Annotated in this window: 56 protein-coding genes (1 of these 56 only partly in view); 33 read left to right on the top strand and 23 right to left on the bottom strand. The window is 63.7% G+C overall.

The window, feature by feature from the left end:
- From JOF57_RS30790 to JOF57_RS30700, 19 genes are all read right to left on the bottom strand, one after another.
- Positions 1-292: EsaB/YukD family protein (locus JOF57_RS30790; RefSeq protein WP_209923941.1), on the bottom strand; the 292-nt coding region annotated here is incomplete at its 3' end.
- Positions 289-1,287: a MinD/ParA family ATP-binding protein gene (locus tag JOF57_RS30785; protein ID WP_209923940.1), complete on the bottom strand. Its 999-nt coding sequence runs from the start codon at positions 1,285-1,287 to the stop codon at positions 289-291. The genes JOF57_RS30785 and JOF57_RS30790, both read right to left, overlap by 4 nt.
- A gap of 572 nt (positions 1,288-1,859) precedes the next feature.
- Complete coding sequence (locus JOF57_RS30780) at positions 1,860-2,846, bottom strand: ESX secretion-associated protein EspG (RefSeq protein ID WP_234939134.1); 987 nt, start codon at positions 2,844-2,846, stop codon at positions 1,860-1,862.
- Complete coding sequence (locus JOF57_RS30775; protein WP_209923938.1) at positions 2,846-3,142, bottom strand: hypothetical protein; 297 nt, start codon at positions 3,140-3,142, stop codon at positions 2,846-2,848. Before JOF57_RS30775 ends, JOF57_RS30780 begins: the two co-directional genes overlap by 1 nt.
- A gap of 42 nt (positions 3,143-3,184) precedes the next feature.
- A complete protein-coding gene (locus tag JOF57_RS30770) occupies positions 3,185-3,481 on the bottom strand; it encodes a hypothetical protein (protein WP_209923937.1) in 297 nt (98 codons plus the stop codon).
- Positions 3,482-3,598: 117 nt separating this feature from the next.
- Positions 3,599-5,029, bottom strand: a complete 1,431-nt coding sequence (locus tag JOF57_RS30765) for a PPE family protein (RefSeq protein ID WP_209923936.1) — start codon at positions 5,027-5,029, stop codon at positions 3,599-3,601.
- A gap of 41 nt (positions 5,030-5,070) precedes the next feature.
- Positions 5,071-5,376: a PE domain-containing protein gene (locus JOF57_RS30760; RefSeq protein WP_209923935.1), complete on the bottom strand. Its 306-nt coding sequence runs from the start codon at positions 5,374-5,376 to the stop codon at positions 5,071-5,073.
- A 108-nt stretch (positions 5,377-5,484) separates the two neighbouring features.
- Entirely contained in the window at positions 5,485-6,240 is a 756-nt protein-coding gene (locus tag JOF57_RS30755; protein WP_209923934.1) for a helix-turn-helix domain-containing protein, read from the bottom strand.
- Positions 6,234-10,151 (bottom strand): FtsK/SpoIIIE domain-containing protein, encoded by a 3,918-nt coding sequence (locus JOF57_RS30750; RefSeq protein WP_209923933.1) that lies wholly within the window; start codon positions 10,149-10,151, stop codon positions 6,234-6,236. The genes JOF57_RS30755 and JOF57_RS30750 overlap by 7 nt, the downstream gene beginning before the upstream one ends.
- Positions 10,151-10,543 (bottom strand): hypothetical protein, encoded by a 393-nt coding sequence (locus tag JOF57_RS30745; RefSeq protein ID WP_209923932.1) that lies wholly within the window; start codon positions 10,541-10,543, stop codon positions 10,151-10,153. Before JOF57_RS30745 ends, JOF57_RS30750 begins: the two co-directional genes overlap by 1 nt.
- Positions 10,544-10,657: 114 nt before the next feature.
- Positions 10,658-12,166: a type VII secretion protein EccB gene (gene eccB / locus JOF57_RS30740; protein ID WP_307870148.1), complete on the bottom strand. Its 1,509-nt coding sequence runs from the start codon at positions 12,164-12,166 to the stop codon at positions 10,658-10,660.
- Between the two features lie 126 nt (positions 12,167-12,292).
- The gene (locus JOF57_RS30735; RefSeq protein WP_209923931.1) at positions 12,293-13,231 is read right to left on the bottom strand and encodes an EspK C-terminal domain-containing protein; all 939 of its coding nucleotides are present in this window, start codon (positions 13,229-13,231) and stop codon (positions 12,293-12,295) included.
- Positions 13,232-14,707: 1,476 nt separating this feature from the next.
- Positions 14,708-15,211, bottom strand: coding sequence for an Rv2240c family protein (locus JOF57_RS30730; RefSeq protein WP_209923930.1), 504 nt, complete (start codon positions 15,209-15,211; stop codon positions 14,708-14,710).
- A gap of 128 nt (positions 15,212-15,339) precedes the next feature.
- The gene (locus tag JOF57_RS30725; protein ID WP_209923929.1) at positions 15,340-15,666 is read right to left on the bottom strand and encodes a hypothetical protein; all 327 of its coding nucleotides are present in this window, start codon (positions 15,664-15,666) and stop codon (positions 15,340-15,342) included.
- 259 nt (positions 15,667-15,925) lie between these two features.
- Positions 15,926-16,273, bottom strand: a complete 348-nt coding sequence (locus JOF57_RS30720) for a YbaB/EbfC family nucleoid-associated protein (RefSeq protein WP_209923928.1) — start codon at positions 16,271-16,273, stop codon at positions 15,926-15,928.
- Entirely contained in the window at positions 16,273-18,030 is a 1,758-nt protein-coding gene (locus JOF57_RS30715) for a hypothetical protein (protein ID WP_209923927.1), read from the bottom strand. Before JOF57_RS30715 ends, JOF57_RS30720 begins: the two co-directional genes overlap by 1 nt.
- A gap of 24 nt (positions 18,031-18,054) precedes the next feature.
- Complete coding sequence (locus JOF57_RS30710; RefSeq protein WP_064914653.1) at positions 18,055-18,321, bottom strand: hypothetical protein; 267 nt, start codon at positions 18,319-18,321, stop codon at positions 18,055-18,057.
- Between the two features lie 10 nt (positions 18,322-18,331).
- On the bottom strand, positions 18,332-18,643 hold the full coding sequence (locus JOF57_RS30705) for a type VII secretion target (protein ID WP_064914652.1): 312 nt from the start codon (positions 18,641-18,643) through the stop codon (positions 18,332-18,334).
- Between the two features lie 132 nt (positions 18,644-18,775).
- The gene (locus JOF57_RS30700) at positions 18,776-20,410 is read right to left on the bottom strand and encodes a DUF4226 domain-containing protein (protein WP_209923925.1); all 1,635 of its coding nucleotides are present in this window, start codon (positions 20,408-20,410) and stop codon (positions 18,776-18,778) included.
- Positions 20,411-21,181: 771 nt separating this feature from the next.
- Between JOF57_RS30700 and JOF57_RS30695 the strand changes: the two genes are divergently transcribed.
- The 5 genes from JOF57_RS30695 to JOF57_RS31305 all read left to right on the top strand — a co-directional run bounded on the left by JOF57_RS30695 (position 21,182) and on the right by JOF57_RS31305 (position 28,287).
- Positions 21,182-23,071: a hypothetical protein gene (locus tag JOF57_RS30695; protein ID WP_234939132.1), complete on the top strand. Its 1,890-nt coding sequence runs from the start codon at positions 21,182-21,184 to the stop codon at positions 23,069-23,071.
- Between the two features lie 456 nt (positions 23,072-23,527).
- Positions 23,528-23,851, top strand: a complete 324-nt coding sequence (locus tag JOF57_RS30690) for an ArsR family transcriptional regulator (RefSeq protein WP_407666664.1) — start codon at positions 23,528-23,530, stop codon at positions 23,849-23,851.
- Between the two features lie 1,592 nt (positions 23,852-25,443).
- The gene (locus tag JOF57_RS30685; protein WP_064914647.1) at positions 25,444-26,424 is read left to right on the top strand and encodes a ParA family protein; all 981 of its coding nucleotides are present in this window, start codon (positions 25,444-25,446) and stop codon (positions 26,422-26,424) included.
- Entirely contained in the window at positions 26,421-27,059 is a 639-nt protein-coding gene (locus JOF57_RS30680) for a hypothetical protein (protein WP_209923922.1), read from the top strand. Before JOF57_RS30685 ends, JOF57_RS30680 begins: the two co-directional genes overlap by 4 nt.
- Before the next feature lie 148 nt (positions 27,060-27,207).
- Positions 27,208-28,287: a lysozyme family protein gene (locus JOF57_RS31305; RefSeq protein WP_209923920.1), complete on the top strand. Its 1,080-nt coding sequence runs from the start codon at positions 27,208-27,210 to the stop codon at positions 28,285-28,287.
- Positions 28,288-28,350: 63 nt separating this feature from the next.
- Here the strand turns inward: JOF57_RS31305 and JOF57_RS30670 are convergent, their stop codons facing one another.
- Positions 28,351-28,773, bottom strand: coding sequence for a hypothetical protein (locus JOF57_RS30670; RefSeq protein WP_209923918.1), 423 nt, complete (start codon positions 28,771-28,773; stop codon positions 28,351-28,353).
- A gap of 288 nt (positions 28,774-29,061) precedes the next feature.
- On the opposite strand from JOF57_RS30670, the gene JOF57_RS31300 reads away from it, so the two are divergent.
- Positions 29,062-30,129, top strand: a complete 1,068-nt coding sequence (locus tag JOF57_RS31300; protein WP_209923916.1) for a C40 family peptidase — start codon at positions 29,062-29,064, stop codon at positions 30,127-30,129.
- A gap of 12 nt (positions 30,130-30,141) precedes the next feature.
- Here the strand turns inward: JOF57_RS31300 and JOF57_RS30660 are convergent, their stop codons facing one another.
- Positions 30,142-30,717 (bottom strand): helix-turn-helix transcriptional regulator, encoded by a 576-nt coding sequence (locus JOF57_RS30660; RefSeq protein ID WP_407666663.1) that lies wholly within the window; start codon positions 30,715-30,717, stop codon positions 30,142-30,144.
- Between the two features lie 432 nt (positions 30,718-31,149).
- On the opposite strand from JOF57_RS30660, the gene JOF57_RS30655 reads away from it, so the two are divergent.
- The 23 genes from JOF57_RS30655 to JOF57_RS30545 all read left to right on the top strand — a co-directional run bounded on the left by JOF57_RS30655 (position 31,150) and on the right by JOF57_RS30545 (position 49,165).
- Entirely contained in the window at positions 31,150-31,593 is a 444-nt protein-coding gene (locus JOF57_RS30655) for a WhiB family transcriptional regulator (RefSeq protein ID WP_209923913.1), read from the top strand.
- Between the two features lie 347 nt (positions 31,594-31,940).
- On the top strand, positions 31,941-32,195 hold the full coding sequence (locus JOF57_RS30650; protein WP_209923912.1) for a hypothetical protein: 255 nt from the start codon (positions 31,941-31,943) through the stop codon (positions 32,193-32,195).
- 28 nt (positions 32,196-32,223) lie between these two features.
- On the top strand, positions 32,224-32,589 hold the full coding sequence (locus JOF57_RS30645; protein ID WP_209923910.1) for a hypothetical protein: 366 nt from the start codon (positions 32,224-32,226) through the stop codon (positions 32,587-32,589).
- 1 nt (position 32,590) lies between these two features.
- The gene (locus JOF57_RS30640; RefSeq protein ID WP_209923909.1) at positions 32,591-33,085 is read left to right on the top strand and encodes a hypothetical protein; all 495 of its coding nucleotides are present in this window, start codon (positions 32,591-32,593) and stop codon (positions 33,083-33,085) included.
- The gene (locus JOF57_RS30635) at positions 33,082-34,005 is read left to right on the top strand and encodes an alpha/beta fold hydrolase (protein WP_209923908.1); all 924 of its coding nucleotides are present in this window, start codon (positions 33,082-33,084) and stop codon (positions 34,003-34,005) included. The genes JOF57_RS30640 and JOF57_RS30635 overlap by 4 nt, the downstream gene beginning before the upstream one ends.
- A gap of 168 nt (positions 34,006-34,173) precedes the next feature.
- Positions 34,174-35,277 (top strand): DNA-methyltransferase, encoded by a 1,104-nt coding sequence (locus JOF57_RS30630; protein WP_209923947.1) that lies wholly within the window; start codon positions 34,174-34,176, stop codon positions 35,275-35,277.
- Positions 35,278-35,354: 77 nt separating this feature from the next.
- Complete coding sequence (locus tag JOF57_RS30625; protein ID WP_209923907.1) at positions 35,355-35,867, top strand: hypothetical protein; 513 nt, start codon at positions 35,355-35,357, stop codon at positions 35,865-35,867.
- Between the two features lie 62 nt (positions 35,868-35,929).
- Positions 35,930-36,406 carry a hypothetical protein gene (locus tag JOF57_RS30620; RefSeq protein WP_209923906.1) on the top strand — a complete coding sequence of 159 codons (477 nt, stop codon included), beginning with the start codon at positions 35,930-35,932 and terminating at the stop codon, positions 36,404-36,406.
- A gap of 55 nt (positions 36,407-36,461) precedes the next feature.
- Positions 36,462-36,641, top strand: a complete 180-nt coding sequence (locus JOF57_RS30615; protein ID WP_209923950.1) for a hypothetical protein — start codon at positions 36,462-36,464, stop codon at positions 36,639-36,641.
- A gap of 110 nt (positions 36,642-36,751) precedes the next feature.
- A complete protein-coding gene (locus JOF57_RS30610; RefSeq protein WP_234939129.1) occupies positions 36,752-37,036 on the top strand; it encodes a hypothetical protein in 285 nt (94 codons plus the stop codon).
- Between the two features lie 29 nt (positions 37,037-37,065).
- Positions 37,066-37,311, top strand: a complete 246-nt coding sequence (locus JOF57_RS30605; protein ID WP_209923905.1) for a hypothetical protein — start codon at positions 37,066-37,068, stop codon at positions 37,309-37,311.
- Positions 37,308-37,682 (top strand): hypothetical protein, encoded by a 375-nt coding sequence (locus JOF57_RS30600; protein WP_209923903.1) that lies wholly within the window; start codon positions 37,308-37,310, stop codon positions 37,680-37,682. Before JOF57_RS30605 ends, JOF57_RS30600 begins: the two co-directional genes overlap by 4 nt.
- Entirely contained in the window at positions 37,675-38,421 is a 747-nt protein-coding gene (locus JOF57_RS30595; protein ID WP_209923902.1) for a DNA methyltransferase, read from the top strand. Before JOF57_RS30600 ends, JOF57_RS30595 begins: the two co-directional genes overlap by 8 nt.
- Before the next feature lie 3 nt (positions 38,422-38,424).
- Positions 38,425-38,778, top strand: coding sequence for a hypothetical protein (locus tag JOF57_RS30590; RefSeq protein WP_209923900.1), 354 nt, complete (start codon positions 38,425-38,427; stop codon positions 38,776-38,778).
- Positions 38,779-38,823: 45 nt separating this feature from the next.
- Positions 38,824-40,017 carry a DUF1173 family protein gene (locus JOF57_RS30585; RefSeq protein WP_209923899.1) on the top strand — a complete coding sequence of 398 codons (1,194 nt, stop codon included), beginning with the start codon at positions 38,824-38,826 and terminating at the stop codon, positions 40,015-40,017.
- A 38-nt stretch (positions 40,018-40,055) separates the two neighbouring features.
- Positions 40,056-40,394, top strand: coding sequence for a hypothetical protein (locus JOF57_RS30580; RefSeq protein ID WP_209923898.1), 339 nt, complete (start codon positions 40,056-40,058; stop codon positions 40,392-40,394).
- 57 nt (positions 40,395-40,451) lie between these two features.
- Positions 40,452-40,811, top strand: coding sequence for a hypothetical protein (locus JOF57_RS30575; RefSeq protein WP_209923897.1), 360 nt, complete (start codon positions 40,452-40,454; stop codon positions 40,809-40,811).
- 57 nt (positions 40,812-40,868) lie between these two features.
- Positions 40,869-41,327 (top strand): hypothetical protein, encoded by a 459-nt coding sequence (locus JOF57_RS30570; RefSeq protein ID WP_209923896.1) that lies wholly within the window; start codon positions 40,869-40,871, stop codon positions 41,325-41,327.
- A 197-nt stretch (positions 41,328-41,524) separates the two neighbouring features.
- Positions 41,525-42,127, top strand: a complete 603-nt coding sequence (locus JOF57_RS30565) for a hypothetical protein (protein WP_209923946.1) — start codon at positions 41,525-41,527, stop codon at positions 42,125-42,127.
- A gap of 386 nt (positions 42,128-42,513) precedes the next feature.
- Positions 42,514-47,634 carry a helicase-like domain-containing protein gene (locus JOF57_RS30560; protein WP_307870147.1) on the top strand — a complete coding sequence of 1,707 codons (5,121 nt, stop codon included), beginning with the start codon at positions 42,514-42,516 and terminating at the stop codon, positions 47,632-47,634.
- Positions 47,635-47,702: 68 nt separating this feature from the next.
- Positions 47,703-47,969: a hypothetical protein gene (locus tag JOF57_RS30555; protein WP_209923895.1), complete on the top strand. Its 267-nt coding sequence runs from the start codon at positions 47,703-47,705 to the stop codon at positions 47,967-47,969.
- Between the two features lie 41 nt (positions 47,970-48,010).
- Entirely contained in the window at positions 48,011-48,490 is a 480-nt protein-coding gene (locus JOF57_RS30550) for a hypothetical protein (protein ID WP_209923894.1), read from the top strand.
- Between the two features lie 78 nt (positions 48,491-48,568).
- On the top strand, positions 48,569-49,165 hold the full coding sequence (locus JOF57_RS30545; protein WP_209923893.1) for a hypothetical protein: 597 nt from the start codon (positions 48,569-48,571) through the stop codon (positions 49,163-49,165).
- Here the strand turns inward: JOF57_RS30545 and JOF57_RS30540 are convergent.
- A complete protein-coding gene (locus JOF57_RS30540) occupies positions 49,144-49,671 on the bottom strand; it encodes a DUF4226 domain-containing protein (RefSeq protein WP_209923892.1) in 528 nt (175 codons plus the stop codon). The genes JOF57_RS30545 and JOF57_RS30540 overlap by 22 nt on opposite strands.
- A gap of 1,195 nt (positions 49,672-50,866) precedes the next feature.
- On the opposite strand from JOF57_RS30540, the gene JOF57_RS30535 reads away from it, so the two are divergent.
- From JOF57_RS30535 to JOF57_RS30520, 4 genes are all read left to right on the top strand, one after another.
- Entirely contained in the window at positions 50,867-52,084 is a 1,218-nt protein-coding gene (locus JOF57_RS30535; protein WP_209923891.1) for an XRE family transcriptional regulator, read from the top strand.
- The gene (locus tag JOF57_RS30530; protein WP_209923889.1) at positions 52,077-52,445 is read left to right on the top strand and encodes a hypothetical protein; all 369 of its coding nucleotides are present in this window, start codon (positions 52,077-52,079) and stop codon (positions 52,443-52,445) included. Before JOF57_RS30535 ends, JOF57_RS30530 begins: the two co-directional genes overlap by 8 nt.
- 222 nt (positions 52,446-52,667) lie before the next feature.
- On the top strand, positions 52,668-53,219 hold the full coding sequence (locus tag JOF57_RS30525) for a hypothetical protein (RefSeq protein ID WP_209923888.1): 552 nt from the start codon (positions 52,668-52,670) through the stop codon (positions 53,217-53,219).
- Positions 53,220-53,407: 188 nt separating this feature from the next.
- Positions 53,408-53,803: a hypothetical protein gene (locus JOF57_RS30520; protein ID WP_209923887.1), complete on the top strand. Its 396-nt coding sequence runs from the start codon at positions 53,408-53,410 to the stop codon at positions 53,801-53,803.
- A 588-nt stretch (positions 53,804-54,391) separates the two neighbouring features.
- Here the strand turns inward: JOF57_RS30520 and JOF57_RS30515 are convergent.
- Positions 54,392-54,908: the 3' portion of a hypothetical protein gene (locus tag JOF57_RS30515; protein WP_209923886.1), read on the bottom strand. Its footprint extends 20 nt past the window's final position; only the last 517 of its 537 coding nucleotides appear in the window; its start codon lies off the right edge, out of view — the gene reads right to left on this strand; it ends in the stop codon at positions 54,392-54,394.

Below are 54,908 nucleotides of genomic sequence, written 5' to 3'. Positions count from 1 at the left end.
CCCCGTCCAGTACGCCGGCTTCGTCGAGGGTGTGCTCCGGGTTGAGGGGCTGGGTGTCGGCCCGGCACAATCTATACGTCGGGCCGAGCTTTAAGGTCGGTTGGCGGCGGCGGCGCAGCTTCTTGTTGATCGAGTCGATCAGGTCTTCGACAATGACGACCAATGCGACTTTGGCGGGGAGCACAAAGTCCATTTCGGTGTCGTCTCCCACGAAGATCACCACGCGTGTCAACGGGGCAGGATCGGCGATCGCGGCCGCACCGTCAGTGCTTGCAGCTTGTGGCGTGGTCACTGGGCGGCTCCCGTCGCGGTGTAGCCTCCGGCCAGGCAAGCGGCCACTTCCAAGATTTGCCGTGCGGTGGCAGGGGCCAGCTCGTTGATGTCGACGATGGCCGAGGTCGCCAGGTGTGGATCATGAGGCATGATGAAGATCCGTTCCCGGGGTACCCATCGGCTGTACCGCTCGGCTACCGCGTCGACGAACTCTCGGATCTGCTTGCGGTGCTTATTGTTTACTGGCAGGCGGTCATGATTGATGATCAGCACCATCCGACTCATCAACGAGCGGTAGTCGGGATGGTTGTACAGCCAATCGATCTCCTTGCCGGCGCCTTCGACGCTTTCTGGGATCGCTGATGTCACCATCACCACAGCGTTGGCGTGCGCTAGGGCGGTGGCGGCGATCGGGTCTTCAATGTTGACGCCGCAGTCGGTCAGCAACACGTTGTAATGCTCCTCGAGGCATCCACGTGCCTGCAGATACAACTCCGGACCCACGGCACCGGCGCTGCCGGTGGCGCCTCGGTGCGTCGGGGAGGCCAACACATCCAACCCTGCGGTGTTGTGCCCAACGCGTGCACGCATGTCCGAATACCGCTTGATGTTCTGTGCGGCGACGATTTCGTGGTAGGACGAGGCTGCCGACCGATCAATGCGTCCAGCAAGGTTTGCGCCGTGGCTGGGGTCAGCGTCGATGGCGATAGTGTGTTCGTGCTCGCGCAGCAGTGCGATCAGCGAGCCCAGCATGATCGTCATCGACGTCTTGCCGACACCGCCCTTACCGCCGAGCACCGCCACCGAGAACGTGCCCGCCATGGGTGCGGCGACCTGGGCTCGCATGGCCCGTACCCGCTGTTCATCCGGGGACTCTCCGGTGTTGACCGTGCCGAATGTCAGTCGGTAGAGCCATTTGCGCCAGCCCTGATTCGACGGGATCTTCTTGGTCTCGACGAAGTCGGTTGCGCGGACCTGTTCGCCGAGCAGCTCCCCGTTGCCAGCGGCCGACACAAACCCTGACCCACTGTCTGCCCATCCGAAGGAATTGGGTTGCGGTGCAGACGATTCCGATGCTGGTTGGTGCACTGCGCCGCGGCCTGCTTGCCAACCGTGCGTCGGATCGACGGATTCGCGACCTTGATACTGCGGGGCGGCGGCGCTCTGTGGGGCGTATGTGGTTCGTGCGGCGCGGATATGATCTGGAGTGATTTGCTGAGTGAGGTCGTCGTAGTGGGCCGGCGGCGCGGGATGCTGCGGTGGAGTGCCGGTCGGCGGGCGACTGTGGGTGGGAGCGCTGCCTGTGGCGTCGGCGCCGGGTCGGTGCGCACCCGGTGTGGGGCCGCGCTGCGGCGTTCCCGGTTGTGGTGCACCGTTATTCGTCCGGTCCGCGGTGTTGTCGGACGAAGACGCTCCCATCCGGTTCAGGAAGTCTTGCTCGCTCATGATTTTCCCCTCAGCTCCCCCGGTCAGCAGCATGTTTGTTGCCGCAAGGCTGGTGTTGTTCTCAACAAAAGCGAGCGTAACCCTGTTCAGTTTTTCGCGTCTACGTCGCTCGGCAAGATCGTCTGTAATTATTTTACGGACTACCGTGTGTAGTCAGGCCAACCCTGTCCACTGGGCAACGATTCCATGACTCCGTCGAAGGCGGTACGGATCCTGCGCTCATTGCCGGGCATCATCAATGTCCACAGATCCGCGCCCGAGCCGGTCTCGCTGCGCACCACGCGGCCATAAATGGTGTCCGCGATGGTCATCGTCAGCTCTGCCCAATCGCCGCGTCCGGGCCGCATTTGCATCGCGGTGACCGTGGACCGCACCGCTGAGCGGTCAGCGAAGGCCTCAACAATGCGTGCCTGCTCGACGGTCAGACCGTGATTGACCAGCAGCGCCACAATGTTGGTCTCTGGGTCGTGCTGCCACTGGCCCACAACGTCATTGAGAACCGAGGACTGGATGCTCATCCCCTCAAACACGGCGGGTTCTGCGCTGCCAAGCAGCTCGGCTACCGTCGTGGCGATCGGCTGGTCACCGACCAAGGACACCACGATCTCATCGAGCTCGTCGTGTTCCTGACCATCAGAACTGGTCGCACCTGGCTGCCACATTCTGGCAGCTGCCACCCAGATCCCGTCGCGCCGGCACAATGTGGCCACTCGCTTGGCCGGCTGATCGGCGCGCCAGCGTTGCAGTTCCTCATAGGCGGCGATCGCTGCCGTTGAATTCTGCCGGATCGTTGCTTCATCGTGTGAAGGCCTGAAAACCGGTGCAGGACCCAGCAACCGGGCACTCATCACGGACGGCACATCGACCTCAACATCGACCCTGATGTCGGGGCGGGCCAATGTGACCATCCACTGCTCGACATCGCAATCCAGGCCGGCCTCAGTCCAGATCCCCGCCTGTTGCAAGACCTCCATACCGGGATGGGTGGCACTGAGGCTGGCTCGGTCGGGGCCGTCAGAGGGCGGTACCCGCAGCGTCGCGGGCAACCGTGTAATACCAGCAAGCGCGGCTATCAGCCCCAATCCGGTGGATGTGACCGATAGCCGCGCTCCCGACGCGACAGCCATTACAGGTTGCGGAACCCGGCCGCCGCCGCCATGTCCGTGTGCTCGGCGTTCTGGCTCGCGCCCTGGATCGCCTGCCCATGGCGGCCGATCGTGGCGAACACCTGCTGGAAAGCCAGCGCGATCTGCTGATGCGCTTCCTGCGCAGCGTTCGAGCCGTGCTCCTTCCAGATTTCGGCCACCGAGTTGATGGCGTGGATCGACTCCTGCTTGAGCTCCTCCAGACGGTTCATGATGTTCGTCTGGGTGGTCGCGTGCTCAATCATCCGTACGTGATCGTAAGACTGCTGTCCGCTCATAGTGTCCTCCTTGAAGATTCGAAAAACGGGTCGATGTAGGAACTAGGCGCCCACGTGGCCGAGCTTGACCGCGTTGTCCTGGTTCATGGCGGCGTACTGGTGTGCCGAGGACTTCATGTGGTCGATGACGCCCTGGAAACGCTCCGAGACCTGTCGGCCGGTGTTGAGGACGTCCTCGGCGGTCAGCGTCGACTGTGTGGCGGCCAGACCCGTGAACGCACCCGAGGTCAGATCCTGGTTGGTGGTCATGTACTGATTGAGCATTCCCATGATCTCGTTGCGAATGTTGTCGAGATGGCCCGCCGAAGTCAGCATCGCATCGGTATCAGTCTGAAACATCGTGTGTATTTCCCCTCATGCTCGATAATGCGGTGACGTGATGTTGGTGCTGCGATAAGTCACACTTGCACTGAAATGAAAAACTTTCTAACGCCCGCAGCTAAATAATTCGCGGATTCATACCTCCCGCCCCCCGACGTAGACGACGCCACCGTCATCGGTGTAAACCGGCACACCCTCGCCCGCGCCGTCATCGGTCACGACCTGTTGATCGGCCTCACTGATCTCACCGTGGCCGCGTTGTCCGTTCGATCGGCCCGGCGGAACCCCCATCATCCCGGGTGCCATCGGCGCGCCGCCGGCTGTGCCCGTCACGCCGCCCCGAGGCCCTGCCATCGATGTCGCGGCCGAATCGGGCGAGCCGGGCGCATTCCACCACTTCTGCGGAACTCCCACAGGTCCCGCCATGGCGCTGGAGCCTCCCACCCCAATACCTGCGGGTTTGCTCAGCGATGCAGCGACCGGGGCTCCGCCGCCGGCGTAGCCTCCGTTGGCCAGACCCAGGCCCGACCACCCACCAGCACTGCTGAGCCCGCTAGCTCCCAATCCCGGTGCCCCGCCGCCGAAACCGCCGCCGCCCAGTCCTGACATCATCGGCGACACCAGCCCACTGGCCTGCCCAAACATTGACGACGGCAGCTGCCCGGCCTGGCCGAGCATTTGCGGAGCACCCGCCAACGCCTGCGGGGCCTGCATCATCGGCCCCATCATTGCCTGGGCTGACTGCATGAACCCGGTGCCATCGGTGGATGCTGGGGCGCCCCCGGGACGGGAAGGGGAAGCCGACCCGGGCGGCGCACCCAGCATCCCCGGCGCGGTCGAGCCCTGTGTTGCGTGTTCAGCCGCAGTCGACGCCCCGTTCGTGGCAGCACTGAGGCCCGTACCCATCATCGACGATGCGCCACTGAGCCCAGTCGCGCCGACCTGCGTTGCTTGCGACAACGCTGCTGAGGCGCCTTGCAGTCCCAAAGACATGCCCGAGGCGGACACACCCGCTGCCAGCGCCTCGGCCGGATTCGCCATTCCCGGCATCATCGGAAGCGGCACCGATAGTGCGCTGACCAGGCTGGTCACACCCGACAGGTACCCTGTCATGGCGCTAGCGTTCTGGCCCCAGAACTCGCCGTACTCAGCTTCGGTCTCGGCGATGGGAATGGTGTTGACCCCGAGGATATTGGTCGACTGCAACGTTGCGTCGCGCACGCGATTGGCGACCACCGTTCCGAACGGAATGGTGCTGGCTACCGCGGTTCCGTAGAGCCCCATACCGGATTCGACACATTTTGCGCTTCGTTGTGCCGCAATCGCCGCGGTCGACATCCAGCCGCTATGGGTGGTCGCGGCCTGCATCATTGCGATAGAGCCCATACCCGAGTACGTCGCGGCTGTTGCTGCGGCAGTGTTGGCCAGCTGCACCGCGCCCTGAGCGTGGGTCACGCTGGCGGTCTCAAACCCAGCAGCCGCTGGCACATGAGCTGCCGGACCAGCCCCCATCATGGTCAACCGGAACGCATTGACCTCCGGCGTCAGCCCATAGTAAGCGACCACCACACACTCCTAGCTCGGGAAAGCCCGTGAAAAGACCGCAGCTACAGAAACAGTTGCGCGGCCGCGGTCGCGTCGGTTATCTCGTGAGCTGCCGCAGAAGTGATCGTGCTCGCGGCCAGCGCTTCGCGCTGGGCAACCCCCACGCCACACGCGGCCAAGAACTGTGCTGCGTTGGCGGCGATTGCCTGGGCAAACAGCATGGATACCTCTTCCCCGCCCATCGGGATCGGAGCGAGCAACGCCGGCGCAACACCGGTCAGCACACCCCCGACAACCGCGGACCCTGCCGTTTCCGAGGCGCCCTGCGCCGCGAGAATCGGAGTTTCAACCAGCAACGGCATCGTCATGACTAAATTTCCCCTTCCCTATGTGGTCTCCCACCTGATCCGAGACTAATCTGCCCGCAAAAAGGCTGGCAACAGCAACGCGCAATATCGCCTGGAAGTCAACGCAATTCAACACCCATTGTTGCCATTGGGTACGTCGCGGCCGCCGCGGCGCGCCAACCGCACCGCCGCCCGCGCATCCGTGCCCACCGTGCGCCAGTGCGCAGCACGACGCTCACTCTCGGCCGCCGAGTCTGCGGCACTCTCGGCGATCGCGTGCCAGCACTGCGCTTGGCGCTCACTGTCCGCCGCGGCCTGCTCCGCTTGCGCGGCAAGGTCCTCCAGACGCTGGGCAACCACCTGTGCCCATTGCGCCGAGGCCGCCATCGTCGGCGCGCCGCCGGCCAACACCGCCTCGCAGCTTCCGGACTCCCACCCCACTGCCACCCCGATCGCATCGCGCACCGCGAACCGTGCCGGGACCTCCCCATGGTTGATCAGCCGCGACACCACCGGTCGCGCCACCCCGGCAATCCGACTCAACTCCAGCTTGTTCAACCCAATGTCGAGCCGAGCTCGGTCGACCTCGCGTGCCAACCGGCTCGCCGCCTCAGCACCGACAGCCAGAACGTCCTGCGTCTGCGACAGCTGAGCGCCGGCCAGCACCGCATCGCATGCCCCGGGCTGCCAACCCAGCGCGATGCCGATCGCGTCGCGGGTGCGTTGGCGCACCGGAATTTGCGCGTGATTGATCAGGCGAGAAACCGTTGGCCGCGATACACCCGCATGGGTCGCCAGATCGGCCACCGACCAGCCCTGCTCTGCTCGCGCCTTGTCGATCAGGTCTGCCAGGTGCCGCGCGGCCTGCTCGGTGTAGGTCAGCACTGCCGACCCGACATCGCGATCTGCACCCGATCAGGCGCCCCGTCAGTGGCATACACCCCGCGCCCCACGTCCAGCGGACCTGCCTTAATCCCCCGCGCCACGACGCCCTCCTGCTTGTCGCTGTTCATCACCACCACGGGACGATTCGTCGTGGTCAGCGCCTTGATCAACGGGCTGGAGCCTGCCCCTGTCCACCGCGCGACCCGCCGCCCCACAATCACGTGAAGGCCGACCTCGGCGGCATTGGACATGAAACCGGCCAAAGGCGACAGTGGGTGTGCGGTGCTCAAGCCCATCGCACCGCCGCCGAGCGTGTGAACGTCCTCTTCACGGTCGACGATGACAAACGTGCGCTTGCCCTTCCAGCCGCCCACACCGGCCGCCAGCTGTTCCTGCGACAATTCACCGTCAGGCTGGCGCCGAGCCAGTTCCTCAGCAAGGTAGGCAGCCAGGGCCTGCATCTGGTCGAGCGTGTGCACATACCCTTCGCGGCGTTGGCCACTGGTCGGTGCAGGCTCAGCCGCAGCTGCCTCGGCTGCTTCCAACGCGGCCGTGGCGGCACCGAACGATGTCCCAATTTGTCCGTAGCCCAGTTCTGGCGGCTTCTCCGCTGTCACCTCATAGGTGCCTAGGTGTGGACCAACGACGACGTTGAGCAGCCCGTGAGCCTTGTCGACGACAAAGATCTCGGCTTCGTCCGGCGTAAACACGCGCATGATCGAACGCGCCAGGGTGGCCAGGGCGGTAGTGATACCCGATTCGGGATCGGCGACCAGCAGCAGATGCGAGTGTTTGAGGAAGTCCACGAACGCTGGCTTGAGGCCCTTCTCGCAGATCCCGAACGGCACCAGCTTGCCCCCGAGCATGCCCAGGTCGTGAGCCTGGTTGAACACCTCGTCGAGCGTGACCAGTGTCGGCAACATTTTGAGTTCTCGTGCCTCGTCGCGTCGCCCGGCCTTGTCGGTGATGGCGGGCATGGCGTCCGCCAGGTCGCTGACCATGCCGTTGATCGACACCTGTGGCAGGCCCGTCTGGAAATGGAATCCAGCCATCGACGTGCCGCGGCCGACGATGCGGATCATTTCCTGGTCCTCGGCCTCGTCCAGTTCTCCCGCGTGCTCAGTCAACTCGGTGCCGCTCGGGTTCTCGTCGGCGGCGCCCTCGGGACCATTGACTCCGAATTCGGGCTCAGCTCGGTGCAGTGGTCGGAACCCGAGCGGCACCTTGAGCGCCACGTCGCGGCTGTTGCGGTTGAGATCGTCGTTGTCGGCCAGCTTCAGCTCGACATTGGCGTTGAACAGCGGGGTCAACCGGGTGCCGAAGTCGAACCATGAGTGCCCCGCGATGATCACGTGCACGCCATAGCTGCCGCCCTTGTTCAGCAGCTCCATCACGCGAGTGACCCCATTGGCCAGCGCCGCGTCCTCATACTCCTTCTTGAAGGCGGTCCACCCATCGATCACCAGGTACACATCCCCGTACGGGTCAGACGCATCTTCAGTGCCTCGGCCGCGACCACCGCCAAACTTCTGCTCGCGCAACACTTTCATGTCGACGCCAGCCTGCTCACGCCGCTCGATGATCGACTCCAGCTCGCTGAGCATCGCGAAAACCTTGTCGCGCTTTTTGTATTGGCTAAACGCGCTCACATGCGGAAGCTCCTCAACAGCGTTGAGGTCAGATCCGCTGCACGCGACGACGAAAAACTGAATCCTGTCCTGGCGATACATCAACGAGGCCCCGGTGATCATCGTGGCCAGCGCCACCGTCTTACCGGCATTTTGCTTGCCAATCACCGCGCAGTTGTCCTCGAGCAGGTTCACCGCGTACACCCGCTGCTGATGCTGGTATGGGCGATCTTCCACTCCGACCGGGAACAGCAGTTCCCTGTTGATTCCGTAGTCCACATTCCATGGCTTGCCACGCAGCCGGCGTACCAACTCATCGACCGGCAACGCCTCCAGCGGAGGCAGCCATTTCTGCTTGAGCACCACGTCCGGCATCCGATCGTGCAATGCCTGTGTAGCAACCTGTACGTCGAGCAGTTCTCGCCCGTCGGCGCCGAACAGCACGTCCTGGGTGTCCTCGTCGGGCACATCGACGCTGACCGGGGCCGGCACCGAGACAGGTTCCATCCCGGTTAACAGGAACTCCCTGGGGGGAGCGTAGGTCTGCTGCTCGCGCAGTTCGGCAGTGGCCATCCGACGCCGCGGCTGGTGATAGGTCCCCGACACGAACGCAGTCTGAAACTGCTGAAGGTCGCGGCCTTGACTGAGCAGGAAACCTGCACCGGCCGGCTTCGAGGGCAGCCACCGCGCGTCGTCCACCCCGATCACCTCGCGCGAATCCTTGGGATCCAGCACGCGCAGCGCGATGCGGATCGGCATGTTGGCCATGATGCCGCCACGCGACATGTGATGACCCAGATACTGCGAGCCCATCAAAACCTTGACGCCCAACGCGCGGACCTGCCGCGTGTACTCGTCGATCACATCCACCATGGGCGGGCACTCTTGAAACATCTGGGTGAACTCATCCACTACCAGCAACAGGTGCGGCATCGGGGGAATCTTCTCCCCCTTGTGGATACGCCGATACTCGTACTCCGCGGCGTTGTGGCACTTGGCTCGGGCCAACTGCTTCTTGCGTATCTCCAGCTCTCCATAGAGCACATCGCACATGCGCTCCATCCACAGCGAATCGTCTTTCAGATTGTTCTGCGCGGCGACGGTATGAGGGAACCCTCGAATCGTCATCGCCGTCGTATCGCCCTTGAAGTCGAAGAACATAATCTGAAGCTGTTCAGGCGAATGCGTCAGCGCCGCCGAAAGCAGCAGCGTCGTCCAAAACTCCGACTTACCCGAACCAGAAGTCCCCACAACGACGGCGGCGCTGCCCATGCCGCCCTCGTCCTCGGCCTTGAGATCGATATGAACCAAGTTTCCGAACGTGTCGCGAGCGACCGGAAACCGCAGCCACTCCTTGCCCCACTCGGACTCCTCAAAAGGCGGACCCATCCGCGTCTTGGCATACAGCGACGTCAAATCCAGCTGCGCAAAATCCTCGATCCCCAGCAGATCAGTGAGCTGAACCAAACTCGACGAGTCATCAACGACCGTGCGTGCCGAGGCGTCCGCACGAAACCTCGACATCCGACGCGCGATGGTTCGTGCCGTGGACTCACTCATTTGATCCGGAACTGCGAACCGAGATCCATTGTGTTCGATGAGTTCTGGAGTAACGACAAACGTGTTCGCGAACTCCAGAGCACTACCCGGTTCGGTGGCCAGGCGCATGAACGTCACCCCGGCCACACCCTCGGCCCGGGTGATCGTCTTCCATTCCGTCTCATCGATGCGCGCCAGATCATTGATGATCAGCAGATGCGGCATCGTCGACGTGTCGTTCTTCGTGAATCCTTCGCGCTGATGTAAGGCCTTGGCCATCTCCGACGAGTTGAAGGCCGCCACCGACCTCCACACCATCCGTCGGCTACCGCCGGTGTCCAGCGCCGTCGAATGCTGGGCATGCGGAAGCCATTTCAACCACGAATCCCAACGATTCACCGACTCGGTGATGACCACAACCTTCAGGTCGGTGTCCGAATGAAACATCGCTGCCTGCAGCACAACCGACCGAACCAACGCATACACCGCGTCCATCTGGCCGCCGCGCCCCACGAAGGCCATCCCAGGGGTATTGCGCAGCGACACCGGCTTCGGAATGCCCCGAACCTTATCCTGTGTCCCCAGAAACGCCGCGACCGACTGATAGGACGTCGGCTCGTAGTCGGCCGAATCTCCCAGCAACGGGACGTTCTCGAACCTGCGGGTCAACTGCTGGTTGCCCAAACCGAAACGGACGAACCCGAAATGCGGGTCCAACCTCGACGGGCTCTGCGCTGTCGTCATTACTGGCCGCCTCTCCGGCTTCGTTCCCACTGCCGATCCGAACCCACCAGCCCCAGCAGATGATCAGGAGCCGGGTGTAGCCACTGCACCTGGTTGAACTGTGCCCGCGCCGCTTCGTGCAACTCACCTCGCAACTCGTCTAGGTCGAGGCGGAACTTGCGTCGTTTAGCGTCCAGCGCGCTCGGACTTAACGGCTGCCCTTCACCGTTACCGCTGCGGTTGTTGTTGAACATCATCATCATCGAAGCGATCATCATCACCGGGAACAGCAGCGACATGCCCATCATCGGCCCCTGCCGCAACGCTTTCTGCGAAAGCATCAAGCCCAGCATTCCCAGCACCGCCACACCGATCACGATCGGCATGATGATCTGAGCCTTGGTGCGCGGCAACGGCTGAGGACTAAGAAACGGCTCCAGCGAACTCGGCCAAATGATTGGCGAGGTATTCACGCCACGTGGCGGTCTCTGCCGAGGCCCCCCGTTGAACTTCACCGTCGACATCGCTCACGCCCTCCCGTGTTCCTTGTTCGCGGCAGCCTTCGACAACTCCGGGCCCGCCGGCCACACCTGCACCATCGCCCACGGAGCAGACCGCACCGCATCACTGACCCCTTGCTGACGGCCGGCCGCAGCCAGACCCAATGCCTTCAACGACTCCTGATCGAAAGGCACACCGAACCGCTTGCCTGACCCGCTGATCAACCAGAGCGACTGCCGGCGGGGCGAATCCAGAGCGAGCCCGGTCGCGGTAACAAACGTCGCCGGCTCATCGCTCACCAACACCTGATCGGCCTGGACACCGTCGCTGCCCCCGTCCTGAAAGTGCACCAGATTCTTGTTCTGCTCTCGTCGGATCGGTAACCCGCGCCCGCTGACGACACGGATCTGAGCTTGGCGTTCCCCCACCTTGAACTCCCACGCCGAGCACACCACCGGCCGGGCCGAAGTATCAACCAAGGTGACCGGATTCTCCGGATAGAAGTCCACATCGAGCCGATGCTGCACCGCAGCTGCAGCGAGTTCATCCGGGCGTACCGACACCGGCTTGGACGTCCCAAACGAGTCACGCTGGCGCAGCATCGCGGCAACCACGGGCGAAATCTGTTGCACACCATCATCGAGAACCACGTAGAGCCGATCCGGCCCGCCCGCAACATCCTGACTCGACACAACCGAACCCACCACAACGCCAGGGCCCCATTTGAACTGCGACGGCGCACCAGCATTGGCCACCGGCGGCACCACAATCGGCCCCTTGGCCGGCAGCGCCGCCAACAGTGCACGCGACATCACCTGGATAGGAGCCCCCGGAGCGATCCCCAACGCCGTCGTCACCGCCCGATCACCCAGATCCACCGGCATCCGCCACCCGCGGTACACCAGATACGTCACGTCATCGAAGGACATCAGCACAGCACTGTCATCACCCAACGGAGCCGCGCCATCGCCGAACGTCAACGCCCCATTAATCCCCGTCACCACCGGAGAGCCGCTCATCGTTGTCGCACCCGTGTCACACACCGCCCACCGCGACACTTCCGGTGACTGCACACGCGGCAGATCTACCGGCGCACCCTCGATGCCAACCTCAACGCCGCGCGGAATCCGGTCGGCTTCGCCCTGGTTGACCCACTTGGGCATATCTGGCCGACCCGAAATCAACTGAGCGGAAACCAGATTCAACACAGGATGCAGGCGCCCGTCCACCATGACGTACAACGCCCCGGTCTCACGAACCCCAACGATGGTCGTCGAATCGTCGATCAACCCCGCCGGCCGGAAAAACCCCACCGCCAGCGCACCGATCAACACCGCCACACTCAGGCATGCAGACACCAGCAACAGCACCTTGCGCAACCGCTCAGGGTCACCCTCCATCGGCTCAGCCCGACGCAAGAACGCCAAACCAAGACGACGACGCTCGAAATAATGACCACTGACCTGAGTGCGCGTCGCCAAGCCCAGCCCCCGGCCAAACCGGCTATCCGGCTTCGCCGGATCCCCACCCGTCACGCCAGGACGCCCCCACGGCCCGCCAGCATCCGGCCCAGAAGAACCTACGTTTCCCTCCACAAACCGGACAGTACCGCCACCTCGACTTCACGCGCTACGGCCGCGTACAAATTTAACGCTAACCAATTATGCGCAGTCTTCCTCCACAGCGCGCAACGGCTCCGCCAGCACCGCCCGAACGTCGAAACGCTCGGCAGCCATCGCCGCATACACCATGTCCGACAACGGCATCGCAGCCCCAGCCCATCCACCGAAATGCTCCATAGCCCGGGCCAAGACCCACTGCCCCCGGTAGTACTGGTGGATCGCCACCGGCACCTCCTGCGGGTGACCCGGAGTGTCCGTAATCCCCCCTGGACGCTTCGCACCCACCGACAAGAAGATCTCGGCACACGCCGAATCGAACTCCGACCACTCAGCCGCGTTCAGATCACCAGCACAGCTGACCGTATGCCACCCCGACCGCAGAACCTGCGGGATCTCCTCAACGCCAACCAAACATTCCATCAGCGCAGCGCTCACCGGGTAAATCACCCGCTCCTGATAGCGCCGCCCGACACCACTGAGCTTTTCCAACCGCCCGAACAAATCCGGATAGCCCAGCTCCAACCGATGTTGATGCTGCCTATCGAGAACCGGCGGCTCCCAATCCGCCGGCAACCCTTTCGGCCGACCCTCCTCACGACGATTCACCACCGTGTGATCCACGCCAGCCTCACGAAGCGAATCGGCAGAACCCGTCGTCGCCGCCGCCACCAGCTTCCAATCGCCCTCAACGCGAAGCTTTGCATACTCCACCATGATCCGGGCAGGATCAGCCCAACCGAACCACACGTTCCGAAAAGCATCGTCTACCAACGGATCCGACACCAACAACCGAGCTGACCGCGGCAAAAACACCCCGACCGGCACATAACCCCAGCCATCACCGCTCATCACGACAGTCTCAGTACCAGTTGGCGAACGGAACACACCAACCGCCCAGTCCATCGGATACAGCCGCAAGTCACCAGCCCGCGCCAACTCCCACGTCAACGCCGCCGCAGAAAGCACGTCCGCCGACAACGGCTTACCCGGGCCACGAGAAACAGCCACCGGAGTCGCCACACCAGCCGGTACCAAGGTCGGTCCAGAAGCTACCGCAGATCCCCCACCACCGGACCCGGCCGACGACGGAGCCCCAGCTGCAGGCATCGACGCAGGCACCGTCGCCGCACCACCAGCGGCAGCGGGCGCACCCAACCCAGGAGACGGCAACAACATCCCACCAGCACCAGGTGCCCCCATCCCAGGGGCAGGCATCGCAGGTCCCGAAGTCGGCACATGCTGCCCCGAACCCGCCAAACCCGCAGGAACAGCAGAAGGACCAGACACCGGAGAAGGACCCACACCCGCCGTCGCCGCCGGTGTTGACGGACCAGCCAACGGCGGAGCTGGAGCGACCGGGGAAGAAGTAATACCAGCCGCAGCACTGCCAGCCGAAACCGCACGACTAAAAGACGCCGGATCCACACCCGTCCCCAACCCGGACGGCGGCAGCGCCGAACTGCTAGCTGGAGGCGTCAAACCCGAAGTCTGCGGCATCCGGCCCATACCAGAAGTCAACGTCGACAAGGGATTAGAACCTAGTCCGCCGGCTCCTAGTCCCCCGGACGATGGGCTACCGCCACTCGGGAGCCCGCCGCCTAGCCCTCCTGAACTAGTCAGCGGGGAAGCAATCGACGACCGAGCGGGTGGCGCTGTCGCTGATGGAGGCGCCGAACCTGCTATTGCGTCACCGCGATAGCCAGAACCGCCACTGACCGTCTCGTCGCCAGGTGGTGGTGATGGCAACGCGTCGCCTCTACTGCCAGCGCTGGTGCGTCCCGCGCTGGCTTGATTGCTATGGGGCAACCCATCGACTTTGCTCGCCGCGTCGCCCCGTTCACCAGCACTTTGCTTGGCCTCGTTGGAGGACTGTGGGTCGCCCCGTTGACCTGTCCTGTTGTCGAGTGCTTTCGTTGACGAGTCGTCGTCGACGCTGCCGTGTTGGCGCATCCCCATTGCTTGATAGCTTCGTGTGGATTCCGCTTTGGCACGTGCGTAAGCGGCCGTGGCGGCATCGGTGTATCCGGCAATAGTGGCTTCGGCATCACCGACCACTACAGCTCGTATCCCAGGGTGCATGGCAGCTGGGCTCGCGGAGAGACTTTGCTGACCTCGCGCGTCAATGTCATCTAGAGCTCTGCTGAGGTCGTAGTGCAACCTTACGACCGTGCGCGCGGCACGCCCGTTCGCCTCGGCGATGTCGCCGAGGTGGTCGTAGTCGATGGCCTGGCGGTGATAGCCCTTGATGGCGGCCTCGCTGAGGTGGCCTTCGGTAGTACGAGTAAATCCTTCAGCGATGCTGCGAAAACTCTGCGCCTTGCGTCGAGCTTCCGCCCTCTGATTGTCATGCCACTTAGCCGACTCGCCAATGGAGCCGTCGTCAGGCGGCCACATCCAGGACGGTAACACCCGATCCGAACCGGAACCACCCGGTGGCGACACGGAGGGCATTGTTTACGACCCGCACAATTCGCGGATCTTTGTCGCCAGCTTGTCAGTTCGCTCGGCCGCCGCATTAGCCACTGCGGCTGACTGATGCTGTCCATCAAGAGCCGCTAGATCGATATTGGCGGCGTTGAAATCCGTGATCGCGCTGGCCAACTCGGGAGGAGTCGCCGAGGGGACATGCTGGCGAAGGTATTCGATCTGGATCATGATGCCTGACTGCGCCTGACCAAGTGTCTGCGCGATCGCCGGATCACTCCACGTCCACTGTGTTCCGACTTTGGACAGATCAAGGAACGGTTGCCGAGCTGTCACCATCGCTTGCGACGCGTCGTCCCACGCGCTGCACGCAGCATTCTTTGCGGCCGCAGTCTCGGCGGAAGTCGGGGCCTGCACACTCGGTGAAGCTGATTGAGGATTAGACGGGGCGACCACCTGATTGCGTGACAAAGCGATGCCCGACAAGGCGGCCGCGGCACACGCCACCAACAGCGTGATCGTTACCAGGATCATCTCACCCCACCGCCGACCGGCACGCGGCTGTTGGATCGGTGGCGGTGCCTGGGTTGGTGGCAGCGGTTGAGCCGCTTGAGCTTCAGGCGGTTGAGCCGGTGGCGCGTAGGTCGGATGAATTGCCATTTCTACAGGACCTCCGCAGGGCTCAAATCCACGGCATTCGCAGTGTCGGTCTCCTCGAGGGCGGCGACGCCCATTAGCGCAGCTCCTCCCATGGCGACACTCTTGACGCCCAAGGCGCCGCGTGCCGCCGAGAATTCGGTCCGAACCTCGGACTCGCTCGCAGCGACGGCCGCCGAAAATGGGTGCGGGTGGGCGCGTGCGGCCAACCCCGACGAGGCGGCCGCCGAGCTAGCGGAGGTCTCGACCAGGTCGGTTTCCGCTGCGACCATTGCCTGGGCAACCACAGCGTGGGCGTCCTGATGGACCGTCGTTCGTGTTACAGCTGGCATCGCGATTTCCCCCTACGTGCCTCGAGCGCCTGCATGCATCAACGGTACCGCCGCCCTCAGACACTTTTCTAGCGGTATTAACCGATTTGCGCTGTGTCGACGTCGGGCGCCGAATTCCGATTTCAATCGGCTTCAATTCTTACCGCCTGTTCCAAGCGCCGGCGGACAGAACGCCAGGTGGGTGTGTTCTGCGAGTTCGGGGTGTCCACGGTGACGTTCCCACCTGGATTGGCCCGACCGGGGGTGGAGAGGCGCCTTCTTAGCTGTTTTGTGCCGTGTGGACGTCGACGCTGATGTCTTTTTCGATGTCTGCGGCTTCAATTCTGGCTGCTTTTACAGCGCTCTTGAGCGTTGCGTTGATCAACTCTTCGAGGCCGACGTGGTCGTAGCGCACGGTGCAGCCTTCGGCCAGCGACAACGACATCAACCTGCCTTTGGAATCCACAGTCAGCGAGACGTCCCGGTTGCCGCTGGCGGCGTCAATTGCGCAGTCGTCCCATTCCTGCTGGAGCTTGGCCAAGACTTTGGTCATCCGCTCGATGCGGTTTTTCATTCCTGCGACCATCTCAGCGTGGGCCGCGTAATCCGGGTACTCGTAGACGGTCACTAGTCGTCATCCTTCGGCATTTCAACGCGGCGGCGTCGCGAGGACGTCACGACCACGTCAGCTTCCTCGGCGCTTCGGCTCGCGGCCCGATGGTCGTTGGTGACGTCGGCAGCCTCGGCGGCCACTCTGCGCGGCACTTCGCCTTTGACAAACTCGGAGTTCGGCTCCACGGGAACAATGATCTTCTTGTCAGGCTCAGCGATCGGTTTACTGCCCCCGCCGCCTCCTCGGCCCATCCCCCCGGCCATGGGCGGCATCATCGGCATCCCGCCCATCATCCCACCAGGCTGGGTACTCGCCGCAGTTGCAGCGGGACCAGTCGGCAAGGGAGCAGGCGCGCTGGCCGGTCCGGCCTGAGCCAGCATTCCACCAGATGCCGGTGGCAGATCCGTTGATACACCGGCGGGTTCGGTCGAACCAGAACCTCCACCGCCACCACCAATATCCCCGAGGCCCGCTGACGAACTGCCCAGATCGGAGGCGTCCAGGTCGGGCATGTCAGGTTCGGACAGACCTTTAGCCAGTCCCTCAACAGCTTGCCCGGCCTGCGAGATCGCTGACTGCGCCTGCTGCGCGGCCGCGGCCGGCAAGCTGGTCAATGCCCCCAGCGCACCACCGACCACCCCGGCAAGGACACCAGGCAACATCGCCACCAAAGGCCCGGCCTGAGACATCGGGTCACCGGGTTGTTCACCGGTTAACGCGGGGTCACCGAGAAGATCCAGCGGCTCGTCGGTGCCAGCCCCGGCGGCGCCAAGATCGTCGCCGACATCGGTGCTTCCTGGGCTCTGATCGGCAGCAGCCTCGGGGCGCGAGGACGGTTGTCCTTCCTGCGGTACTCGGCCTGGCTCTGGCGTGGCGGGTGCCACGACCGGGACCACTGGCGGCGGCGGTGGAGGCGCGGCGGGAAGCTCGCCCAGGTGATAAGTCTGGGAGGCCACCCCTGCGCGGGTGTTCAGCGCCACGAGGTCGCTTTGCAGTTTCGTCACCACTGCGGAGTAGGCGCCTCCGAAGCGGGCATTGAGCGCTTGGGCCTGGCTGAGTTCGCGTTCCTTGCTGGTGAATGCCGCTGAGCGTGGTGTGTCGCTTTGGGCAGTGCCGAAACGATCGCGGTGGCCAGTGGCCGCCGACGCCAGAGTCGAGGAGTGTTGCTGCATCGAGTCGGCCCAGGTGGCGAATCGCCGCAACGCCGAGGCGAGGACTGGGGCGGTGTTGCCTCGCAGCGCCTCACTCTCGATTGTCTGAGCGGCCAACCGCGACGCCACCGCCGACCCGTTGAACATCGCACCGTACCGGGCGCACGCACTGCTAAACGTGCTGCCCGAATCGGAGTGGCCGTTCTCCATGATCTGAGCCGAAATCTTCCCGTAGCGAGGTGCGGCGGGCGCAATCGGCACATCCGGCGCGACGACATCGCTGGTGACGGCCGGGACGAACGTCGGGGCGACCCCGTCGGTAGGCCCGCGGTGAACCGCGGCGAGTGCCTTGGCGTTCTGCCCATCCATCTCCACCGAGACGCGACTGATCTCGGTGACAGCTCGGGAAGCGGCCAACAGAACCTGGGCAGCGTCGGCCGCGCGTGAAGCCAGCACCACACCGTGCTCTGATAGCCGTGCTGCTGCAGTCGTCGACGTCTCGTCAGCGGCCAGGGCCGGATGGGCTGGCGGTGTGGCAGCCAGCTGCATCAAACCCACCGAGGCGTTATGCAACTGGCCGGCTACTGTTGCCAGGCCCGCGTCGTTCGCGTAGAACGCCACCACTTGCTTCCCCCCTTGCCCGTGCTAGAAGTCGATCGTGGCTGCATACGCCTCGACCTGAGACGCCGTGGGCAGCCGCGTCGAGATGCCCTCAACCCGATTACGGAACATTTCCTCACGCAACGCAAGTTGCGAGCGCAGATAAGCCAGTGTGCTGAGCCGAACGATCCGGCTGGCCAGCACATCGTCAGCCAGCCTCATCGCTGGCGGTTCGAGCTGCACACCCGCCGTGTCACCGTTGCGCCCGACCCTGACGATGATCGACTCATCGCGGCTGGCAGCTTCAAACACCGTCGCGTCCTCAGTCCCGGTTGATGGTGAGGTTGGCGGCGTTGTGCTCGGTCATGGCGTCGAACTGGTCGGCAGTCATTCGCAGCTGCCGCGCCATCGCCCGATTCTTTTCCTCCTCGGCGGTCAACGCGCGTTCGCGTGCGTTGATCGCATCGATCGCTGCCCGACGCGATTCGTAGGCCAGCGGCCCCCAGCTCTCGGTGTCCTGTGCCGCACGTGCGTTCTCGTTGCGCGCGGCAGCGTAGCGGTCGGCGGTGGCCTCGTATTTTGTGGCGGCCAGCCGCAGATCATCCGAGGTGAAACGCAATTCGTTCACGGACATGACATTACTCCTGCTCAGATAGGGTGGGTTTCAGTAATCGACGCAGCGAGCCGCTGGCCGCAATCAACGCGCACGCCGAGTGCTGGCATGCGAAGTCGCTATTTGCTCGAAACGGGTTGGCGGACACTAGTGCTACGTCCTGCTGGGCGGTGTCGGGGTGGTCGCCGTTGCCGCGATCACAGGCTGGGTCGTATGCGGGCGTTCCCATCCCAGGAATGTGGTGCCGACTTGCAGATCCTTGAGTGGGATCTCGCGGCCGTTGTCCCACACCTTGTCGTTGCCCAGGGCCATCACTCGGTGATCGGTGAACTGGCCGACATCTCCGAATTCCAGGCCCTCCGAACGCGACACCATGTTCTTGGTGATCGGTGCCCCAGGTGGGGACATGGCCAGACCGGCGTTCCGGTATGCGTCATCGATCGACTTGCCCGACAAGACCTCGTCGCCAGCCTTCTTGAGGGCAGCGTTGGCCACGGGCACCTCGTCACCGGACTGAGGCAGCTTGACTTTGAGGTCATTGGCCGCGGCCTGTTCGACCTGCCCGGGCTGAGCCTGCGGGGCATTGGGCGTCGCGGCATCGGCAGGAGCGGCCGCAGGGGTCGTCTGGGCAGTGTGGTCTTCGGGCTTGTCGTCAGCAGGCTTTGCCTCACCCTTGTCGTCCGTATCGGGTTTGTCCTCGGCCTTGTCGTTCAGGGGCGGATCAGTCAGCGGATCAGTTGGCCCATCGGTGGCGCCGCCACGGATCGCAGATCCGATCGCAGATCCGATGTCGCCCAACGGCAAACCACCGCCGCCGCCCATCCCCGGCATCATCCCGCCCATCATCTGAGGCAGTCCACCCAGTGCCCCCGCCGCCGGTCCCAACAGCGAGCCCAGCCCCTGCATGAGCGGGTCGGAGGCCAGTCCATCAAGCAGCGGATCGCTCGGCAACGGAGCATCAGAGGGCGCCGCCCCGGCAGGAGACGCCGCGGGCTGATCGCCCCCTGGTTGGTTCTGCTGCTCCGGGTCGCCCGGTTCGCCCTGGTTGCCTGCCTTACCGTGGTCACCGTCGCCGATCGCGTCCAACTGGGCGGCTACTCCGTCGAGCAACGCTGCATGAGACTTTGCGTCCAGCTCGGCAGTGTTGGCGACGTTCAGAATCTCAGAAGCCTTGCCCCGCAGAAATTCCGCGAGTTGCTGCTGTCCAGCCTGGGTATCCAAGGTGGGGCTGAGCTTCTGCACCTGGTCGATGATCGAATCCTGCAACTGCTTGAGCTTGGCTTTGCCTGCCTCGCTTGAGCTTTGAGCTTTGAGAATCGCATCAGCGAGTTGCTCGTCGGCATTGTTGATCGCCGACCTGTTCTTGCCGAGTGTTTCGTCGAGACGTTTGGCAACATCTGCTGCCGCCCCGCTGAGCTGCCCATCGCCGTCGTGCTGACCGTCGCCCACGGGTGTCACCGCAGGGGTGCCGCTGTTGCTGGCCGGGGTCACGGGCGCCGGCGGAGCGGGAGGCGGGCTGTTGGGAGCTGGAGCTTGCTTGGGCAGGCCCAGGCCATGATTGATGTCAGACAAGGGCGCAGTTTCAGGATCAATGCCCTGGTATGCCAACACCGCTCGCTGCTTGTCGGTGATGTCGCGACGGTCGTCAATCGCGGGAATGGTCACCGTGGCATCTGGAGACAATGGTGGCGCGGGCATCCGTGGCGGCGACATCGGCGCCGAGCCGCCACCTAGAACCTGCGAGAAGTTCAGCAGGTTTCCTGTCATCGTTTCAGCCCAAGCTGTCATACCGCGGACGGTAAACCGTCACGACCGGCGATTTCTAATGCCCCAGCCACATTTGCCCGATATTGACCTGGCCTAGAGCTTTTGCGGTCGCATTGCCCTATTGTCGCTCGGAATGACCGGCTGTTTGACGAAACATGTTGGAGCGCAGGGCAGATCAACGACCGATGTTGAAAATTGTTGACTTTGGGGACACGCCGCACCGCATGCACGCCACCACGGCAAACCCCGCCTAACACTGGTCAGCACCAGCTGGGAAAGGAACACCACACACCATCAGCACTGCCCGGCATCCGCGTGACCGCCCTACCTACCCCGACAGCGAAGAAACAGGCACCGGCGCTGCTCCGCCTGTCCGATAGCGATACCGCCACCATGCAGAAACCCGCGCCCTGACCAGCGTGTCTGCTCGGATAATCCGCGCGCTGCGTGACACACTCCCAGTCAACATCGGCATCAGGAGGCAACAACCACCACAGCTGCGGACCCCGCATACCGGGCCCACAAAGCAGAAAACCCCGCCGAAGCGGGGAGATCTGATTTCTGAACCGAAGCACCACCTTCGATCCAGAAGGCCCACAACTCAATACCCAGAACAAGTTTGGAACCAACCACGCGGGTTGGCTCCAGGATAGAGGACGCCCTGGTGAGCCGCAATAGCACACGCCCACCCAGCCCGTCACCAACCAGCTACCCCGCCTGGGGACATCGGTGACGCTGGCAACCCCCACACCCGCTGGCCCACAACAGGTGTGGAAACAACTCTCACGGCTGATGGCCGCGCCCGGGCGCACCTATGTTCGCCTCTATAACCCAGGTACCCAGAAGTACTCAGATACGGCGAGGCGGAGCGATGCGCTGCCGAAGCGGCCTGCCGCGGTCTACATCCACGCCAAGAACCGCACGCACATCATCGGACTCGATTTCGATGCCAGCCGCGTCAGCCACGAGCAGGCCGACCTCGATCTGCAGACCGCCGCGATGTGGCTCTCCTCGTGCGGTGGCGCCATCGTCACCGACCGTTCCGCCGGCGGACGTCACCTCATCTGCCCACTGGCCATCGGCACCACAGCGTCATGTGACGAAATCGAAACGCTGGTCCGGCTTTTAGCCGCACGACTGCCCACCCTGGACATCACCCCCAACACAAACCCGGTCACCGGTTGCCTCAGCGTGCCCGGATCCCCCGACAAACGCGGAGGCTACCGCCAGCTCGATGGCACCCTGACCGAGGCCATCGACGCCTTCACAACCAGGTCCGCCCCCGATCTACTGCCACAGCTGTCCATGCTGCTCGGCGCCCTGCAACCAACCAGCCCGCAAGACCGACCCAACACGCCGGCCCCAGACGCCCTCAGCATCAACGATGTGCTCGACGGACACGGCGAGCACGCACGACTCAAATCCACCTACTGGCGCACCACTCCCCTGCCCCGCGACGTCGAGGCATTCGCGCGCCACGGACACATCAACCCCGACCGATCCACCTGGACCCGGCCGAAGGCCACAGGGGACGGGACATCGCGCCACGAGCCCCGAATGTCAGTCGTGGTCAATGCATTCGCCCGTGGCCACAGCCTCGACGACCTGCGAGCCCGCATCGCCCCAGGAGCCGAATGGCACCGCGGACTTGGTGCCGCATACCAACGCTACGCAGCCCGCGCCGAACAAGCCCTCCAACGAGACTGGACCAAGGCCAGTACCTGGTACGTCACCAACGTCATAAATTCCTCACATGCGCGGCACAAAGAACAGAACTACTCACCGGGGGGGATCCACAAAGGCTGGCGTGGACCGGAAAAATTACGGCGCTGGCTTGCCAACGCCGTCGCATGGGCAGATGCCGAATACGCGGGAAAGCGGTGCCGCTGGACGGTGATCGCAGTGCTGCAAGCGCTGGCTTTCTACGCTCACACTGCCGGAGAAGAACGCGCAGGCGTATGGCTGGTGGGTGTGGGTGGACGAACCCTGTCGATCGCTAGCGGGCTTCTCAGCGAGGATGCGGTGTGGCGGGTACTGGCCGAATTGCGCGACCGGCCCGGTTCACCCATTCTGCGCACGAGACAAGCCATCGGCCGAGATGCCGACGTGTACGCGCTGACCATGCAAAACCGAGTCACCAACGATCCGGCGAGCGCACAACGAGTCCGCATCGAACCAGTCCATCCGGCCTGGAGCGTGCTCGGCCCACACCTACGCCGGCTCTATGAATTGGTTGCACACCACGGCCTCACCAGCAAGGCCGATCTCTACGCCGCTGCTGCGCTCCCCCGCGCGACCGGTGACCGCATGATCACTGACCTCGAAATCGTCGGCCTGGTCACCAGCACCGGATGGGGCACCGTCGCTCCCGGCCAGACCAGCCTCGATGCCATCGCGACTCAACACCACCTACACGAACAACGCGAAGAACGCCTCGAGCGCCACCGGACCGAACGTCGCACGTGGCACAAATGGCTCGACGACCTTGCACAGCAACGCCAACCAAGCATCGAAGCGGTCGGCGCAGCGCCGACCAGTGAACACGCCGCCTGGGTCGATGACGTTATGGCCACCGGTCCACCCGAACGCGACGACATCGATGAGGAACGAGAATCCCTCGACATCATTCACACGATCCTCGGCGGCCGCATACTCGCCACCAACATGCAGCTAGTGCTCTGAAACGGCACGACCGGTGGCGCATGTGCGGCGGCCGGCTCCGAACTGCCTGGGTCTTTGTTCCTAGCTGCTGCTCCCGTTTGACGGCAGGAGCGAATCAGGAAGCGCGTGCAGTGGCTGATTCGCGGTGATCGCGAGCGCGCCGAATCAGATCATCGATGTACGGGGCCAGCAGCTCGGAAACTTTCACACCGTGAGCGTCAGCGAACTGCGTGACGATCTCGTGGTCGGCTTCGCTCACCCGTTTGGCCAAGTACTTCGGAGAAGCACGATTCTCCCGGTTGCGCCATTGTCCCCGTCGCCGCGTTGACGACTCCGCGGTTGTAGCTGACTGCGCCGCCATCGTGAACCTCCGTCTGGACTGCCTGAACTAGCTGTGACCAGGCATTACAGTATTCGTGTAACAGAATATCAGTAACACGAAACCTGTAACAGAAATCCTGTAATAGCATGTCAGGCGTGTCGTCGTACGCCCAATCCGCGAGAGTTCAGGAACTCTCCCGGGTGGTGTTCGGCCAGAAACATCGACTCGCCGTCATGGCGGCAATCGCGCGCAGCGACGGGCTGGTCAACCCCAGTGACCTCGCGATAGAACTCGGGTTCGCCGCACAAAGCGCCATCCAGCAGCCACTCAAAGACCTCACCGCCGCCGGCCTGATTAGCCGCCAAGACGGTATGGGCCGCGTCTACTACCGTCGAAACCCGCACACACTCTGGCGAGCAGCCGTCGAACTTCTAAGCCAGGCGCTGGCCGTTGATGTCGACTCCGAGACAGTGTCCTAACGGTTCCGATCCCAGCTGGGATCGGTTGGACAGGTAGGACGTGAACTTTGTGTCGGTCGTCCAGATGCCCACTGACGCGAAGGCCCGCTTCTTCTGGTAGCGGTCGCGCTCGACGAGGATCGTCAAATCGCCCGGGGCGGTGATGTGCTCGACCAGCACGCGAATCAGCTGCCCAGACGAATGTCTGGAGGTCCAACCGCTCTTACTGGACGTCAGTTTCAACCAATGACCAGGTAAAAGTCCCCCACGGCGCCGGAGGGCGACGATCGTGCCCTTCCGCGATAGACAACGCCCGCCGGGCACTTGAGGGCGCGTGGAGCCACGCCAGGACGCAGTTTCGCGCACTCGGCGCGTGAGCGCGACGCGACCGCCGCTAAAACCCCAGGTCGCAGATGCAGACCGGCGTTTGAGCGGCAGAGAGCTTTCAGCTGCCGGGAAGTCACGCACAGTGGTTCCCCCTATGCGCTGCTCGACGCTGGCACAGGCGTGAACACATGTGGTGGTTGCTGCTCGATAGCGCACATTGCGCCAGACAAGGTCTCGCGCAGCGACCGCAACGTCGACACATACCCCGCGATACGCAACACAGACGGCGATGCCCCAGGTGCTGGTTCCTACTGAGCGCGCAACTGGCGACGCGATGTGATCCCCCACTGCGGAGCCCATATGCGGGCCGATGGCGATTCCTACTGATACCTCAGCAGGGCAACGAGTCTGCTGACAAGCCTGGCGCTGCACCTGAACTCGCATGGACGGCGCGGCTGCGGCCACCGTGTGTGTCACGGTTGTGATCCCGACAGGCCGCATAACGGTGCACCGCATACAGCCCACCATGGCAGGCGGTGTTGTAGCCGGAATGTCGCATCCGGCAGTGCAACCCACTGAAACCAATGCGACACGCCGAACTGTGGACGCAATTTTCTGAGGCATCTGGGACACGGTCGAGCGCGGCATGCATGGACCAATATGGGTGCGTGCATCGTTGCTGTTATCCATCATGGCCCCGCTTCATGCTTGCCTGCGCACGGGCGGTGATGTTTTCTCCAGCGTAGCGCCCGGGGCGGTCTACGCGATATGTGTGCACACCTGCCGCCAGGTATTGCCACTGGTATTGCAGTAGGTATCGACTCAGGTATCGGGCAAGGCGTCGGTGCACGTGTGTCACCACGTCTGACATGCGGTTTTTCGCAGTATACGCCGCCATGCAGTGGCCGCAGCGGGGTATTAGGTGTCGCATGGAATCCAACTCAATGCAACGACCCGTGCGCGTAGCGGAGCTGATTTCGAGACGGTCCCACCTATAGCGCTCCGCGCCTGGGGCGCCGCTGTGCGGCGCGTCGGAGACCCTATTGCGGCTAGCATCCGATTCGCCATCGCGTTTGCTGCCTAGGGGCGAATGCCGGTCGCCATGAGCCACGAAGTCTGGGGCATGGCCTAGGTCCAGGCTGGGGGAGCGGCGCGGCGCGCAGTGGTGTGTCGCGTTGCGCGCCTTAGACTTTGTGAACCATGGGCGTGCATGGTGTGCGGCACCTTCGGTGGTGCGGTCCAGCAGGCGCGCACAACCCCCGATACTCGCAGAGTGAGGCGCCCGCATGACTAGCAGCGTAGCCGCTTGGGATGACTCTGGGCCCGCAGAACCCGCCGTAGATTGGCGACGTCTGGGCAAGGTCTACCTGTTCGGAAACGGCAAGGGAGGAGTTGGCAAGACCACGTGCTCAACGCACGCGGCCGCGCTCGTCGCCTCCGACGGAGCACGCACGCTCCTTGTCGACCTCAACGGTCAAGGAAACATCGCGACCATCCTCGGCTTCGCTAACACCGAAGCCAACGACCAAGGCCGCAACCTGTTCAGCGCCATCACCGCCGGCGCACCTCTCACACCGGTCCGCGACGTCCGACCCAACCTGGACGTCGTTCCTGGCGGTCCCTTCGTCAAGCGCATTACACCCGTGTTGTCCGCCGAGATGGGCAACCCTCAGACCGCGAAACACGCGCTGATGGGCCTCGCGTTGGCGCTGCAACAGATCAGTGATTCCTACGCCCTGATCATTATCGACTCGCCTCCAGAGAATCAGACCTTGCTCCAGCTGGCGCTGTGTGCCGCCAGATTCGTGGTCGTCCCGATGAAGACCGACGCTCTGTCCCGGACCGGACTGCGTGAGTTGGCCGCAGATTTTCGGGCCATGCGAGAACACAACCCGTATCTGATCCTGTTGGGCTGCTTCGTCTTTGCATCAGGCCACCAAGCGAAAGCAATCCGCAAGGAGACCCGAGAGAACGTGTCACGGGACCTCGGGCAACAGGCCGACGACGTCATGTTGGAGACCTTCATCCGTCACTCAGAGGCGGTGGGACAACAGGTTCCCAAGTACGGACGGCTCGCGCACGAATTGGAAAAAGAAATCGTGAACAATCCGAAGCATTGGGAAATCAAGAAGGGCACGGCGAATGCGCCGGTGGTGAGCACGACAACGCAGCCAGTGGCCGAAGACTTCGCAAAACTGACAAAAGAAATACTCACACGCGGTTCCAAGATCCGCGCCGAGATGATGGAAAAGGGGATGTGGCCGTGAGCAACAACCTGACCCCACAGGAACTACCAGCAGAGGATCTCGGGGACCTCACGGCCCCACCGGTGCGCCACGCTGGCTTGTCCGGACTTCTGGATGATCCTGCCCCACCCCCGCCACCGCGTCTGGTGCCAGACCTGCCCGAGCCCGACGACACCAAGCCCACCGCCGACGGTCTACCGCGGCCCGACGAGGTACCGCCACCTCCACCTTCGGGCACGCGCACGCCGAGGCCGCGGAAACCCGGCCGACCCCGGACGCGGACCAAACCAACCTCAGCCGTCTATGTCAGCGATGGTGTCAAGAAGCGGTTCGAGAAGTACCGGCACGACAAGAAATCCACCAATTTGCAGGTCATCCTGGAAGCCATCAGCGCCAAGCACAAAGCCAACGAGCTCGACACGATCATCAACGAGTCGAGGTACTCGACGGCTCCAGTGAGCGATCTGTTCCCGGCCGACCCCTCGTCGGTCCGCTACCTCGGTGGCGGCAGTTCGCAGATCGCATTCAGCCTCACCGAGGAGCAAGAGGCCAAGATCGACGAGATTGGCGAGAAGCTCGGCTTTGAGACCCGCTCCACGTGGATCGCGCCGATACTCAACAGCTATCTGCCGGGAAAGAAGGAAAAGGTCGTCTGAACGACCCTCCTCCCGACACAGCAGGGGACCCGCCGCCCCGCACTCCTAACAAAGCGCCCCAGGCCTTCGACCTGGGGCGCTTTGTCGTCAGCCGGATGTGGGGTTGGGGCTTAGCGGTGGGGTGGGGGTGTGGGTGATACTGCGGGGCATGTCGCTGGATGCGCTGGTTGCTGAGGCTGGGCAGGTGCTCGGTGATGCGCGTGGGTTGTATGGGCCGGCGGCGGTGTCGGGTGGTTGGTCCTCGACGGCGGGGCTGGGTGTGGGCCGGGACGGTTTGGCCCAGGCCGGTGATGTGCTTAAGGGTTGGGGTGGTGCGAGTTCTTCGACGCAGCATGCGCAGTCTGGTGGTCGCGTGGCGGCGTTGGACAATGTGATTGGCGCTGATCGGGGGACGGCGTCGGGGTTTGATGGTGCGGCGCGTAATTCGCAGTCTGGCCGCTCCGGTATGGATGGGGTGGTTGATGACACCCGTCGTGGGGTGACGGCTATCGCGCCTAGTACTGATACGCCGGCTGGGAAGACGCAGATGGTGGAGCATTTGCGGTCGCAGTTGGATCGGGCGAAGGATTTGCTGCGTGTTTCTGAGCAGCGTAATGCGTTGTTGGCGAATGCGATTCGGAACTCCAGTGGTGGTTATGGGATGCCGGCGCGGGGGATGGGTGGTGGTGGCATGCCCGGGATGGGGATGCCGACCGGGTTGCCGATGATGAGTGGTGGCGGTGGGGGAGGGGGACTGTCCAGCCTCGGTGGGTCGGGTCTGATCCCCAACCTGTCCGCCTTCACCCGACCCAACAGGTCGGGCCAGAAAAGCTCTCCGCTAACGCTACACACGCCAGTGCCTTCCGGGCCTGGAGCTGACGCGTTTCGTGGGGCCATTCGTCGGGCGCTGGATATCAAAGGCATCACTGATCCACGAGCGCGTGCCTTTTGGGAGAACGGCATGATGGTCGTCGCTGACCGCGAGTCCGACTTCAACAACCGCGCGGTGAACAACTGGGACTCTAACGCTCGGGCTGGTGACGCCACGGTCGGCACACTGCAGTTCAAGGGCACAACCTTCGACGCCTACCACGAACCGGGGACCGCGCATGACCGTCACGACAACGTCGCCCAGAGCGCCGCATTCGTCAACTACGCGATGGGTCGTTACCACGTATCCGCCGACGGACACGACCTGGCCGCCAAGATCCAGCAGGCCGATCCGACGCGCCCTCCGAAGGGCTACTGAGGCAGACGGCGCGCCCATGCCGCCGCCGCCATGTTGATGGCCGTATCGCTCGCCGCCGCAGTGTTATTCGTCGGGCTTGCCGTCACCGTCGCAGTCGAGCGGCCGGTTCTGATCACGCTGTATTCGTATGTACTGGCCCGCATAAACCTGGACGAACAGCCGATCGACGACGTTTGGTTCGTTGGACGGGCCGGAGCCCTTCGGCTTCTGCCATGACCAGTAGTCCTTGTCTCCGCGACACCACTGAAGGTTTGAACCCGGAATGTCGAAAGGTCGTCCGCCCGGTAGTTCAGCCTGTAGAAACTTGATGATTGCGTCGGTGCTCATCGCGTCGGGGCCCGCGTGCGGCACCTGCCACATGTCCTCCCAGGCGCCGCTGTAGTCGTTGACGGCGCGGGTGTCGAGGATCGATCCTCTGGGCAATTCAATCGGTGCCTGCGCAGCTTCGTGCCGTGGAGTTACCGTCACCGTGACCGTTGTGGTCACGGGTGCTGGACTGCCCTCGCAACCACTCAGCGACGCTATACACGCCGCCGCCACACATGCCCATCGGGCTTTCACCAGCAACACGCCGCCCAGCGTAGAGGCACAGCGCGCAACACTGGTGATTCGACCTGCACGTCGCTCACGTACACGCCCCATCAAGTAGACACCTGCTTTTGCGCAGCGAAAATGGGTAGTGACAGACGGCAATGATCGGATGCCCGCCCATGTTCCGCCGATTTGGGGTTGGGGCTTAGCGGTGGGGTGGGGGAGTGGGTGATACTGCGGGGCATGTCGCTGGATGCGCTGGTTGCTGAGGCTGGGCAGGTGCTCGGTGATGCGCGTGGGTTGTATGGGCCGGCGGCGGTGTCGGGTGGTTGGTCCTCGACGGCGGGGCTGGGTGTGGGCCGGGACGGTTTGGCCCAGGCCGGTGATGTGCTTAAGGGTTGGGGTGGTGCGAGTTCTTCGACGCAGCATGCGCAGTCTGGTGGTCGCGTGGCGGCGTTGGACAATGTGATTGGCGCTGATCGGGGGACGGCGTCGGGGTTTGATGGTGCGGCGCGTAATTCGCAGTCTGGCCGCTCCGGTATGGATGGGGTGGTTGATGACACCCGTCGTGGGGTGACGGCTATCGCGCCTAGTACTGATACGCCGGCTGGGAAGACGCAGATGGTGGAGCATTTGCGGTCGCAGTTGGATCGGGCGAAGGATTTGCTGCGTGTTTCTGAGCAGCGTAATGCGTTGTTGGCGAATGCGATTCGGAACTCCAGTGGTGGTTATGGGATGCCGGCGCGGGGGATGGGTGGTGGTGGCATGCCCGGGATGGGGATGCCGACCGGGTTGCCGATGATGAGTGGTGGCGGTGGGGGAGGGGGACTGTCCAGCCTCGGTGGGTCGGGTCTGATCCCCAACCTGTCCGCCTTCACCCGACCCAACAACCGCATGTTGAATGGGCCTCTCGCGCCAGCCGCAACGGTCGGTGGCGGACCATTGGCCCAGACTGCGGTGAAGTCAGCATTGAGCAAGCGTGGCACGGCCTATGTGTGGGGAGCAAAGGGCCCCAACAACTTTGACTGCTCTGGTCTCACACAGTGGGCCTGGCGACAGGCCGGGGTAACCCTCGGCCCGAATACCTACACCCAAGTCACCCAGGGAGTTGGGGTGCCACCAGGTCAGGTGCAGGCGGGGGATCTGATCTTCCCGAAGGGGCCGGGCTACACCTGGGATGCAGAAGGCCCGGGCCACGTGATGATGGCGATCAGCCCGACCGAGGTTGTGCATGCACCCCAAACGGGTGATGTCGTGAAAGTCTCGCCGATGCCTGCTGCGTACGTAGCGCGTCGGCCCGTTGCAGCATAAAAGTCACCTTCATCAGCGGCGATCGGCCTTCAAAGCTTCCCGCTGTCGATGGACATCTGTGACAGCCTCTTGGGTTTCGTCGAACGCACCGCCGGCATGGGGAAGGCTGGCCGCGATGACTGTTTCCAACGCCAGCAGGTGATGGTCGAGTTCTTCGAGTGCGCGATGGGCCGCGGGATCGTCATCCGCGTGGCGCAGCAGACTGTCCATCGCTGTGGTAGCTACGGCCACCACAGCGCGCGCGATGGCGAGCGTGTGACTGTTGGTGCTCGTACTGACCCGCGGTGGGCCCGCAGCGACCGTGGGCACGGCCGCAGCCTCCGGTTGCGGGCGATCTTGCTCATCCTGCTCGCGCAGAAGCGACTCGAGTGTTCCCGGGGGCCACTCGAGCGCGAGCTCGATCTTGCGAGCGTTGGCCTGCCGGGGGAAGGTGCGCCCGCGCTCCAGGAACGCCGCGGTGTTCAGGGCCACACCCGCTCGGGCGGCGAGGTCTTTCTGGGTCTCCATGCCCTGTTCTAGGCGTCGAGCCGTGACAGCTCGCCCGACCCGCGCGATGTCAGGATCGACGGGGGAGTCCGATCGACCCATAGGTTTCTACCCGCCTTTCCCCTGGCATTTCGTCAGCGTTATGCACACACGTGACATCAGATTATAGAACTTCCGTGACCAAAGATGGGCAAACCCGACGCTTGAGCAGTACAGACTTAACTTGACCGCAGTTGAGCGTTGCCGCGTACAGCTGCACTAGCTGCGATGCGGAGTGAGCCCTTCCGGCCTCGGTCATGCCGCCGATCCCGCCTGGCATCGCCGCTCGCACCAGACTCGGTGACTCTGAGATCTCACAGCTCAGCGCTAATTGGCGGCCGGGCGCGCGGGTCGGTGTTGGACCCGCTCACGGGTGCATCTGACCCGGTCGAGCCAGTTGATCGAATGTAGTCAACATGATGTGTAGAAAATCAACTATGGTTGTGATAGACATGAGCTAAGTCAATCATCACGATTTTGAGTTGAGGAGTTGACATGGAGACACCCGACACACGCGTTGACACCCACACCGACGTGCAGTCGCCGCGTGAATGCTCACCGCACGAGGTCGGCCTGTGCCGCCACGACGACCCCGACGACTGGTTCGCCGTTCACAAGGTCCACATCGCTCAAAAAGTCCGGATCTGCTTCAACTGCCCAGCGCAAACTCAATGTGCTCGCAACGCCCTGGATTTCGGCGCTACCGATGGCATCTGGGCGGGGGTGTACTTGCCGGGACGGCAGTTCGAGCCTCAACGCTTGATCGAAGCGCGCGACCGCCTGGGGATTGTCGCCGCACAGGAATTCACAGCACAGGAGCACCAGCGTCGGATGGGCTTTGCCATCTCGATAGATGCCCTGGCAGCAAGCATGCCGTCCAGGAACCCACTCACACCTGATGTTCAACACAGCACGAATCAGGTGAAATACAGTGCCTGACCACACCTTTGACCGCAAAGTCAACGCCATTCTGCGCGATGACCTTCTTGCCCAGCTCCGCTCAGCCGGTCGGCCGATGAGCACCACGGAGCTGCGGACCAACGCACCCCACCAGCCACTGGCGCCTGGCGCGCAGCGATCGTACCCACCGACGCAGGAACGCATCTACCGCGCGCTGTGCCGACTTGTGCACAGCGACAAAGTTGTTCGACACGTCGCAGTCGGTCGCGTAGTCACGTGGTCGGTCGCTCCCAGTGACGACGACGCCGAGATCGACGACCTCGAACGGGCTTTCAACAGCCCGGCGACTGCTGACATCACGTCCACCGGATGCGAAGGAGCTTTCCGTGCCCACCGTCATCACTGACTCAAGCACCATGAACACCAGCCCATCCGGCGCCAATCACGCTGCCGCTGTCGTCATCGTGATCCTCTACGCGGCACTGGTCATTGCTGGGCTCACATTGTCCTGCGTCGGCCTGCGGGGGCCCGGATCGGTCAGCGCCTCACCCTCCACCGCTGCCGTAGGTACCTACTCCGGCCTGCCTCTTCCCGCCGCACTGCATCAGAACGACGCGCCGCCCGACAACTTCGCACGTTAACCGCACAGATCACGGAAGAAGCCAGTCAATGAGCACACTGCACGGCAGCGATGACGACATCGACCTCCCCGGCGATTTCGCCCGGGAGACACGCAATGACAGCGTGCATCCCGAGGCACTGGCCCGTATTTGTGCTGACACGGCCGCCGTTTGCGCCGACACGGCCGGCATCAGCGCCGACAGCGCACACGAATCCGCGATGGCCGCACTGAAAGCCGCCTCCGCTGCCTCGTCGACGCGCAACAGCGTCTTCTGGTTCGTGGTCGGAATCATCGCGGGACTCGTGATGGCGCTGGTCATGATCGTTCTGGTCGACACAATCGTGACGGTCTCTCATCCGGTAGCCGAATCACCGATGGTCGCCGTCGAGCTCGTAGGAACGCTGCGAGGCTGACATGAGCGCGACGCTTAGTGTGCCTCGCCAAGGTGGATGGCTGCGAGTCCTGCTCAGCGGCCAGCCTCACCAGGTCATCACCAACCACGGCGCGACCTATCTGCAGCGTTGGTATGCCATTCCCCGGAATCGGCTCTGCAACATCTACTTGCACAAGTTCATCGCATCTGACGACCCGACCTGCCATGACCATCCCTGGGGCTTCGTGTCGCTGCTGATCCGCGGCGCGTACGACGAAGTCGAGCCGACTCGGACCGTCGCCAGAGGGCGGGGGAGTCTGGTGGTTCGCCGCGCTACCCACCGCCACAGTGTGCGTCTACTTCGCGACAGCGCTGGACACGAAATTCCCTGCGTCTCAATCATCATCACCGGTCCGAGGGTGCGGGAATGGGGCTTCTGGTGCCCGGGCGCATCGCTCGGCCTGCTCCGATTTGTGCCCTGGCGACAATTCGGCGCCGGGGGCTGCGACGAAAACGGAAGCGAGGCACACCCATGAGCCCTCTCACAGCGCTGGCGATCGGCGACGCGGCGACACCCACCCGCCACCAGCCGGCGCAACGCCGAACCGTGATCACCAGCGACGGTGTCGCCCTCAGCGTGTCGGACCTGCACCCAACCTCGCCCGTCACCCACACCGTCGTTCCCCTGCACGGCTTGTGTCTGACCCGCCAATCCTGGTACCGCCCAGCGCAGCGTTTCCGTCGCCCTGGCATCAGAGTCATCCAGTACGACAATCGTGGCCACGGACGATCTGACGGCGCACCACTGCACACCTACACACCCGAGCGTCTCGCCCAGGACCTCGCCGAAGTCCTCACGGCTCTGCAGGTCAGCGGCCCTCTCATCCTGGCCTGTCACAGCATGGGAGGAGTAACGGCGCTGAAATACCTTGCGCGGCCCGTCGAACAGCAACCTGTCCGCCCCGATGGGCTCGTCCTTGTGGCCACCTGGGCTGGCAACCTCACCGAGCACGGCTTGGCCCGACTCCTGGCCATGCCCGGTATCGACACCGCAATGGCTCTCGCCCGGCACGCGCCGCACATGCTTAGCGAACGCGTCATGCGCAGCCTCGCCCGCCCGCTGTGCGAGTTCGTCACCCATGACAAGACAGTCTCCGCGTCGCTGAGCCAAGCATTTCGGTCGACCCCCATGGCCACAGCCCTTGGATTCCTGCACTCACTCAAGACCTTCGACGAACGTCAGGTACTGCCAACCATCTCCGCCGCTACCACCGTAATCAGCGGGGGAGCAGACCTCCTCACGCCGCCAGCGCACTCCGAGGAAATGGCCGCAGGCATCGTCGGTGCCACCCACATCCACCTGCCCGCGGCCGGACACATGCTGCTACAGGAAGCCGCCTCAATCGTCGGCAACGCCGTCCTGCACACCATCAACGACATCGCCACGTCATCGTGACGTGCATCGGTGAAAGGGAAGCCATCATGACCACCACCTGCAACAACACCCGAACCGTCCAGTCCCGACCGGTCGCCCCCGCATCCCATGCCCCGGCCGCAGACAACCTTGCGCTGCTACTCACAGCACGTCGCCGCCGCCACATGCACCGGACCGCATGGTGATCCGATGACTCACATCCACGGTGACGGCCCCACCAACAGCCTGCCGCTGACTCCCTATTTCTGCGATGAGCAGGTCACGCTCTACCACGGCAAAGCGCTAGACGTGGCACGTCAATTACCAAGTGGCTCAGCCGATTGCATCGTCAGCAGTCCGCCCTACTACAACCTTCGCGACTACGGCAGCGACGGACAATACGGCCTGGAGCCCACCCCGGCCGACTACGTCAGCAACCTGCGAGACCTGTTCACCGAGCTGCGACGCGTTCTCACGGACGACGGCACTCTGTGGCTCAACCTCGGCGATACCTACAGCGCCCGCGCTGACGCCTCAGCAGGACCGACATCAGGGCGCAGCCGCCCCCACGTCATGCCGCGACGCACCAACACCACCGCCACGCTCGGCAGAAAGCAGCTCCTCGGCATCCCATGGAGGGTCGCGTTCGCGCTTCAAGACGACGGCTGGATCCTGCGCCGCGACATTGTCTGGGAAAAGCCTTGCGCCAAACCGGAAAGCGTCACCGACAGGCCGTCCTCGCGACACGAATATGTGTTCCTGTTCAGCAAATCGCCGACCTATTGGTTCGACCTCGACGCCATCCGGGAACCTCACGCCCACAGCAGCGTGAAGCGGACGGCCGCTCACCGATCGCCAACCGGGCGTGCTGCACGCGAAGGCAAGCCATACATGAACGCCGGGCAGCGAGAAACGATGCGCCTGGACCAAATGAACCATCCACGCGGCCGCAACCCCGGCGATGTTTGGTCGATCGCCACCATCCCCTTCCCGCACGCACATTTCGCTGTCATGCCACCGACACTGGCTCAAAGGTGCGTGATGGCCGGATGCAAACCCGGCGGTACTGTACTGGACCCCTGCAACGGGGTAGGAACTACCGGACTCGCCGCTCAACGCGGCGGCCGCCGCTATATCGGCATCGACATCAAGGCCGACTATCTCGATCTCGCGCTGCGCACCCGCCTGCGCGACGCCGCGCTGGACTTCCACTATGCCGCCACCACCCCGGCGAACACGCCTGCACCCCCGAGCGCCGACCAGATTATCGCCCCGCCGACCCTGCTCGACGCACTGGGGGAGGAGGCATCATGACCCGCCCCCGCCAGTGCAGCACGCCCACAATCAGCTGTCAGCAGATTTCCCACCTAACTGAAAGGCACTGAGACACAATGCAAGCAACCATCGTCAAGGACAAGTTCGCACTCGGGCGCACCATGCTTGCCACGGTGCGGCATCTCCTGGATCAGACGCGGCGCGAGCTGAGCCGCCAACATCTCGTCCGCCGGCTCGGGGATGACCCAACCAGGGCCATCGGATCAACGAGCGATGCTCTCGACACCGCCCTTGCTCTGCTTGATCCTGTGTCGCGCCGGGACACCAACGACCACCACATGTGGATCTACGTTGCCGTCAGGCCGTTGGCTGAGCTGCTCTACGCGGCATCCCAACAGCGCGGCGCCGGCAACGGCATTCAGTGGACGTGGCGCGCATTGGTCAACGTCGAGGCGCCCACCACGGTGCCCGGCTGGCAGCAGGCCGCCAGGATTTGGGACCAGGGCGACACTGCTCTCCCAGGGCAGCTCCTTCGGATCGCGCAGCTGCCCGCGCGTCAGCGCCAACCGGTCATCCACACGATGCACGCGGCAATAGCTCCCTGGCTGTCCGGTCAAGACGAACGCTGACACACCCTGCCACCACACGCATCGGAGACCGAGATGAACACTTCTGACACGGGACGCACATCATGATCCGGCCAGCACGAATCACCGACCTAAACCTGGCGTGGCTTTACGCCGCCAACGCCAGCCTGCACGAGGAAACCCCGGGGCCTGCACAGTTGAACATCGGCTCTGCCGTTGAGCCCCACATGGTGTCGCGCACAGAGGCGTTCCGTGATCTGTACGCGCACCTGCTGCTCGTCGATATCCAGGCCGACCAGGCGCGGCTCGACCGTCTGCAGACACAGATCGACGACGCGAGCAAACACAGCCCCAGTCCTAACGTCGAAATGCTGTGGGCGATCGCCGAGGAACTCTGCGATCGGGCACGGGCCATCATCGTCGGCGCCGGCGCGGTCGATGACACCAACGCCCGGCGTCGGCTTCTGGCAGGAACCAGACATCTCAACCGCAGCGTGATCCTCGGCCAGTTCGTCCCCGCACTGCAACAAGAAATAGACAACGACCTGCTCGAAGAACTCGACGTCATCGACACCGACTAACGAACCCGACACGTCGACACCCCCAGAACAACCGGAATCCCCAGAGAGGATCGAGATGACCAACATCACCGGACAGACCCCCCCAAGCAAGACCAACCAGGTCGCTTCGCTGATCACTGCCGCGCCCCGCGCGGGATTCGCCGTCGTCGTCGAATCGTCCAAGGACGACTTCACGAACGGAGCCCGCGGGCTACGTGAATGGCCCAACGTTCAACTCTGTGACCTCGAGCGGTGACCAATGATGAGCGACCGTCTCCCCACCCGGCAGATGATCACCGAAACCCTGAACAAGGGCACCCCGGGAGTATCGCGCACGTCGGCTCCGAGGTGGGGAAAGGAATTCCGATGAGCATGGTGGATCACATCAGTGAGATCGGCGGTGAGATGGTCGACCAGCTGATCGGCGGTATCCGCGAGCATTGCGCGTCGGCACCGAACCCACTGCTGGCTCCTGAGCGACATTTCTTCCGTGAGCTCGCCACAGGGCTGGTCAGCATGTCACATGGTGACTTGCTGACGTTGTGCGCGGCGGCGATCACCCGGATCGCCTATCCGGACCTCCAGATCCAAGGTGGGGCGCGCCAACGGCCTTCGGACAACGAGGCCGAGCACTTTCACCCACACACATAGCGAAACCACCATCAAGAGAAGAGAATCCGATGCCTAACCCCATCAGCATCACCCCGTCGACCAACCATCCCGGCCGCCGGATGGGTGTGGTCGCGCCCGTGGCGGCGGTGGGCGTGGCGGCCGGGATCGCCGGGTACGCAGCGGCCGCTACCTCAACGCTGCCCACACCGCTCAACGGACGCCGGACACGCTACGGAGGAAGCGGTGTTCGCGCCAGCCGCCTGCGTGGTTTGATCCGGGTGGCGCCGCCGCGACCCAGTCGGTGGCCGCGATGACCACAAATCCACGGCACTCGCTCAATGAACGGCACAAGCAGATACTCGCCGTCCTGTCCAATGCCGCCGAGTCCTTGGGTACCAGTGCTATTCGTCGTCGGACCAACAAGGACCGCGCCACTCAGTTGGTCGCTGAGCAGGTCTACCGCACCCTGTGCACGCTTCACAGCCGCGGCCACATCCAGAGGCTCACCAATGACTGCACCACCGAAATCTATTGGCAACGCATCCGGCCCGGCGCCAACGACGGGGCGCATCAGCACCCACTGCCGAATACCGCGCCCGCCCCTACCAGTGCACCCGCCAGTAGAGACATGTACTTCACTCAACGACGCGGATGCTCCTCGACAGCTGGGCGCCACCATGGCTGAGCCGTACTACCAAGACGACTACGTGACCCTGTATCACGGTGACGCACAGGAATTCACCGAGTGGCTCACCGCCGACCTACTGGTCACCGATCCGCCCTATGGGCGCCGCTGGCGTTCGGGAAGCGGACTGACCAACGCCGATGGCGACGGTCGTGCACGCCGGTGCCACGGCGGTATCGCCGGTGACCGCGACACCAGCACCCGCGATGCAGCGTTGACAGCGTGGGGGCCCCGGCCAGGCATGGTGTTCGGCGACTTGCTGGTAGCGCAGCCGCGCAACGCGGTCCAGTGCCTCATATATGCCAAAGCAGCCGATGCGGGAATACGCGGCGCCCGAGGCGGATTCCGCCGCGACGTCGAGGCCGTCTACCTCACCGGTCCCTGGCCCGCAGCGGTCGGCGGGCGCACCAGCGTGCTGACCAGCCGGTCGTGGGTAGCCGGTCCGTCCTCACCGGCCTACCGCTACAGCCATCCCCATGCCAAGCCCCTCGATCTGCTCGAGCAGCTCCTGCTATTGGCCCCATCTGGCGTTGTCGCCGACCCGTTCGCAGGCTCCGGAACAACCCTGGTAGCAGCGCGCAACCTCGGCCGCCACGCGATCGGCGTCGAGCTCGATGAACGCCACTGCGAAACCGCGGCCCGCCGACTCGACCAAATGTGCCTGCAGCTGGACTGCCCAGATTTTGCCGGAACACCAACGTCGCTATCCAACAACGACGTTCACCCTCAGGAGGTCTGACCGATGCCTGTCACCGCCGTGGTCCCCGACACTTCGCCCTGCCTCATCTGCGGACATCCGATCCGCTGGACTAGCCGCTGGCGCTTCGTCAGAGTGCCCAATTCTGACCAGGCGGCCTTTGCGGCCCAGCAGGAAAAGACCGCCCCACCGTGCCCTGGGGGCTGCGGACGGACAGTCAACGACGCCGACCACCCGTGCGACATGTGCTGGGATCGCCTCCCTGCCACACTGCGCCGCGGGCTGCTGTTGTCGCTGGCCGGAATTGAGGACAACACCGCGCGGACCGACGTCGCCACCTACTTTCGCGACCACGCCGCGCCAGAACCAACTGACCACGACGAGCTGCGTCGCGCATGAGTTTGGCGACCTAGCAGTCCCGATTCGAAACGGAGAGCAGAACCGATGGCGATCCCGACCCCGTTCTTTGTCGACGGCGACGTCGTCGACGATGTCCACACTCCGGACGCCCAACAGGCACTGAGCCGAGCGAAAGCCGCCCGGCACCGACCTCTGTGCCTCTGCCGGCCCCCAGGGGTCGAAATGTACATCGCCGCTGCCGGGCACGACCTCATCGTCAAACGCATGCCCGGAACCGCCGCCGCGCACGATCATCGGTGCCGGTCGTGGCTGCCTCCCGACGAACTCTCCGGCTACGGCGCCGTTGCCGACCAATCAATCGTGGACAACCCCGCCGACGGCACCACAGCCCTCCGGCTGGGCTTCTCACTGTCCAAGGCCGGGAACCGCTCTGCCCCTGAACCGTCCTATTCACCGTCAGACACCGTCCAAAGCGACGGCAACAAGCTCTCGCTGCTTGCTGTGCTGCACTACTTGTGGGACGAAGCAGAACTGACCACCTGGCACGCCGCTTTCACCGGCCACCGCTCCTGGGCGGTCGTTCACCAACGCCTGCGGGCAGCCGTGGACGGCAAACTCGTCCGGAAGAACCCCCTCGCCCCATCCTTGTTCGTCCCCGAGCCGTTCTCGGCCGCACGTAAAACCGAGATCGAGCAGCGCCGGATCAAGGCATGGGCTCCGGCTCGACGTCAGCCCGGGAAGACCACCAAATTGCTCATCGGGGTCGGCGAAATCAAGGCAATCGAGCCCGCCAACCACGGATACAAGATGCAGATCCGGCACCAGCCCGGACACCCCTGGTTTCTCGATGAAGACCTGCACCGCAAGTTCACCAAACGATTCGCCACCGAACTCGAACACTGGCAGATGGCCGAAGCCGGCGAGGTGCGACTGCTAGCGATCTGCACATTCTCAGTGTCGCGCGCCGGATACGCCAACGTCGAACAACTGTCGTTGATCACCACCGATCACAACTGGATCCCGTTCACCGGCGACGCCGACCGCACCCTGCTCAACACCGCCATCGAGCAGGAGCGCTCATTCCGGAAAGTGCTGTCGTACAACGGCAGCGCAACAGCCATGGCCTCACTGATACTCACCGACACCACTCCGGCCGTCGCCGCGTTCATCGACCGTCCCACCGGTGATGCAGATGGCGACGACTCGATAGCCGGCTTGCCGATATGGAACTGGCGCACCGACGAAGACATGCCGGATCTGCCCTCACCAACGCTCTAACTCACCAACATCTCACAACCACCACAGGAGACAACACCATGACCGCAGTTCACCCGCCGCTGACCGCAGAGGACTTCGACACGCAGTACGACGCCGAGCATCGCTACATGTTCATCGAGCACGAATACGGCGACATGCTCTACACCTACGGCCACGACAGAGACGAAGAATTCGCCAGGCAGGCAAACGAATTCGACATCCAGCTGTACGGGCGGGACGCCGAGGATGCCCAGCTCACCGCCGACGACGTACACCACCGATGGGCGGTCTTGATCGCGCCGAAGCCGGAGTGGCGCTTCTGGATTGACACCGACAGCGGCGACAACGTCGAAGAAAGCACGCCCGGGTCGTTCCCAATATCACTGATCTACAGGTAGTCGGCTGCCCCTCAACAGAGCACAACAACCAATCGTGGGCGAAACACAGGAGAAATCATGCAGACCAACGTGAGACCGCAGATGATCACCGACACCACCAACATCGCACCTCGCCCGACCGCCGTCGAGCTCATCGCTGCTGAGCAGCTCTTCATCTGCCACGACGCAACGCGCCCACCGCAGGACCTCGGTGAAGTGTGCACCGCTACCAGCTTGGTGGCCGCCGCCGCGGCGTACATGTATACCTCGCCCACCCTGTGGCCTTTCGACCAAGAGACCTTCCAACCCGTTGGCGAACCGATCAGTGATCTCGTAAAAGCGGGTGCTCTCATCGCGGCTGCTCTGGACCTGCACTTGGCCCGGGTCGACGACTGCGGCCGTGACGGCAGCACACCCCGTGCAGCGCGGCAAATGTAGCGAACCCACCGCCGGCGTTGACCCGGCGCCGCATCCACCACCCAGGAAGGACGACCGATGAATACCGACACCCTCACCATGGCGCCACGCACGACCTGCCGGCGGCTGCTTCTCGTCCTGCGCCGCGACCCACTCTCGCGCGTCGTTGCCCCCGCTGACGCGATCCGCCTGGCAGACCAACTGCTCACCCGCACAACCATCTCCGATCCCGGCAGCAGGCTGTGGTGCTCCATCGCTCTGGAGCCGCTGGCCAGCCTCATTCTCGCCGCCTCGGCGGTCGGCGGCGGCCACGGGACGCACTGGGTGCACACCACCAGCGCAGCGCTTCACGGCGCCGAACGCGACGATATGGCCTGGGACGACGCCCAAAGTGCATGCAGCCAGCGCCGAACCAGCGAGCCGATGCGCACCGCACTTGCTCGACTGCGGTGCATGGACACACGACAGCGCCGAAGCGTCACCAGAGTCATGGTCCGCGCGACAAACCCGGCCGGATCCGTCCGGACGCCGTGGTGACACCTCAGCAGTCCCGCGCGGCGGCCGCCCGGGCCCGCCGCAAAGCCCTCGCGGAACGCAACTGGCGGCACTTTCTCACTGCCCTCGGTTACCCAGATCCCGACACCACCACCCAGGAGAGGACAATATGGCAGGCAAGCGCGCATCAGATCCTAACCAGCCGGATCTGTTCAGCATCCTCGACGGGGAAGGCAGCGGTGACCAGCCCGGAGATTCGCGAGATCGTGGACAACGTCTACGACCAGCACCTGACGTTGCCGCCCCAGTGGACCCCGCAGCAGCGGGACCGGTTCCTGGAGTCCGAAGCGGCGCGCATCAGTCGCCAGGTGGGGGAGTTGGCAGCGCAGATGGGCGAGCAGGCAGTGCGCCAGTGGCAGACCGAGCACAGCCAGTACCCGGACTATCTGACCAAGGTGGGCCTGCTCAACACGACGCGAGCACAGGCGATGGAGATCGTGCTCAGCCAGGAGCTCTACGAGAAGATCCCGCAGGACGACGAGTCGAGCGAGCCGCCGATGTCACAGACGACACTGCCGGATCGCCTCCAGGTGCCGTGGCAGCAGCGATGGACGCACAGCGCCTTGCGCCTCGAGCCGAGCGAGCAGATCGAGGACCTGGTCGCGGCAGTGTGGCCGGCCCCGGGCTTCTCGGCGGTCTTTCGGATCAAGGCGGGCTACCTGCTGGCGGCCCGCGCCGAGGAACACCTGCCGCTGCCCAGCCATCCCGACGACCCGCTGGCCGCGACACTGGCCCCGCTGATCCTCGCCGATCTGCGCCACGACGGTCTGCCCGAAAGGTAACCGCACAACCGTCACTGTTCGACGAAATTGTCGATCAACCCACCGATCCCCGCGACATCGACCCTGGCGGCCAGGCACTTCCACCGGTCACCAAACCCGTAGAGGCCCCCACTGCGGCCCCCATCGTCCCCGCCGCGGACACAGCCGCCGACACGACGACCACCAGCACATCGATCTCAGGCACCGTCGATGACGCCGAGGCCCAGGCACCCTCCGCACCCGTAGCTGTACCCGATAGCTACCGCACGGCCACTGACTTCCCGCCTAGCACCGATACCCGAGTCCCCACGGGCGCTAAAGCCCGCGCGCACGCCAACATCGCGGCCATCGAACTCCTCGAGGTCCTACAGACCGCGCAGCGGCCCGCCACCGCCGAAGAACAATCTGTGCTGGCAGCCTGGTCAGGATGGGGCGCAGTCCCCGCCGTTTTCGACCCCCGCAACGACACCTTCGCCAACGAGCGGCAACGCCTGCGCGAACTGCTCACCGACAACCAGTACCGCCAGGCGGAGGCCTCAATCCTCAACGCCCACTACACCGATCCCGCTGTGGCCGCGACCATCTGGCAGGCCATGACCCAGGCCGGGTTCAGTGGCGGCCGCGTACTCGAACCCGGCTGCGGAAGCGGAACATTCATCAACCACGCACCCGCGAACGCGGTCATGGTGGGCGTCGAGAACGACGCGATCACCGCCGCGATCGCCTCGCACCTCTACCCCTCGGCCCAAATCCGCCACCAGGGATTCGAAGCCACGCGCGTCCCGGAGAACTCCTTCGCCCTGACCATCGGCAACGTGCCCTTCGGCAAATACGCAATCACCGACCCCAGCCACAACCCGCTACGCCTGTCGATCCACAATCACTTCATCGTCAAGGCCCTGGCCTTGACCGCCCCCGGCGGCTACGTCACCGTCCTGACCTCCCGCTACACCCTCGACGCCGCCAAAGACACCGCCCGCCGCGCCATCGCCGAGCGCGCCGACCTCATCGGCGCAGTCCGCCTGCCCTCGAAAGCATTCAGCCGCGTCGCCGGCACCGACGTCGTCACCGACCTGCTGATCCTGCGCCGCCGCGATCCCGAACAACCCGCGCCCGCGCAACTGCCCGAATGGGTCACCACCACCGCAGCCATGCTCGACGAGGACGGCCAACCCACCGACACGTTCGTCAACTCCTACTTCGCCACCCACCCAGACCGCGTCCTGGGCGCCATGGAGCTGGGACGAGGACTCAACGGCGCACCCACCCTGACCGTTGACGGGTCCACCGGCGCGGCCCTGGCCGAACAACTCGGGGACACGCTCGCCGACATCGTCGACCGGGCCGCGGACCGCGGATACGCACTCACCGCCCGCGCCGAGGACCTCACCGTCGTCTCGCCCGACACCTTCGATCCCGGACTGATCACTGCCGCCGACCGCGGCGAGAACACCCCGCCGTACACGTTGCGCTACAACGCCGAGACCAAAGGCATCGAGTACCGCACCCGCGACGACCGTTGGGCGCCCAACAACACCCCGAAATCGCGGATGGCCGAAACCCGCGAGCTGATCACCCTTCGTGACGTGGCCACTAGCCTCATGCTGGCACAAGGCCAAGGCCGACCCCACACCGAACGCGACCAGCTGCGCGCACACCTGAACACCCTCTACGACCGCTACGTCAGCAAACACGGACCGATCAACCGATTCACCTGGGTCTATCCCAAAGAAATCACTCAACAACGCCACGACGACAAGGTCGCCGCGCTCGAAACTCGTTGGAGAGAAAAAGAAGGACAACCCGGCCTACCGTATCGCGGTACCGTCCCCGACGAACTGCTCGCCCAATGGGATGAAGCGGCCTGGGAAGCTCCCGCCCCCTACCGCAAACGCAGCCACCTCGACGGCGGTATTCGCCACGATCCCGGCTGGGCGGTGCTCTCCTCGCTGGAGGAATTCGACGAAGACACCGAGAAAGCCACCAAGGCACCCATCTTCTCCACCGATCAGCTCACCGCGGCCCCGGAACGCCTGCACGCCGACACCCCTGAAGACGCTGTCGCCATGAGCCTCGATCGCAACTTGCGCATCGACCTCGACTACATCGCCGGTCTGCTGGAAGTCCCTGTCACCGATGCCCGCGACCTCATCGACGGCCTGGTCTATCCCAGCCTTGACGACCCCGACGAGCTGATCCCGGCCTCAACCGCCCTGTCGGGCAACGTCCGCCGCAAGCACACCGACGCCGCGCTAGCAGCCGAAACCAATCCCGTCTACGCGTCGTACGCCGAAAAACTGCGCGAGCTGATCCCGCCCGACCGCACCGCCGAGGAAATCACGGTGCGCCCGGGCGCCCCCTGGGTCGACGCCCGCTACCTCGCCCAGTTCGCCGAGGAAACCTTCGGCGTCACCGACGTCATCGCCGAACACCTCGGCGGACGCTGGACCATCGACATCGCCAAATACAAGCGACACGGCCGACTCATGACCGAAACCTGGGGCCTGAACCGTGATCGCTGCGACGCGGTCAGCCTGCTTGATGCCATCTGCAACAGCCGCAGCGTCGTCCTCTACACCGAAGAAGGTGCCCTCGACACCGAAGGCACCTTCGCCGCACAAGGCAAGTGCGAGAAGATCACCGAGGAATTCCGCCGCTGGATCTTCAGCGACCCGGAACGCACCGAAGTCCTTGTCGCCGAGTACAACCAGCGATTCAACTCACTGCGCGCCCCCCGCTATGACGGATCCAAACTGCGCCTTCCCGGCCTATCTGATCACTTCACCCCCCACCCCTACCAGCGCGACGCGGTCGCCCGCATCATCGCCGAACCCTCCACACTGCTCGACCATGTCGTCGGCGCCGGCAAAACCGGCACCATGCTCATGGCCGCCATGGAACTGCGCAGACTCGGCCTCGTGCGCCAACCCTGGATCGTGGTACCCAACCACATCGTGGAGCAGGTAGGCCGCGAAGCCAACCAGTGGTACCCCGCCGCCCGAGTCTTGCTGGGATCATCAGCCACCAACGCCGAGGGACGCCGCCGCTTCATCGCTCAATCCGCGGCCAGCGAATGGGATCTGGTCATCATCCCGCAGTCGGCATTCACCGCGATCCGCGTCGACCCGACCGTCGTGTCCGACTACATCGCAGAACAACTCGCCGAGCTGCGCAGCCAACTACTGGTCGCCGACTCCGACCGCACCATCAAACGTATTGAGCTGGCCATCAAGCAAACCCAAGAGCGATTGGAACGTCTCGTCGACCAGGGTCGCAAAGACCAAGGACTCGGATTCGAAAACAGCGGCTGTGACTACCTTTTCATCGACGAAGCCCACATGTTCAAAAACAAGCAGCGGGTCTGCAATATCGAGGAACTGTCGTGCCCGGCCTCCTCGCAACGCGCCGAGGATCTCACGCTAAAACTGCGGATCCTGCGCCAACGGCGCCGTGATGAAGCCCTGGCCGCCGGCATCCCCGATGACAAGGTGGTCGAGCGTGTCGCCACCTTCGCCACCGGCACCCCGATCGCCAACTCGTTGGGGGAGTTGTGGGTCATGCAAAGCTACCTGCGGCCAGACCTGCTGCGCGACGCCGGAGTGGAAGACCTCGGCGACTGGGGCGCGGCATTCACCACCACCGTCAGCACCGTCGAGGTCAACGCCACCGGAACCAAACTCAGACCGGTCACCCGGGTCGGAAAGTTCACCAACCTCATCGAGCTGCTGGCGCTGTCCTCGGCCTACACCGACGTCGTCACCCGAGACCAGGTGCCGGTCAGATTGCCGACACTGGCCACCGGACAACGCCAAATCGTCAGCCTGCAACCCGACATCCAGGTCAGCGACTTCATCAGCGACCTCGGCTACCGCGCTGAACACCTCGACGCCCGCAATCCGCGCCGCGACAATGTCCTCAAGATCGCCAACGACGGCCGCAACGTCTCACTCGATCCGCGCCTGGCCCACCTGCCCAAACCCGCTCACAGCCGCGCCGAAGCCGTCGCCGACCGCATCATGGGCGTCCACACCCCACTGGCCGACCGGGTGTACTACGACAAGGACACCGGCGCGCCCCTGCAACGCACCGGTCCACTACAAGTGGTGTTCTGCGACCGCGGAACACCCTCCAAAGACCCCAACCAATTCACCATCTATCAGGCGATCAAAGAGGAGCTGATCACCCGCGGAATGCCTGCCGAGGCAATCCGATTCATTCACGAAGCCCGCAAACCCTCTGAACTGCGAGCACTTTTCGCCCAGTGCAATCGCGGTGACGTGTCCGTCCTTCTGGGCAGCACTGAGAAGATGGGCACTGGCACCAACGTGCAGCCCAGGCTCCGGGCACTTCACCACGTCGACGTTCCGTGGCGGCCATGCGACCTCGAGCAGCGCGAAGGCCGCGGCCTTCGGCAAGGCAACCAGAACGAAGAGCTCGACATCTTCAACTATGTCACCGAAGGCACCTACGACACTGTGATGTGGCAGAAAGTTCAAGCCAAATCGCTGTTCATCGAACAGATGCGCCGCAATGAAGTCGTCGATCTGGAAATCGAAGACCTCAGTGGGGGAGACATCGGCTCCGCCGCAGCCGAAACCAAGGCGATCGCCACCGGCGACCCCCGCTACCTCCGCCAGGTCGAACTCGACGAGGAGGTGCGTCGACTCACTGCCCTGGAGCGCTCGCACAACCAGACCGTACGCCAACGCGACTGGCAGGTCACTCAGCTTGAACGCTCCATTCCCAACCAGCGCAACAATATTGAACGCCTCGACCCTGTGGTGAAGGCGGCCGAAGAACTCGCTGCCCGCGACACCCCACCGCCGCTGAGCATCGACGGGAAGAGCTACACCGACCGAGGTAACCAGGCCGCCGCCGTCGCCGCAGCATGCCGACACACCTACACCCGCCTCAAAGAAGGCGCATCAGTGTTCGAACCGGTTGGCATCACCGTCAACGGCATCGAGGTACGGGCCGCCCGCTCGCTGATGCACGACATGCTCATTCTCCAGCTCGACGTGACCTCACGGTCTACGGAAGTGAAATCCGATGAACTGTTGGCCACCGCCGCGCCGGGGGAGCCGGGTGCGGCCAAAGCTCGCGGCCTGGTCAAACGCCTCGAAAACCTTTACGCCGGCCTGCCCGCTCACCAAGCCAACCTGCGCGTTGAGATGCAGCGCGACCAAACGCAACTCGATGACCTGCTGGAGAACCCACCCGCGCCGTTCGAGGAGTCCGCGTCGCTCGACGCCGCCAAGGCCGAGCTCGCCGCACTCACCCTCGAGCTGCGCCTGGCCGCCGACAGCCCCGAGGCCAAAGAGAAGGCCCGCGCGGCCGAACAGCGCATGATCATGCGGGGCCGCCGCCCGGGCTGGAGTCTGCTGCTCAACCCCACCCCAGCAGTGCTGGAGGAGTCCGGCTACCCGAGCGCAGACGTCCTACGCCGGCGCATCGCCGCACAGGAACGCATCGCCCTGCAGAACTACCACCGAGGCCCCGAGGACCCCAGCCTCGGCCATGAAATCTAAAGCCGGCAACGACGCCGGACAGCCCACCACATGATCCGAGACGCACCACAACTCGCAAGGAAGCCACCATGTCCCAACCCGCAACTCAGCGACCGACCACCTGCCGAGTGGGCGGATGCGACGAACCCACCGAAGCGCTGATCTGCCACGTCCACTCACCGATGCTGCCCCCGCCGCTGCGGCAAACCATCGCAGACAACCCCACACTCGACACCTGCCCCGCCGCCATCCTCACCGCCGCCCTTGAGCACATCACCCACAAGCAATCCAGGGCAGCGACACGATCGCCACGCCGCCGCGGCAAACCCGTGCAGCTGGCCCTTTTCGACCTCTGACCCCCGCAGGCAACACCCGACATCCAACAGGAAGGACACCAATGCCTAGCCCCGACGTTCCCGACGACCGCTCCCCGATCACCACCGACGACGTCGCCAGCTTCCTTCGCCGCGCATCCCTAAATCCCCAGCAATGGGACCTGCCTGCCATCGCCCGCAAAACCAACACCTGGGCGGCGAACAACCAGGTCGAACTCAGCCACATCGATCCGCGCTGGTCGGCCGACGACAAGGCCGCTCACCTCGCCGAATTCGGCGCGATCTCAACGGTTGACTTCATCGAGCAATGCGTCATCGAAGCCGGACCGGACACTGCACCCTGGAGCGAGCTCCAAACCCGTGTGAATGCAGGAGAATTCGGCTCCTGGCCACCAATCTGGCAGCACGGTCGGCACACCACGCAGTCCGCCGACCAACTGGCCCGAGACCGACAACAGCGCCGCGCCCGCAGCGCCCAACAACGAATGAAGGCAGCCGTGCGCGCCCGCCCCATCGACTCAGGCCGCTATATCGACCTCTAACCACCAGCCCACCCAGGTTCGTGGACAATCGGCTCACGGCCTTAGCGGAACACGCCCAAGACCGCCTAGCGTCAAGCCATGCACCCGCGCAGGAGCCAACACGTCGAGCCACACAGCATCGACGCACCCCGCCGGCCCGCTCAAGTGGTCTCCCTGGCCGAGGTGCGCCGACGCAGGATGCCCACGCCGCCCGACTCGACACCGCAGCCAGCGTCAACTCCAAATCCGCTCGGTTCATGGGTAATCGAACTGATCAACACCATCCAGAACGGATGCATCGTCCGGACGACCATGGCACCCTCGCCCGGCCTGCGCGAACTCATCGTCGAAGCCAGCAGCCACTCCACACATACTGCGCGTGGCCCTCGCCGCCTCCACATCACACCGAGTCGACCCAGCCAGTTCGCCGCCGTAGAGAGCACCTGCGAGGCACTGACACAGATGGGTGCCAACCCGCGACTCGACATCGAAATACGACTCACCCCCGAGCACGTGCACCTGACTGTGCGCGGCGTGCTGGCCGATCCCGTCATGGCGCCCGACTACGCCGACAGCATCACAACATCCCTCCAGGCCGCCACCGACCTGCGCTGGGAGCTCGATATCACCGATACAGGCACCTTGAACTGGCAGATCCCAGAGTTCTACAGCGCCTACACCGCGGCGTTGCCGTAACGCTGCGCGACATCGGTGAATCCACTGGCCGCACGTCCATGCGACTCCTGCGCGTGGGCAAGGATCGCCTCGACCTCGTCTAACCCGCCAACCAGCAACTCCGCATACTGCTGCCGTCCAGCCTGAGTGTCCAACGACGGACCCATTCCGGCCCGTGCAGCCTCAACGGTCGCCTGAAGACTACGCAGCCGTTCGAGACTCCCGCGGGCTGCGCTGCGTGCCTGTTCAAGGCTCTCAGCCAGCTCACGATCGGTGCTCTCACGTTCCCGGCGTAAGCGTTCCAGATCCTCGTCGACCACCCGGAACTGTTCGGCTCCCGCCCCAGTCCAGCCAGACAAATGATCACGCCACACCGCAGACTGACCCGTTTGTGCGGCGTCGTCGAGCCCTCGCGGAGGTGGCCCACCTGCGGCAACCGCGGGCGCCGGCGCGACATCGACATCGCCGTCGGAGGTCAACTCCTTGAGGAGCGACACCAAAGTCTCAGCGGTCTGATCCAGGTCCACAGATCAACAATAATCCCGCGACGCGTTGAATTGGCGAACGCACCGACCCATGTCCAGGGGGTTGCGACCACCTGTCATCGTGACCCGACGCCAGCAGCTGTTTGTCCGATGGAACTCTGGCGCCACACGCCGCGCCTCAAATTGGAGCGAATAGCGGTTGTCGGGGGATTGCCAACGAAGAAGCTCAGGGCGGAAAATCACCGGAGAAGCGCGGCGCTAGGAGGACCGCATGCCGTGGGATTCCATACCGGGCACTGAGACGGGCGAGACGGGCGTTCGTCCACGGATATCGCTCGCAGCAGCGTTGAAAGAAGAGTATCCCGACGCTGTCGCCATCGACGCTAGCCTCGCCAAAGGCCGTGCGTATCTGGCCATCCGCGACGCAGACGGCCAGATACGGCCCGCATACCTCTGGCTCGAACGCTTTCCAGGCGAACCTGGTGACGACCCAATCGTGGCTAAAGCAATCCCCGTTGACGAGTCACCCTTACGGTGGCCCAAACAAGTAGCCGCACCCCTCACAACCTGGGAAGAGTAGGAAACACCCGCAGTCCAGCCAGGGGGGACAGTGGATCCGAAATTGTCACTGTGACACTTCCGCCCGGACGGGGACCATCTTTGGATGGTAGGCCCGCTCGATGGATAATTCGAACGTATGTATGATGAGCGGGCATCGGCTGATACGCACACGTCGTGGCTGGGTGGAGCCGGGGCCGCCGGAATATTGCGGCTACGGACATCCGCTGGGGCCTGGCACCTATCAGGTCGGGAGTCAGGCATGTGGTTGCGGGACTATCCATCGGGTATTTCACTGCGATGTGTGCGCCGATCGGATGTACCGGCCGGAGCCGGGTCCTGGGTGTTCATTCGTCAACTTTGACGGCCGTTCGGCCGAGAAGTGAGCGGCGCCCAAGTCCTGTCCGCGCTGGACTCTCTACCGGTCGATTTCATTGCGCAGCTGCCGTTTACGGGTAATATGTTTGCTATGTGGGATCGGAAGTGCCGACGATATGGGACGGTCACTATCCCTAAATGTGTTGCTAGAACAAGTAATACGGTAGTTTTCGCGCTGCCAAACTGACCGCTATAGGCCATGTTCGACGTTTGCCGATAACGACCGTTATGTCAACTGTCAGTTGGCAAATATGCTAACTGATGCTTGACTCTCCTCAATTTTCGCAGAATACTTGGCCACATGGCAACCTCTCGTCTCGTCGAACTGATCGACCGGTACAAGAGCGCACACGGCGTCAATGAGTCCGAGCTGGCCAGGCGGATCGGCGTCACGCGGGAGAACCTGCGCAAATGGCGAACCAACGGCGTCCGCCGGCTCCCGGAGCACGTCAATCTTGTTGCCACAGCCCGAGTTATCGGCCGCCCCTATCGGGAAGTCCTTTCCGCGGCACTGTTCGACACGGGTTACCTCGATGCCGAGTCCCACGAGTCCCGACCCCACGACGAGGTCCTCGCCGACGCCATCGCGGTACTGACCGAGGCGACGCGACTGACCAACCAGCTCTCACGGCGCACCGACACAGGCCAGTGGGAGGCCGATCCGGATCCCCGCGCCGCAGTCCCGATCGACTGGGCTGCTTTCGTCACCCTGGCGTTGGCCGGCGCTGCGGCCAACGCCGGAAGCATCGAACAAGCCCTCGCTGGACGACCGGGTTCGTGGGAAGCCGAACGAATCCGCCAGACACTGCAATCCACAGTATTCGACGACAAAGACTTGCTGCGCCACCGCACCGTACCCGTGGTCATCGAGCTGTGGGTGGAAAGCATTCTGAGCTACCTCGGCGATACCAGCGACGACGACTACAACGACGCCGCAATGGAAGTGGACGCCCGCACCAACGATGTCCCCCAGCCCACCGACCTTCCACCGGGCCCCTTCTCCCCCGACGATCCCCGCATCGCGGCCGTCAACTGGGTCAACGTGGACGACAACGGCTATCTGGTCGTCAGCTACACCGACTGGACAGGCGACCCCGCCGACGTCGACCTGCTGACCGAGCTCTGGGCAGAGGCCGAAGCCTACCGAGACCCCACCCCCGGTGAAATCGCCTATGAACAAGCAATGCATGCGATCTCGGCTGTCATCGATGCGCTCGAAGAACAGTGGCACCGCGAATACGATGACTACGCCGCACAGCTCACTGAGGCCATCGAAACCCAGCTGGCGGCCCTGGAACTCAAGGTGCCCGTCACAGTCACCGTCACCCGCGCCCCCGAAACCTACGGGCCGGGGGCGTTCGACGAGCACGCGCCGCCGCCTTATCCCCGCACGGCAATCGAGGCCGCTATCGAAAAGGCGATCGCCGACACACCGACACCAGCCACACTGCCGGGCACACCGCTCGACCGCCTCGGTTGGGCGCAGTCTCGCGGCGAAACGGAGCGCGGCAGTGAGTGAAGCGAACGGGGCAGATTACGGGATGGACCGCAACCAGGACGAGCTGCAGGGCCGGACGCGAACCGCTCGGGACTACCGTGCCGCAGCGCAGCGTGTCGCTGAGATGAGCGACGACGAACTGCAGGTCTGGTACGCCAGGGCTGCCGGACTCTACGCTTCGCTCTCGCTGTGGCGTCGTCGAGCGCATCAAGGGCACACCAATCCGGAAAGCTTCGCTCGGCGAGACGATGAGGCGGAGGCCGCGGCCGAGTTGTTCCTTGCGATTGAAGACCTCTTGGACCGAGAGCTCTTCGAGCGGCATGGTCTAGGGCCGGATGAGAAGGCTCGACGAATTTATCTCACCGCCACGGTTTTTCGGTGAGGTACGAGCATGGGGTCGGGATATTGGGTTGTCAGCGTGGATCGTGAGAGTGGTGTTGCGACCACTTCTCCCCTGTTCAATGATGCCGACGAAGCGTGGCAGCACAGCCTCAATATCGAGGACGCTGCCACATACACCACCGTGGTTCCGAGACGAGTTCGGTCCAGGAAGATCCAAGGAGAGTGAATCGAGCGTGAGCGCCGATCGGCAGGATTGCGAAAGATGAGTCACGTAGCACCCTTTCGACTCAGATTGACCCCGCGCCAGCGCGAGCTGCTCCGGACCTACCTCTGGGTGCACGCCGATGACACCTACGACGACATCGAGGAGCACCGAGATCAGCCGGTGAAGGAATCCTCGGGCTGGTGGTCGATTCTGGACCGCTTCCCTGAAGCGTCGTGGGAATGTACGGTGCCGTGGCGGCGTCAGCTGGCTCGCGCCTTCGACGACCTCGCCCTGGACCTCGAAGCCGGCCGCCTACCGTACCCGCGTTGTGTGGCCGAGGAGGCTGCGCTGGTGCTGTCCGTGGCGACCGCCCAATCCATGTGGATGGATGGCCAGTACGGAGAGGAAGTATCGGCGCTGCCCGAGACTGCCAGCGACCCGGACTGGGAGTCGGCAACCGATTCGCTCGTCGGGAACCGACACCTGACCTGGCACCTCTCCCCCGGCGACGCGCCCGTCTGGCTAGGCGACATTCCGGATGCAGAGACCTGGTTCGACCTTTTCGACGGGCTGGAACCCCGCCCGTCGCGACGCGGGTTCCGGCGCTGACACGTCATGTGACAGTCAATCTAGGCCCGGACCACGTTCGGTGCGCTGCCGCGTAGGTTCAGAATGATTGATCGGTTGAAACGGCTTGTCATAGAAGATATTTGGTGAACTCTGTTGCGCCGCAAGTGTTGCCTATAGGCAACATTGAAAGTAGACTATGGGCAACAGTGATTGCGAAGGAGTCTCCCATGACAACCATCACCTACATCGCCACCGTCGCCCTATTCGGAGGACAAGGTGGAGGCCTCGCCACCGACGACAGGGTGGCGCCCACTGCCCGCGTCCGCTTCGTCAATGACCATCACACCTACATCGGAGTCTGCAACATCCGTCACGACAGGCTACGGGCCGTGACCGGCTACAGCATTGACTTCTGGGAACACGTGGATACTCTGGCCCGCTACGTCCACCGCTACATTCAGAAGCTCATCGCCGCCGGGGAAGTCCAGAGCATCACCACCTTTCAAGAGTTGCCGCAGGAGGTGGCCGACACGATCAACAACGACCCCGAACTCGTCGACTTCGGCCCTACCGGACGGGTCTACGTGCACCTGCGAGTCACCGACCTGCTGCGTTTCGGCTAAACCGAGTGTCCGCGACCGTCACGGCGCTCAAAGGCCCATCTACCGCACGAGCACCCTGCGTTGAGTGGTCCACGGAATCTACGAATTGTCGTACCCGCCAGAGAGGATTAGGACATGAACTCATTTTGGGAAGTGCGCTGGGGGGATGTGTTCGCGTACGGAGTGCTACTCCCCCTCGTTCCTGTCGGCATGTTTCTTGTGTGGAAGCTGGGCCGTGCGGTGGTTCAGTCCCAGCAGCGCTGGTCGACCCACCGGCGCGCAACGCGACTGCTGCGCAGTCAGCGGCCCGCAAACGATGATCGCTGGGGATGGTTGGACTGGGAATGGGCCTTCGGCCAAACTGATTCCGCTTACGCGACCCCTTACCGAGCCGCCGCCCGCAGCCTGTCGTCAGGAGTTAACGAAGGACCGCGGCTGTCCCCGAGCGATGCGCGCGCCTGCCTAATCATGCTTGTCCACTGAAGGTGACCGGAGCCGGCAGTGCATCCGCGCAGTGCCTGTTTGTAAACCTCGGCTAGCGAAATCATTGAATTTATACCAGGTTTCATACCAGCGAAGATCCGCCACCTTCCGCTGGTTGACACACAATCAAGTCTCGTGAGGAGGGCGCCACCTTGGCAGCATCTCGGTCAGCGAAGTTTCGGTGTGATCGGGTCCGTCTGGGACCGTGAGCTGGTCGAGGATGCCCCACAACATACGGTCGTGCGCGTCGCCACCCGTCCCGGAATCCGACCGGCTGGTGCGGTGCAGGTCGATCGCCAGGGCGAGTTGACGTAGCAGCGATCGGTAGTGCTGAGCCCCGGTCCTACTTTCCGCGCGGTTGTGTTCTTTTTGGATCTGGTTGACCTCGGCCAACGCCGACGCGACGTGGCGTATAAAGTTGCCAGTGTTGAGTTTCCAGGAGTCATAGCCCTGCTGGGTCCGAAGAATTTCGAGTCGTCCCCGTCGGCCTTCGGAAAACCGCTCATTCTCGAATGCTTCCCGATCGGCCCGGCGGTTTGCCAGTGTGCTCCGCGCGCGCTCGTAGGAGTTGACGAGGACACCGCGTGTTCGATCGATGTTGTCTTCGGCCGTCAGGGCTTTCCACATGGCTTTGTTGCGGTGC

This window comes from Mycolicibacterium lutetiense, from assembly GCF_017876775.1.
Lineage (GTDB): Bacteria > Actinomycetota > Actinomycetes > Mycobacteriales > Mycobacteriaceae > Mycobacterium > Mycobacterium lutetiense.
This window is presented reverse-complemented; position numbering and strand designations above follow the sequence as displayed.

Excerpts from the sequence above, each read along its gene's own strand:
- JOF57_RS31300 (WP_209923916.1), top strand. The coding sequence starts at position 29,062 with ATGTCGCTGGATGCGCTGGTTGCTGAGGCTGGGCAGGTGCTCGGTGAT.
- JOF57_RS30525 (WP_209923888.1), top strand. The coding sequence starts at position 52,668 with ATGAGTCACGTAGCACCCTTTCGACTCAGATTGACCCCGCGCCAGCGC.
- JOF57_RS30660 (WP_407666663.1), bottom strand. The coding sequence starts at position 30,717 with ATGGGTCGATCGGACTCCCCCGTCGATCCTGACATCGCGCGGGTCGGG.
- JOF57_RS30685 (WP_064914647.1), top strand. The coding sequence starts at position 25,444 with ATGACTAGCAGCGTAGCCGCTTGGGATGACTCTGGGCCCGCAGAACCC.
- JOF57_RS30580 (WP_209923898.1), top strand. The coding sequence starts at position 40,056 with ATGACCGCAGTTCACCCGCCGCTGACCGCAGAGGACTTCGACACGCAG.
- JOF57_RS30640 (WP_209923909.1), top strand. The coding sequence starts at position 32,591 with ATGAGCGCGACGCTTAGTGTGCCTCGCCAAGGTGGATGGCTGCGAGTC.
- JOF57_RS30590 (WP_209923900.1), top strand. The coding sequence starts at position 38,425 with ATGCCTGTCACCGCCGTGGTCCCCGACACTTCGCCCTGCCTCATCTGC.
- JOF57_RS30570 (WP_209923896.1), top strand. The coding sequence starts at position 40,869 with ATGAATACCGACACCCTCACCATGGCGCCACGCACGACCTGCCGGCGG.
- JOF57_RS30555 (WP_209923895.1), top strand. The coding sequence starts at position 47,703 with ATGTCCCAACCCGCAACTCAGCGACCGACCACCTGCCGAGTGGGCGGA.
- JOF57_RS30700 (WP_209923925.1), bottom strand. The coding sequence starts at position 20,410 with ATGACAGCTTGGGCTGAAACGATGACAGGAAACCTGCTGAACTTCTCG.
- JOF57_RS30725 (WP_209923929.1), bottom strand. The coding sequence starts at position 15,666 with ATGCCAGCTGTAACACGAACGACGGTCCATCAGGACGCCCACGCTGTG.
- JOF57_RS30635 (WP_209923908.1), top strand. The coding sequence starts at position 33,082 with ATGAGCCCTCTCACAGCGCTGGCGATCGGCGACGCGGCGACACCCACC.
- JOF57_RS30655 (WP_209923913.1), top strand. The coding sequence starts at position 31,150 with ATGGAGACACCCGACACACGCGTTGACACCCACACCGACGTGCAGTCG.
- JOF57_RS30605 (WP_209923905.1), top strand. The coding sequence starts at position 37,066 with ATGCCTAACCCCATCAGCATCACCCCGTCGACCAACCATCCCGGCCGC.
- JOF57_RS30730 (WP_209923930.1), bottom strand. The coding sequence starts at position 15,211 with ATGATCCTGGTAACGATCACGCTGTTGGTGGCGTGTGCCGCGGCCGCC.
- JOF57_RS30620 (WP_209923906.1), top strand. The coding sequence starts at position 35,930 with ATGATCCGGCCAGCACGAATCACCGACCTAAACCTGGCGTGGCTTTAC.
- JOF57_RS30545 (WP_209923893.1), top strand. The coding sequence starts at position 48,569 with ATGCACCCGCGCAGGAGCCAACACGTCGAGCCACACAGCATCGACGCA.
- JOF57_RS30625 (WP_209923907.1), top strand. The coding sequence starts at position 35,355 with ATGCAAGCAACCATCGTCAAGGACAAGTTCGCACTCGGGCGCACCATG.
- JOF57_RS30535 (WP_209923891.1), top strand. The coding sequence starts at position 50,867 with ATGGCAACCTCTCGTCTCGTCGAACTGATCGACCGGTACAAGAGCGCA.
- JOF57_RS30760 (WP_209923935.1), bottom strand. The coding sequence starts at position 5,376 with ATGACGATGCCGTTGCTGGTTGAAACTCCGATTCTCGCGGCGCAGGGC.
- JOF57_RS30610 (WP_234939129.1), top strand. The coding sequence starts at position 36,752 with ATGAGCATGGTGGATCACATCAGTGAGATCGGCGGTGAGATGGTCGAC.
- JOF57_RS30750 (WP_209923933.1), bottom strand. The coding sequence starts at position 10,151 with ATGACGACAGCGCAGAGCCCGTCGAGGTTGGACCCGCATTTCGGGTTC.
- JOF57_RS30575 (WP_209923897.1), top strand. The coding sequence starts at position 40,452 with ATGCAGACCAACGTGAGACCGCAGATGATCACCGACACCACCAACATC.
- JOF57_RS30780 (WP_234939134.1), bottom strand. The coding sequence starts at position 2,846 with ATGGCTGTCGCGTCGGGAGCGCGGCTATCGGTCACATCCACCGGATTG.
- JOF57_RS30695 (WP_234939132.1), top strand. The coding sequence starts at position 21,182 with ATGGCCGCGCCCGGGCGCACCTATGTTCGCCTCTATAACCCAGGTACC.
- JOF57_RS30630 (WP_209923947.1), top strand. The coding sequence starts at position 34,174 with ATGACTCACATCCACGGTGACGGCCCCACCAACAGCCTGCCGCTGACT.
- JOF57_RS30520 (WP_209923887.1), top strand. The coding sequence starts at position 53,408 with ATGACAACCATCACCTACATCGCCACCGTCGCCCTATTCGGAGGACAA.
- JOF57_RS30615 (WP_209923950.1), top strand. The coding sequence starts at position 36,462 with ATGACCAACATCACCGGACAGACCCCCCCAAGCAAGACCAACCAGGTC.
- JOF57_RS30550 (WP_209923894.1), top strand. The coding sequence starts at position 48,011 with ATGCCTAGCCCCGACGTTCCCGACGACCGCTCCCCGATCACCACCGAC.
- JOF57_RS30705 (WP_064914652.1), bottom strand. The coding sequence starts at position 18,643 with ATGTCCGTGAACGAATTGCGTTTCACCTCGGATGATCTGCGGCTGGCC.
- JOF57_RS30595 (WP_209923902.1), top strand. The coding sequence starts at position 37,675 with ATGGCTGAGCCGTACTACCAAGACGACTACGTGACCCTGTATCACGGT.
- JOF57_RS31305 (WP_209923920.1), top strand. The coding sequence starts at position 27,208 with ATGTCGCTGGATGCGCTGGTTGCTGAGGCTGGGCAGGTGCTCGGTGAT.
- JOF57_RS30645 (WP_209923910.1), top strand. The coding sequence starts at position 32,224 with ATGAGCACACTGCACGGCAGCGATGACGACATCGACCTCCCCGGCGAT.
- JOF57_RS30585 (WP_209923899.1), top strand. The coding sequence starts at position 38,824 with ATGGCGATCCCGACCCCGTTCTTTGTCGACGGCGACGTCGTCGACGAT.
- JOF57_RS30600 (WP_209923903.1), top strand. The coding sequence starts at position 37,308 with ATGACCACAAATCCACGGCACTCGCTCAATGAACGGCACAAGCAGATA.
- JOF57_RS30775 (WP_209923938.1), bottom strand. The coding sequence starts at position 3,142 with ATGAGCGGACAGCAGTCTTACGATCACGTACGGATGATTGAGCACGCG.
- JOF57_RS30770 (WP_209923937.1), bottom strand. The coding sequence starts at position 3,481 with ATGTTTCAGACTGATACCGATGCGATGCTGACTTCGGCGGGCCATCTC.